General features: G+C 45.5%; 53 protein-coding genes, 1 other RNA gene, 1 pseudogene and 1 other annotated feature. Of the genes and pseudogenes, 48 read left to right on the forward strand and 7 right to left on the reverse strand.

The window, feature by feature from the left end; genetic code table 11:
- From CU633_RS22785 to yajC, 9 genes and pseudogenes are all read left to right on the forward strand, one after another.
- Positions 1-803 (forward strand): annotated as a pseudogene (locus CU633_RS22785) (SafA/ExsA family spore coat assembly protein); the annotation flags it as partial.
- A complete protein-coding gene (locus CU633_RS07070) occupies positions 787-1,764 on the forward strand; it encodes a phosphotransferase (RefSeq protein ID WP_101659024.1) in 978 nt (325 codons plus the stop codon). The pseudogene CU633_RS22785 and the gene CU633_RS07070, both read left to right, overlap by 17 nt.
- 252 nt (positions 1,765-2,016) lie before the next feature.
- Positions 2,017-2,577, forward strand: a complete 561-nt coding sequence (locus CU633_RS07075) for an intercompartmental signaling factor BofC (protein ID WP_101659025.1) — start codon at positions 2,017-2,019, stop codon at positions 2,575-2,577.
- Between the two features lie 159 nt (positions 2,578-2,736).
- A complete protein-coding gene (gene ruvA / locus CU633_RS07080) occupies positions 2,737-3,345 on the forward strand; it encodes a Holliday junction branch migration protein RuvA (RefSeq protein ID WP_101659026.1) in 609 nt (202 codons plus the stop codon).
- Between the two features lie 69 nt (positions 3,346-3,414).
- Positions 3,415-4,416 (forward strand): Holliday junction branch migration DNA helicase RuvB, encoded by a 1,002-nt coding sequence (gene ruvB, locus CU633_RS07085; RefSeq protein ID WP_101659027.1) that lies wholly within the window; start codon positions 3,415-3,417, stop codon positions 4,414-4,416.
- Positions 4,413-4,619 (forward strand): DUF2905 domain-containing protein, encoded by a 207-nt coding sequence (locus CU633_RS07090; protein ID WP_101659028.1) that lies wholly within the window; start codon positions 4,413-4,415, stop codon positions 4,617-4,619. The genes ruvB and CU633_RS07090 overlap by 4 nt, the downstream gene beginning before the upstream one ends.
- Positions 4,620-4,660: 41 nt before the next feature.
- Positions 4,661-5,689, forward strand: a complete 1,029-nt coding sequence (gene queA, locus CU633_RS07095; RefSeq protein WP_101659029.1) for a tRNA preQ1(34) S-adenosylmethionine ribosyltransferase-isomerase QueA — start codon at positions 4,661-4,663, stop codon at positions 5,687-5,689.
- Between the two features lie 28 nt (positions 5,690-5,717).
- Positions 5,718-6,857 carry a tRNA guanosine(34) transglycosylase Tgt gene (gene tgt, locus CU633_RS07100; RefSeq protein WP_101659030.1) on the forward strand — a complete coding sequence of 380 codons (1,140 nt, stop codon included), beginning with the start codon at positions 5,718-5,720 and terminating at the stop codon, positions 6,855-6,857.
- A 28-nt stretch (positions 6,858-6,885) separates the two neighbouring features.
- Positions 6,886-7,167 (forward strand): preprotein translocase subunit YajC, encoded by a 282-nt coding sequence (gene yajC / locus CU633_RS07105; RefSeq protein ID WP_101659031.1) that lies wholly within the window; start codon positions 6,886-6,888, stop codon positions 7,165-7,167.
- 100 nt (positions 7,168-7,267) lie between these two features.
- Here the strand turns inward: yajC and CU633_RS07110 are convergent, their stop codons facing one another.
- Positions 7,268-7,654, reverse strand: coding sequence for a TIGR04086 family membrane protein (locus CU633_RS07110; RefSeq protein WP_101659032.1), 387 nt, complete (start codon positions 7,652-7,654; stop codon positions 7,268-7,270).
- Between the two features lie 323 nt (positions 7,655-7,977).
- Between CU633_RS07110 and CU633_RS07115 the strand changes: the two genes are divergently transcribed.
- Entirely contained in the window at positions 7,978-8,619 is a 642-nt protein-coding gene (locus tag CU633_RS07115) for a DUF421 domain-containing protein (RefSeq protein ID WP_101659033.1), read from the forward strand.
- Between the two features lie 39 nt (positions 8,620-8,658).
- On the opposite strand, the gene spoVB is transcribed toward CU633_RS07115, so the two are convergent.
- Positions 8,659-10,221 carry a stage V sporulation protein B gene (gene spoVB / locus CU633_RS07120; RefSeq protein WP_101659034.1) on the reverse strand — a complete coding sequence of 521 codons (1,563 nt, stop codon included), beginning with the start codon at positions 10,219-10,221 and terminating at the stop codon, positions 8,659-8,661.
- Positions 10,222-10,356: 135 nt separating this feature from the next.
- Between spoVB and CU633_RS07125 the strand changes: the two genes are divergently transcribed.
- From CU633_RS07125 to dtd, 9 genes are all read left to right on the forward strand, one after another.
- Entirely contained in the window at positions 10,357-10,656 is a 300-nt protein-coding gene (locus tag CU633_RS07125; protein WP_101659035.1) for a post-transcriptional regulator, read from the forward strand.
- 132 nt (positions 10,657-10,788) lie between these two features.
- Positions 10,789-13,053, forward strand: a complete 2,265-nt coding sequence (secDF, locus tag CU633_RS07130; RefSeq protein WP_101659036.1) for a protein translocase subunit SecDF — start codon at positions 10,789-10,791, stop codon at positions 13,051-13,053.
- 100 nt (positions 13,054-13,153) lie between these two features.
- Positions 13,154-13,720 carry a tyrosine-type recombinase/integrase gene (locus CU633_RS07135; protein WP_101659037.1) on the forward strand — a complete coding sequence of 189 codons (567 nt, stop codon included), beginning with the start codon at positions 13,154-13,156 and terminating at the stop codon, positions 13,718-13,720.
- Positions 13,721-13,807: 87 nt separating this feature from the next.
- On the forward strand, positions 13,808-14,302 hold the full coding sequence (locus tag CU633_RS07140; protein WP_101659038.1) for a cation:proton antiporter regulatory subunit: 495 nt from the start codon (positions 13,808-13,810) through the stop codon (positions 14,300-14,302).
- 10 nt (positions 14,303-14,312) lie between these two features.
- Positions 14,313-15,533, forward strand: a complete 1,221-nt coding sequence (locus CU633_RS07145; protein WP_101659039.1) for a cation:proton antiporter — start codon at positions 14,313-14,315, stop codon at positions 15,531-15,533.
- Between the two features lie 152 nt (positions 15,534-15,685).
- Positions 15,686-18,052 carry a single-stranded-DNA-specific exonuclease RecJ gene (gene recJ / locus CU633_RS07150; RefSeq protein ID WP_101659040.1) on the forward strand — a complete coding sequence of 789 codons (2,367 nt, stop codon included), beginning with the start codon at positions 15,686-15,688 and terminating at the stop codon, positions 18,050-18,052.
- Complete coding sequence (locus CU633_RS07155) at positions 18,043-18,555, forward strand: adenine phosphoribosyltransferase (RefSeq protein WP_101659041.1); 513 nt, start codon at positions 18,043-18,045, stop codon at positions 18,553-18,555. The genes recJ and CU633_RS07155 overlap by 10 nt, the downstream gene beginning before the upstream one ends.
- A gap of 266 nt (positions 18,556-18,821) precedes the next feature.
- Positions 18,822-21,017: a RelA/SpoT family protein gene (locus CU633_RS07160; protein ID WP_101659042.1), complete on the forward strand. Its 2,196-nt coding sequence runs from the start codon at positions 18,822-18,824 to the stop codon at positions 21,015-21,017.
- A gap of 11 nt (positions 21,018-21,028) precedes the next feature.
- Positions 21,029-21,469: a D-aminoacyl-tRNA deacylase gene (gene dtd / locus CU633_RS07165; RefSeq protein WP_101659043.1), complete on the forward strand. Its 441-nt coding sequence runs from the start codon at positions 21,029-21,031 to the stop codon at positions 21,467-21,469.
- A gap of 87 nt (positions 21,470-21,556) precedes the next feature.
- Here the strand turns inward: dtd and CU633_RS07170 are convergent, their stop codons facing one another.
- A complete protein-coding gene (locus tag CU633_RS07170) occupies positions 21,557-23,299 on the reverse strand; it encodes an SH3 domain-containing protein (protein WP_101659044.1) in 1,743 nt (580 codons plus the stop codon).
- 226 nt (positions 23,300-23,525) lie between these two features.
- Between CU633_RS07170 and CU633_RS22790 the strand changes: the two genes are divergently transcribed.
- The 6 genes from CU633_RS22790 to CU633_RS07195 all read left to right on the forward strand — a co-directional run bounded on the left by CU633_RS22790 (position 23,526) and on the right by CU633_RS07195 (position 29,839).
- Positions 23,526-23,702: a hypothetical protein gene (locus CU633_RS22790; protein WP_180954905.1), complete on the forward strand. Its 177-nt coding sequence runs from the start codon at positions 23,526-23,528 to the stop codon at positions 23,700-23,702.
- Between the two features lie 65 nt (positions 23,703-23,767).
- Positions 23,768-24,005: a binding site (T-box leader), on the forward strand.
- A gap of 230 nt (positions 24,006-24,235) precedes the next feature.
- On the forward strand, positions 24,236-25,507 hold the full coding sequence (hisS, locus tag CU633_RS07175; RefSeq protein ID WP_101659045.1) for a histidine--tRNA ligase: 1,272 nt from the start codon (positions 24,236-24,238) through the stop codon (positions 25,505-25,507).
- Between the two features lie 12 nt (positions 25,508-25,519).
- Entirely contained in the window at positions 25,520-27,295 is a 1,776-nt protein-coding gene (gene aspS, locus CU633_RS07180) for an aspartate--tRNA ligase (protein ID WP_101659046.1), read from the forward strand.
- Between the two features lie 62 nt (positions 27,296-27,357).
- A non-coding RNA gene (gene ssrS, locus CU633_RS07185) (6S RNA) lies at positions 27,358-27,547 on the forward strand.
- Between the two features lie 159 nt (positions 27,548-27,706).
- Positions 27,707-28,471 (forward strand): tRNA threonylcarbamoyladenosine dehydratase, encoded by a 765-nt coding sequence (locus CU633_RS07190; RefSeq protein ID WP_101659047.1) that lies wholly within the window; start codon positions 27,707-27,709, stop codon positions 28,469-28,471.
- A 627-nt stretch (positions 28,472-29,098) separates the two neighbouring features.
- Positions 29,099-29,839: a hypothetical protein gene (locus CU633_RS07195; RefSeq protein ID WP_101659048.1), complete on the forward strand. Its 741-nt coding sequence runs from the start codon at positions 29,099-29,101 to the stop codon at positions 29,837-29,839.
- Between the two features lie 413 nt (positions 29,840-30,252).
- Here the strand turns inward: CU633_RS07195 and CU633_RS07200 are convergent, their stop codons facing one another.
- A complete protein-coding gene (locus CU633_RS07200; protein ID WP_101659049.1) occupies positions 30,253-31,518 on the reverse strand; it encodes a replication-associated recombination protein A in 1,266 nt (421 codons plus the stop codon).
- Positions 31,519-31,718: 200 nt separating this feature from the next.
- On the opposite strand from CU633_RS07200, the gene CU633_RS07205 reads away from it, so the two are divergent.
- From CU633_RS07205 to recD2, 6 genes are all read left to right on the forward strand, one after another.
- On the forward strand, positions 31,719-32,408 hold the full coding sequence (locus CU633_RS07205) for a YczE/YyaS/YitT family protein (RefSeq protein ID WP_101659050.1): 690 nt from the start codon (positions 31,719-31,721) through the stop codon (positions 32,406-32,408).
- Complete coding sequence (gene cymR, locus CU633_RS07210; RefSeq protein ID WP_101659051.1) at positions 32,405-32,824, forward strand: cysteine metabolism transcriptional regulator CymR; 420 nt, start codon at positions 32,405-32,407, stop codon at positions 32,822-32,824. Before CU633_RS07205 ends, cymR begins: the two co-directional genes overlap by 4 nt.
- A 71-nt stretch (positions 32,825-32,895) precedes the next feature.
- Positions 32,896-34,038 carry a cysteine desulfurase family protein gene (locus CU633_RS07215; RefSeq protein ID WP_101659052.1) on the forward strand — a complete coding sequence of 381 codons (1,143 nt, stop codon included), beginning with the start codon at positions 32,896-32,898 and terminating at the stop codon, positions 34,036-34,038.
- Between the two features lie 29 nt (positions 34,039-34,067).
- Positions 34,068-35,183 (forward strand): tRNA 2-thiouridine(34) synthase MnmA, encoded by a 1,116-nt coding sequence (mnmA, locus tag CU633_RS07220; protein ID WP_101659053.1) that lies wholly within the window; start codon positions 34,068-34,070, stop codon positions 35,181-35,183.
- Positions 35,184-35,307: 124 nt separating this feature from the next.
- The gene (locus tag CU633_RS07225) at positions 35,308-35,970 is read left to right on the forward strand and encodes a tetratricopeptide repeat protein (protein WP_101659054.1); all 663 of its coding nucleotides are present in this window, start codon (positions 35,308-35,310) and stop codon (positions 35,968-35,970) included.
- A 27-nt stretch (positions 35,971-35,997) separates the two neighbouring features.
- Complete coding sequence (gene recD2, locus CU633_RS07230; RefSeq protein ID WP_101659055.1) at positions 35,998-38,409, forward strand: SF1B family DNA helicase RecD2; 2,412 nt, start codon at positions 35,998-36,000, stop codon at positions 38,407-38,409.
- Between the two features lie 52 nt (positions 38,410-38,461).
- Here the strand turns inward: recD2 and CU633_RS07235 are convergent, their stop codons facing one another.
- Positions 38,462-38,653: a hypothetical protein gene (locus CU633_RS07235; protein WP_101659056.1), complete on the reverse strand. Its 192-nt coding sequence runs from the start codon at positions 38,651-38,653 to the stop codon at positions 38,462-38,464.
- 11 nt (positions 38,654-38,664) lie between these two features.
- Entirely contained in the window at positions 38,665-39,138 is a 474-nt protein-coding gene (locus CU633_RS07240; protein ID WP_101659057.1) for a PRC-barrel domain-containing protein, read from the reverse strand.
- A 173-nt stretch (positions 39,139-39,311) separates the two neighbouring features.
- On the opposite strand from CU633_RS07240, the gene CU633_RS07245 reads away from it, so the two are divergent.
- From CU633_RS07245 to CU633_RS07305, 13 genes are all read left to right on the forward strand, one after another.
- Positions 39,312-40,394: an AI-2E family transporter gene (locus CU633_RS07245; protein ID WP_101659058.1), complete on the forward strand. Its 1,083-nt coding sequence runs from the start codon at positions 39,312-39,314 to the stop codon at positions 40,392-40,394.
- A 357-nt stretch (positions 40,395-40,751) separates the two neighbouring features.
- Positions 40,752-43,385, forward strand: coding sequence for an alanine--tRNA ligase (alaS, locus tag CU633_RS07250; protein WP_101659059.1), 2,634 nt, complete (start codon positions 40,752-40,754; stop codon positions 43,383-43,385).
- Positions 43,386-43,460: 75 nt separating this feature from the next.
- Positions 43,461-43,727, forward strand: coding sequence for an IreB family regulatory phosphoprotein (locus tag CU633_RS07255; protein ID WP_101579205.1), 267 nt, complete (start codon positions 43,461-43,463; stop codon positions 43,725-43,727).
- Positions 43,728-43,730: 3 nt separating this feature from the next.
- Complete coding sequence (ruvX, locus tag CU633_RS07260) at positions 43,731-44,147, forward strand: Holliday junction resolvase RuvX (RefSeq protein ID WP_101659060.1); 417 nt, start codon at positions 43,731-43,733, stop codon at positions 44,145-44,147.
- A gap of 13 nt (positions 44,148-44,160) precedes the next feature.
- On the forward strand, positions 44,161-44,448 hold the full coding sequence (locus CU633_RS07265) for a DUF1292 domain-containing protein (RefSeq protein ID WP_101659061.1): 288 nt from the start codon (positions 44,161-44,163) through the stop codon (positions 44,446-44,448).
- A 276-nt stretch (positions 44,449-44,724) separates the two neighbouring features.
- A complete protein-coding gene (gene mltG / locus CU633_RS07270; RefSeq protein WP_101659062.1) occupies positions 44,725-45,858 on the forward strand; it encodes an endolytic transglycosylase MltG in 1,134 nt (377 codons plus the stop codon).
- 254 nt (positions 45,859-46,112) lie between these two features.
- Positions 46,113-46,748, forward strand: a complete 636-nt coding sequence (locus CU633_RS07275; protein WP_101659063.1) for an O-methyltransferase — start codon at positions 46,113-46,115, stop codon at positions 46,746-46,748.
- Between the two features lie 5 nt (positions 46,749-46,753).
- Positions 46,754-47,683 carry a peptidase U32 family protein gene (locus CU633_RS07280; protein ID WP_101659064.1) on the forward strand — a complete coding sequence of 310 codons (930 nt, stop codon included), beginning with the start codon at positions 46,754-46,756 and terminating at the stop codon, positions 47,681-47,683.
- 474 nt (positions 47,684-48,157) lie between these two features.
- Complete coding sequence (locus CU633_RS07285) at positions 48,158-49,426, forward strand: peptidase U32 family protein (RefSeq protein ID WP_101659065.1); 1,269 nt, start codon at positions 48,158-48,160, stop codon at positions 49,424-49,426.
- A 4-nt stretch (positions 49,427-49,430) separates the two neighbouring features.
- Positions 49,431-50,066: a uridine kinase gene (udk, locus tag CU633_RS07290; protein ID WP_101659066.1), complete on the forward strand. Its 636-nt coding sequence runs from the start codon at positions 49,431-49,433 to the stop codon at positions 50,064-50,066.
- Positions 50,067-50,222: 156 nt separating this feature from the next.
- Complete coding sequence (gene greA / locus CU633_RS07295; protein ID WP_101659067.1) at positions 50,223-50,699, forward strand: transcription elongation factor GreA; 477 nt, start codon at positions 50,223-50,225, stop codon at positions 50,697-50,699.
- 108 nt (positions 50,700-50,807) lie between these two features.
- Positions 50,808-52,565 carry a peptidoglycan D,D-transpeptidase FtsI family protein gene (locus CU633_RS07300; RefSeq protein WP_101659068.1) on the forward strand — a complete coding sequence of 586 codons (1,758 nt, stop codon included), beginning with the start codon at positions 50,808-50,810 and terminating at the stop codon, positions 52,563-52,565.
- Positions 52,566-52,701: 136 nt separating this feature from the next.
- On the forward strand, positions 52,702-53,445 hold the full coding sequence (locus CU633_RS07305; protein ID WP_257958556.1) for a YrrS family protein: 744 nt from the start codon (positions 52,702-52,704) through the stop codon (positions 53,443-53,445).
- A gap of 337 nt (positions 53,446-53,782) precedes the next feature.
- On the opposite strand, the gene CU633_RS07310 is transcribed toward CU633_RS07305, so the two are convergent.
- On the reverse strand, positions 53,783-53,989 hold the full coding sequence (locus CU633_RS07310) for a YrzA family protein (RefSeq protein ID WP_101659069.1): 207 nt from the start codon (positions 53,987-53,989) through the stop codon (positions 53,783-53,785).
- A gap of 170 nt (positions 53,990-54,159) precedes the next feature.
- Here CU633_RS07310 and CU633_RS07315 point away from each other — a divergent pair, with 170 nt between their 5' ends.
- From CU633_RS07315 to CU633_RS07330, 4 genes are read left to right on the forward strand one after another with little or no spacing between them, the layout of a single operon-like run.
- Positions 54,160-54,798 carry a class I SAM-dependent methyltransferase gene (locus CU633_RS07315; RefSeq protein ID WP_101659070.1) on the forward strand — a complete coding sequence of 213 codons (639 nt, stop codon included), beginning with the start codon at positions 54,160-54,162 and terminating at the stop codon, positions 54,796-54,798.
- A 15-nt stretch (positions 54,799-54,813) separates the two neighbouring features.
- Positions 54,814-55,518, forward strand: a complete 705-nt coding sequence (mtnN, locus tag CU633_RS07320) for a 5'-methylthioadenosine/S-adenosylhomocysteine nucleosidase (RefSeq protein WP_101659071.1) — start codon at positions 54,814-54,816, stop codon at positions 55,516-55,518.
- A 17-nt stretch (positions 55,519-55,535) separates the two neighbouring features.
- Positions 55,536-56,459, forward strand: coding sequence for a PLP-dependent cysteine synthase family protein (locus CU633_RS07325; protein WP_101659072.1), 924 nt, complete (start codon positions 55,536-55,538; stop codon positions 56,457-56,459).
- A gap of 1 nt (position 56,460) precedes the next feature.
- A complete protein-coding gene (locus CU633_RS07330; RefSeq protein WP_101659073.1) occupies positions 56,461-57,597 on the forward strand; it encodes a bifunctional cystathionine gamma-lyase/homocysteine desulfhydrase in 1,137 nt (378 codons plus the stop codon).
- Positions 57,598-57,671: the final 74 nt, after the last annotated feature.

Consider the following 57,671-nt stretch of genomic DNA (forward strand, 5'->3'; position numbering starts at 1 on the left):
TGCCGTTCCCATCGCAAGTAGCTGGAGTGATGGACCAACAGATGCCGTTCCCATCGCAAGTAGGCGGAGTGATGGACTACCAGGCCCCATTCCCGTCACAAGCAGCTGGAGCAATGGACTACCAGATGCCGTTCCCACCGCAAGTAGGTGGAGCAATGGACCAACAGATGCCGTTCCCATCGCAAGTAGCTGGAGCGATGGATTACCAGATGCCGTTCCCATCGCAAGTAGGTGGAGCAATGGACCAACAGATGCCATTCCCATCGCAAGTAGCTGGAGCGATGGATTACCAGATGCCATTCCCGTCGCAAGTAGCTGGAGCGATGGATTACCAGATGCCATTCCCGTCGCAAGTAGCTGGAGCAATGGATTACCAGGCCCCATTCCCATCGCAAGTAGCTGGAGTAATGGATGATTACCAGGCCCCATTCCCGTCGCAAGTAGCGGGAGTAAAGGATGATTATCAAATGCCATTGTCTCCGCAAGTGCAGGGCGTTAAAGAAGAATATCAACCCCCGCAGTGGATGGAGCAAATGCCGGCACAGATGCCAGTAAAAGGGGTAAAGGCCGCTGATTGCGGATGTAGAGATTCGGCACAAGCTGAGGGACAAAGTAATCCGTTTCCACCGCCTGCCGGACCGGCTCCAGGAACAGCGCCAATTTTCACTCCGCACCATGGGCATCTGAGAGGTTTTGTCCAGCCGCCATTTATGAACCCATATGGATACGGTTCCGGCCCGATGGATGGAAGCCCGTATGGCATGCCGCGCTATGTGGAAGAAAGCAATGAAAACGAAGACTAGAAACGGGGGAGACGATTTTTTTCATAATCGTCTCCTCTCTTTTTTACAAAAAGAACTGCGCCGTGAATTGATTGAATTTACACCGGTCAGAAAAAATGTCTATTTTGTTCGAACAAACGATTTTCCATTTATATTAAAAGGCTTTTCAACATTGCGCCGTTTGACGCTGCAGCAAGCATTTACCGCGTCCTTAAAAAACGAGCGGTTCCAAAATACTTACTCGTTTTATGACATGACGAACGGAAAACCGCTCGTTTTTGAAAAAAATTATTATGGATGCCTCGAATATTTGGAAAGAGGCGGCAGCCCCTTTAGCTACCGCTTAGCCTCCTGCCGTATCGCCGGTTTAAACCTTTTGGCAGAATATCACAAAATCTCAAAGAAATTAGTGAAGCGATATGAACCGCTGCTGCCAAGGTTTAAATTGCTTGAAAAATGGCAGGAAAGATTGCTGCTTTTTAAAAAAAATATCCCGGTCATCTCTTATTATGTCGATAAAAAAATAATCGACCACTTCATCGATTGCGGTGAAAACGTTTTAGCATATTTAGAGAAAAACAAGGAAGAATCTGATTCCGATTCGGAAACGATTTTGCATGGGGATGTCGCACATCATAATTTCCTTCAAACCAGCACTAAGCTTCATTTAATCGATTTCGATTTAATCAGCATTGGCCCGGAAAGCGCCGATTACCTGCAATATGCAAACCGCATCCTTCCTTTTATAAATTGGTCTGCCCGGGAATTGTTTAGCCACCCGATATTGGACATTTACAAGAACGATAAGCTTTTCCTCTATTCTTTGATGTTTCCGACAGATATTTTCCGGGAATGGAACAGGATAATCAGAGAAGAAACATATCGCGATCCAAAAAAATTGACGGTTGTTAAAAGCATCACAACCGGTCAATTTCCACTCAGGCAGAAATTTATAGCTGAGGTAAACGATATGCTGAACTGAAGCAATTTCTTGCTGGGAGGCAATCCGAATGAAAAATACAGACAAACAGGAGAAACGGCTTGCTCTATTGCTGATCGTCATTGCGGTGCTATTATTCCTGTCTTTGATAAGGCGGTTGCTGATAGCTTAAATATGTTCCGGATAGGACGGGAGACTGCCACAGAATAAATTTACCTGTTTTGGGGAGACTATGGTTGAAGTAAAAGATCAACTTGCTGAGCATATTTCCGTATTTTAGATGGGGTGAGCTGGATGAAAGCCAAATGGGCGGCTATAGTATTAAGTGTCTTGGGGTGTTTCACAGTCTGGCTTTTTGTTGAGCCATTCAAGATTGGAATGCAGCTTCAGGAAACAACGGTATCCGCTCAGGAGAAGCCTGAAAAGGCCGGGAAAATTTCCGGACCGCTCGAAATTTCCGTGATTTTTGAGAGAGTATACCTGGACGGGGAAATCAGTGAAGAAAGAATAACTGAAACGGTCTGGTCCACAGAGGATTTTTGGGCAAAGTATGCCGGCTGGCAAATCGTTGATCTGGGTGAGAACAGGGTTGTTTTTCGCCAGCATATCGACGACATATCTCCGCTCCTTAAAGCAAACGGTTACTTTGGAATCACGGATGAGGGGATATTGACAATTTATAATGGCAGACCCGGACAATCCAATGTGATTCATTCCTTTTTCCAGATTGATATCGGAAAATTGGAGAGCGTTAAACGCGAACAGCTGAAAAAAGGCATCCCCGTTATAACAAAGGATCGCTACGAAAAGGTTTTGGAAACTTTTAAAACATACTCCACGCAGAAACAACAATAATCAAAACAATGAAAATATATTGTTCGAAGCTGACAAAAAGGACCGACACACAGGTCCTTTTTGTTATATGCTTAAATAAAATCCCTGGGCGATGAAAAATATCAAAAATATAAATAGTATGTTAAAATGGTCTACAGCAAACCAGGGGAGCGAAAGAGATTGTTTGAGTTTATAAAAGGAATGGTCGACTTTGTTGGACCGGAATATATCGTTGTTGAAAATAACGGGATTGGTTTTCAGATCATCACGCCAAATCCGTTCGCCTATTCGAAGGAAGTCGGGCGCGAGATTCGCATTTATACATACCACTATGTCAGAGAAGACGCGATGGCTTTGTATGGGTTTCACTCAAGGGAAGAGAAATCGATGTTTACAAAGCTGCTCAATGTTTCAGGGATCGGCCCAAAGGGCGCATTGGCGATTCTCGCATCAGGCGAACCGGCGCAAGTCGTCCGGGCAATCGAAAATGAAGATGAGGCATTCTTAGTAAAGTTTCCCGGAGTCGGAAAAAAAACGGCGCGGCAAATGATCCTCGATTTAAAAGGGAAATTGCATCATATCGTTCCCGACTTTTTCCCCGACTTGTTTACTCCGGGCGAAAGCAGCCTGACAATGAGCGGGCCGGTTGAATTTGAAGAAGCCGTTTTAGCGTTAAAAAGCCTCGGGTACTCAGAACGGGAAATTCATAAAATTTCCCCCGAGTTGAGAAAAGAAACACTTACGACCGACCAATACATCAAAAAAGCACTGCAGAAGCTTTTGAAGTAATATAATGCTGCGGTGTTATAATCCTTCGCCCATGCCTTTCGGAACAACTTTAAAAAGGGTGATACCAAAATGGAAGACAGAATTATATCGGGAGAAGCAGACGGACAAGATACTTCGTTCGAGCTCAGCCTCCGTCCGCAAACATTGAAACAATATATCGGACAGGACAAGGTGAAAGAAAACCTGGCGATCTTTATTGCAGCGGCCAGGCTGCGCCAGGAAACGCTTGACCATGTGCTGCTTTATGGACCTCCAGGTCTTGGAAAAACAACGCTTGCTGCAATTATTGCCAATGAAATGGACGTCAATATCCGGACGACGGCGGGCCCTGCCATTGAACGGCCGGGTGATTTGGCAGCGATTTTAACCGCTCTTGAACCAGGGGATGTTCTTTTTATTGACGAAATTCACCGGCTGCCAAGGTCGATAGAAGAAGTATTGTATCCGGCCATGGAAGATTTTTGCCTTGATATCGTGATCGGAAAAGGCGCGGATGCCAGATCGGTCAGGCTTGATCTGCCGCCTTTCACACTCGTTGGCGCCACGACGAGAGCGGGTTCGTTATCGGCCCCGTTAAGAGACAGGTTTGGAGTTGTCAGCAGACTGGAATACTATAATGAGAACCAGTTAAAGTCGATCGTCACAAGAACGGCGGATTTGCTTGAAACAGAGATTGACGGTCCTGCTGCGTCAGAAATTGCAAGAAGATCGAGGGGCACTCCGAGAATTGCCAACCGTCTTTTGCGCCGGGTCAGGGATTTCGCCCAGGTGAGGGGCAACGGCAATATCGATGCGGATCTTTCCGAATATGCGTTGGAGCTGCTCCAGGTTGACCGCCTTGGTCTTGACCATATTGACCATAAGCTGTTAAAAAGCATAATCGGGAAGTTTCGCGGCGGCCCGGTCGGCCTGGAAACGATCGCTGCCACGATTGGGGAAGAAGCCCATACCATTGAGGATGTTTACGAGCCATATCTCCTGCAAATCGGCTTTCTGCAGCGGACGCCGCGCGGAAGAATCGTGACTGATTTAGCATATCGACACTTTCAAATGGAGGTGCCCGCTGAATGACGGGAATTTCGAAGCTGTTAATGACGCTGGGAGCAATCATTTTTGTGGTCGGGTTTCTCATGCAATTCATTTCGATTGGAAAATTGCCTGGTGATATTCTTATTAAAAAAGGAAATACGACCTTTTACTTTCCAATCGTCACGTCCATTCTCATCAGCATCATTTTGTCGGCAGTTTTCTATTTTATCGGGAAGTTTCGCTGACAAAGCTGGAAGAACAGTTAGCTTATAGATAGGGTGACAACATGAACGTAGAATTATTTGACTTTGATTTGCCTGACGAATTGATCGCGCAGGTTCCTTTGAAAAATCGGACTGACAGCCGCCTGATGGTGTTAAATAAAGAATCAGGTGACATCACACATGATACTTTTAAAAATATTGGCGACTATTTTAAAAAAGGAGATTGTCTGGTCCTGAACGATACCCGTGTTCTGCCGGCCAGGCTGTACGGGGCTAAACAGGACACAGGTGCGAAAATCGAGGTGTTGCTGCTCAAGCAGCAGGATGGAGACCGCTGGGAAACGCTTATAAAGCCTGCAAAACGGGTCAAGGAAGGGACAAAAATTGACTTTGGCGACGGAGTCCTTTCCGCTGTTTGTGTTGGCGAAACCGAGCATGGCGGCCGGATCCTCGACTTCCGCTATGAGGGGATTTTTTATGAAGTGCTCGAAGCACTTGGAGAAATGCCGCTTCCCCCATACATTAAAGAGCAATTGGATGACAGGGACAGATACCAGACCGTTTTTGCCAGGGAAAGAGGATCAGCCGCGGCTCCGACAGCAGGGCTGCATTTCACCGAAGAGCTCCTCGACGAACTGCGGTCGCGCGGTGTTCATATCGCCTTTATTACTTTGCATGTTGGACTTGGCACGTTTCGGCCGGTGAGCGTTGAAAATATTCATGAGCATCAAATGCATACCGAATTTTATCAGGTTTCAGAAGGGACTGCCCGGCTTCTGACTGACGTCAGGAGCAAAGGGGGAAGAATTATTACAGTTGGGACAACTTCAACCCGTACGCTCGAAACGATTGCCGCCGGGCATGATGGCGCTTTTACAGCGGAGAGCGGCTGGACGGACATCTTTATTTATCCAGGTTATCAATTTAAAGCCATTGATGGCATGATTACAAATTTCCATCTGCCGAAGTCGACACTGATCATGCTGGTCAGCGCATTGGCCGGCAGGGAAAACGTCCTGAACGCCTATCAAATTGCTGTAAAGGAAAGATACCGCTTTTTCAGCTTCGGGGATGCGATGCTGCTTTTATAGTAAAGGCTGGTGAAAGGAGAATACAGGATTGACTGCGATTCGTTATGAATTAATTAAAACGTGTAAACAAACAGGAGCAAGGCTTGGCCGGGTCCATACACCGCATGGGTCATTTGAGACGCCGGTTTTTATGCCTGTCGGGACGCTGGCAACGGTGAAAACGATGTCTCCCGAGGAACTGACGGAAATGGGTGCCGGGATCATCTTGAGCAACACATACCATCTGTGGCTTCGTCCCGGGGATGATATTATCGCGGAAGCTGGCGGACTTCATAAGTTTATGAACTGGGACAAGGCGATTTTAACCGATTCGGGCGGCTTCCAGGTATTCAGCTTGAGTGAATTCCGCAGAATCGAAGAAGAAGGCGTTCATTTCCGCAATCATTTGAATGGCGACAAGCTTTTTTTATCACCGGAAAAAGCGATGGAAATCCAGAATGCGCTTGGTTCGGATATCATGATGGCGTTTGACGAGTGTCCGCCTTATCCGGCTACTTTTGAATATATGAAGAGCTCTGTAGAAAGGACGTCCCGCTGGGCCGAGCGCTGCCTGGCTGCGCATAAGCGGCCAAATGACCAGGGGCTGTTTGGAATTGTCCAGGGCGGGGAGTACGAGGAATTACGGAAACAAAGCGCCAGAGACCTGGTTTCACTGGACTTTCCAGGCTATGCAGTCGGCGGCCTTTCTGTTGGGGAGCCAAAGGATGTCATGAACAGCGTTCTTGAGTTTACGACACCGCTGCTTCCGGCAAATAAGCCAAGATATTTAATGGGAGTCGGCTCACCGGATTCGCTGATCGACGGCGCGATTCGCGGCATCGACATGTTCGATTGCGTGCTGCCGACCAGAATTGCCCGCAACGGGACATTAATGACAAGTGAAGGCCGTCTGGTTGTTAAAAATGCGAAGTTTGCCCGCGATTTTGGCCCGCTTGATCCGGAATGCGATTGCTATACATGCCGGAATTACAGCCGTGCTTATATACGCCACCTTATTCGCTGTGAAGAAACATTCGGAATCCGGCTTACAACTTACCATAATCTCTATTTTCTGTTAAAATTAATGGAGCAAGTCAGACAAGCGATCCGTGAAGATCGTCTCGGTGACTTTAGAGAAGAGTTTTTTGAAAAATACGGATTTAATAAACCGAATGCAAAAAACTTTTAATAATTGCCCATGAAAGGAGGGGAATAATATGGACATATTCGCATCATTAGGGCCAATCCTGTTAATGTTTGTGATTTTTTACTTTTTGTTGATCCGTCCGCAGCAAAAGCGCCAGAAGGCGGTTTCGCAAATGCAAAGCGGCTTGAAAAAAGGTGATAAAGTTGTGACAATCGGCGGATTGCATGGTATTGTTGATGCATTGGATGAGGATAAAGTTGTCATCAAATGCGGAGACGGCAGCCGCCTTACATACGATCGCGCAGCCATCCGTGATGTAACGGAAGCTAGCGGCGATGTCGCTGCAAAATAATCACAAGCACAAAAGGAAGCATCCTCCAGAAGGGTGCTTCCTTTGCTGTTTAACGCGGATTTCCTGAAGTTTTATGACCGTCTGGAAGGGTTGTCCCGGGCTAAGCTGATCTTGATTTGCCCATGATGTTGACGCCGAGTATTCCACCCATCATGGCAATTAAAATATAGCATGTATGATAAATAACCTGTTCCGCTGAGAAAAGGCTGTCGTAGCCAAGATAATTAAATAAAAACACAACCAATGAATACACGAGTCCGGTCAGGCCCCCAAGCATCCAGCCCTTCTGTTTTCCTTTTCCCCCCGAGACAAAACCTCCTGTGAATAATGTAACGAAGGAAAATGCTGTGATAAGCAACTCGAGATCAGATTCCTGCACAGAAGTAAATCTCAATATGAGTGAAAGAATGAAGGTGCTGACAATTGCCAGCAGGAAAATGCCCATCAAACCATACAAAACAGCAGTTCCGTAGTTTTTAGTTTCCACATCGATACTCCTCTCCCTTTTGATTGACGTTCAGTAAACAAACTTTAGCTGCCCGGCAATCCCGATTTTTCCTTTAGTACAAGCATATTCGGTTTCGAGAAAATTAGAATAAAAAATCGCCTGATCGACTAGTTGTCTTCCATTGATTTCAGGAAGTAAAAAACAGCATGGCTTTTATTTTTTAAAAATTAAACCAGTAAATAAACGTTTAAAAGAGTCAGTGTGATCCTGGTTAAAAGAATTCTTTTTGGAAAAACCTTCATATAATGTTTCTTTCCTCACAGATAAAACTAGTAATATGTTCGTTGTGAAGGGAGGACGCAATGGAAGAATATCTTGTGATTATTTTCAGGACTTTATTTGTTTATACGACGATTCTGTGTATCTTCCGTCTGATGGGAAAGCGGGAAATCGGAGAATTGAGCATATTGGATTTGGTTGTGTTTATTATGATCGCAGAGCTCGCCGTCGTCGCAATTGAGGATCCAAAAGATCCGCTAATTGACACGATTTTGGCAATGGGAGTACTAATGGTCATCCAAATTGTCCTGGCGTTCATCTCATTGAAAAGCAAGAAGTTTCGCGACATTATTGACGGGCGGCCCAGCGTGATCATCAATAAAGGAAAGATTGACGAAAAGGCCATGAAACAGCAGCGCTACAATTTTGATGACCTGATGCTCCAGCTGAGAGAAAAGGATATCCGAAACATTGCCGACGTTGAATTTGCTATTTTAGAACCGTCGGGCAAACTTTCTGTGTTTGTAAAAAGCAAGGATGAAGGGCAAATCACAATGCCGCTCATTGTCGATGGAGTGATTCAGGAAGAGAATTTAGCCAGGATTGACAAAACAAATTTCTGGCTGCGCCAGGAGCTGCGAAAAAGAGGCTACAAGGATGTAAAAGAAATATCTTTTTGCAGCTACCAAAATGGTATGTTTTTTATAGACACCATAGATGAATAGAAAAAGGCTGGCACAAACAACGTCCAGCCTTTTTTGCGCTTAATTAAACGCCCATTTTGCCAGCGTGTTCCCAATCCAGGGGACCCTTTTTAAATCGTCGGCCTTAATCAGGCCGGTGATTAATAAAAGAACAAAGTAAATGAACGCCATTGCCCCTGCTGCGGCAATCACTTTCCAAATCAGATGGGCGGAAGCAAGTGTGTTTTCGACCAGCCAGACGCCGGCCCATCCGGTTATCCCCATCGCCAGAAACGTTTTTACATAGTCTCTTATATAAAAGGTAAAGGAAATCGTTTTTAACACCGTTGCAAAATGGAGCATGGTGACGAGCACAAAACCAACAATCATTCCAAGGGCCGCTCCTTTAATGCCGTATGTTGCCTGGCTGGCCAACAAGAAAATAACAGCGATTTTAACGATGTTTCCGATTAAACTGTTGATCATGGCTGCACGAGCCAGGTCCAGTGCCTGCAGCATTGCCTGCAAAGGTCCCTGATAATAGTAAAACAGAAAGAATGGGGCCATCAATTTTATAAATTGCGCTCCGCTTTTTGCCCCGTACATGAGCTGCATCAAATCTTCTGCCAGTACATATAAAACGACAACCGAAATTCCGCCGGTTACGAGAGCGAACCGAAGCGACTGCTGGAGGCGGTATTCAATGAGGCGCATATTGTTCTGGGAGTTCGCTTCACTGATTGCCGGAACAAGCGAGGTTGCCAATGAATACGTAATAAACGAAGGAAGCAAAAGCAGCGGCAGGGCGTATCCGGTCAGGGCTCCATATTGCTTTGTAGCTGCCGAGTCAGCTACACCGGCTAACGCCAAACTGTGGGCAACGACAATCGGTTCAAAAAACCAGGAAACAGAACCAATCAACCGGCTTCCTGTAGTCGGAAGGCCGATGGCCATCAGCTCGCGAAGCGTACTCCTTCCGGAACGGGCGAACTGGAAAAACTTCTTGCGGAACGGAAACTGTTTTTTCAACTTAAAGGTTGTCATTAAATAGAAAAGCGAGGCAAGTTCGCCAATGACAGAGGCAAACATTGCCGCTGCAGCGGCATACGCAATTCCATAAGGAAGAAAAGCTTTTGTTAATACGGCAATTAATGTAATGCGGACAACCTGCTCAAGAACTTGCGAATAGGCCGCCGGTTTCATATTCTGTTTTCCTTGAAAATAGCCGCGGATCACTGAGGAAATGGCAATAATCGGGATGATCGGTGCAATTGCCATCAATGGATAGACTGTTCGATTGTCTGTAAATAATGTTTGAGATAAAAAAGGGGCGAGCAAAATCAATGCCGGTGTGAAAACGATCGATAACGCAAGTGTTGTCGCCAGCGAAACGACAAGAACTTTTTTTACTTTGCAGTGATCACCCCGTGCTTCTGCCTCTGCGACACTTTTTGAAATAGCGACCGGCAGGCCGAGCTGTGTCAGCGTGATCACCAATATCAATGTCGGAAAAACCATCATGTATAAGCCCACGCCCTCTACTCCGATAAAACGGGCGATCACAATTCGATTTATAAAGCCGAGCACTCTCGTAACCAAGCCGGCTGCCAAAAGAATAAGGGTTCCTCTTAAAAACTTAGACATCCCGGTCCCTGCCTTCTCAAATTAGCTATTATCATATACAATTAACTATATGCACCAAAGTGGACAAAGCATGACAAGGTTTCGGACTTTTTCCATTCATCTAAAAAATTGAAACAGCGGCGAGGAGGCGGCTGAATGAGAAACATCGGCCATGAATATGATCGGTTTTACAGCCACATTAAACCTGCATTGCACAGCAAGCTTGATGAATTTAAACTGCTCGGCTACGAAACGATAACCGAACATGAACTATGGGATTACATGGTTAAAAAGAAATGGAAAAAAACGAGAGAGGATATTTTAATTCACGAAATTGTTCAGGACATTCTCTCTGTTAAGGTGAATGAGTATATGAGTTTTGCGACGGTTGAAGCATTTAAACAGGCAGATTTTCATTTCAGCAATGAAGAGGATCGAAGAGAGTTGTTAAAATAGTTAGCATCATTTTATCTTTATACACAAATTGACAGTATTTCTGTTCTGTTTCATAATGAAAAAGGCAGTTTTACCGGATGCCGGATATTCCGGGCAATCCGCTGGTTTATATTTAAGGAGGACATATACGTAATGATAAAGCGCGGCCGGATCATCGCGTTCTTCCTGCTTGTCCTTGTTCTTGGGACTTTAATGGGTGGAACGACGAATAAAATTATTGACAATATCAAGCTGGGCCTTGATCTCCAGGGCGGCTTTGAAGTTTTATATGAAGTGAAACCTGCAGAAAAAGGGCAGAAAATTGACAAGGAAATGCTTGTCAGCACGGCTGAAGCGCTTGAACGAAGGGTGAACGTCCTCGGCGTCAGCGAGCCGAATATTCAAATTGAAGGGGATGACCGAATCCGCGTCCAGCTTGCCGGTGTCGAAGACCAAAATCAGGCGCGCGAGATTTTGTCCACAGAGGCGAACCTGACTTTCCGTGATTATCAGGATAAGGAAATGATGGACGGAAGCGACCTTGCAGAAGGCGGAGCAAAGCAAACCTTCGATAAAGATGGCAGGCCAAGCGTTTCTCTTAAACTTAAAAGCGCAGACAAGTTTAGAGAGGTAACCGAACAAATCGTGGCCAATCAGCCGAATAACGTGCTTGTCATTTGGCTTGACTTTGAGGAAGGCAAGGATTCCTACCAGGAAGAAGTCGGGAAAGCGGACCCGAAATTTATCTCCAATCCAGTAGTAAATGAGGTATTTAGCCAGGATGAAGTTTCCATTGAAGGTAATTTCACGCTGGAAGAAGCAAATACATTGGCATCCTTGTTGAATGCGGGAGCGCTCCCTGTTGAATTGGATGAAATTTATTCAACATCTGTCGGTGCGAAGTTTGGCGAGAACGCGATGGATAAGACGGTGATGGCCGGTATTATCGGAGTTGCCATCGTATTTTTGTTTATGATTTTCTATTACCGTTTTCCCGGTTTTATCGCAACGATTACCTTAACGGTGTATCTGTTCCTGACAGTACTGATTTTTGATTGGATGAATGTCGTCTTAACCTTGCCGGGTGTTGCCGCCCTGATCCTCGGTGTCGGGATGGCTGTCGATGCCAATATCATCACTTACGAACGGATCAGGGAAGAAATCAGAGTTGGCAAATCAATCAAAGCGGCTTTTAAAGCAGGCAATGAAAACTCGTTTGCGGCAGTGACGGATTCCAATATCACAACGCTTTTGGCCGGCGCCGTGCTCTTCTTTTATGGGACAAGCTCTGTCAAAGGCTTTGCGACAAGCTTAATTATCGGTATTTTGGGAAGCTTTTTTACGAATGTATACTTTTCAAGGCTATTGCTCGGGCTTTGGGTGAACAGCGGCTTTTTGGATAAAAAACCAGGCTGGTTCGGCGTCAAGAAAAGCCAAATCAAAGATATCAAAGAAAATTTTGATACGCTGGACTTGCCAACAAAATTTGATCGCTTTGATTTTGTAAAGCATCGGAAAAAATTCTTTGTTCTTTCAGGGGTGTTTTTTGCAGTCGGTGTTATTATACTGCTTGTTTTCCGCTTGAATCTCGGCATCGATTTTGCGAGTGGAACAAGAGTGGAAATTCTCGCCGACAAAGCGATCACGACGGAAGAATTACGGAATGAACTTGAGGAAATAAATTTTGAAACAAACGATATCGTCATCTCCGGGGATGAAAACAATATCGGGGTTGCCCGCTTTAAAGGCGTGTTAACGAAGGGCGAAATTGCCGATATGAAGTCTCATTTTTCTGAGCTGTATGGATCTGAACCGAATATCAGCAGCGTGTCGCCGACAATCGGGATCGAATTGGCGAAGAACGCAGCGATGGCTCTTTTGATTGCCTCAATCGGCATCATTTTATACGTAACGATCCGCTTTGAAATGCCGATGGCTATTTCGGCGGTGATTGCCTTGCTTTATGCCGCGTTCTTTACGATACCGGTTTTCAGCTTATTGCGATTGGAAGTTGATCTCACTTTCATTGCGGCCTTGTTGACGATTGTCGGTTATGCCATTAACGACACGATCGTTACGTTTGACCGGATGCGGGAAAATATGCAGAAGAAGCGCCGTTTAAAAACCGTTGAAGAAATTGCCGATGTCGTGAATACGAGCACAAGGCAAACGATGGGGCGCTCGCTTAATACGGTTGGAATGGTCACGATCACGGTAGTGGCGATGTTGATTTTCGGCAGTGAATCGATTCGCAATTTCTCGCTCGCCTTGCTGGTCGGGCTGATTGCCGGAACGTATTCGTCCATCTTTATCGCCGCCCAGTTGTGGTTTGAGTGGAAAAAGCGGGAATTGAAAAAGAAAGGTGTTTTAATCACTTATAAGGAAAAAAGAAAAATGAGCGATCAACCGCAAGTGTAAACCGCAGATTTCTGCGGTTTTTTTTAATCGATTCATTAGACATGTTACATAACCATATGCAATAATAGGATTATGTAACATCAGTTTAAGGGGTTGGCATATGGAATATGTTGAGGCTATACGAGATATAAAACAAATCCAGGCGATGAAAAAAGTGCTGAAAACGCACTCGCTCCGCGATTATTTGCTGTTTGTACTCGGCATTAACACAGGTATAAAGATTACAGAAATGCTCGATATTAAAGTGAGCGATGTGGCCGAAAACAATGGAAAGGTCAAAGATTTCATGCTGCTGTTTTGTACGGATAAAAACAAACAGAAGAGAATTTACTTAAATAAAAAAGTAAAAGCGGCAATCAAAGAGTATTTAGCAGCAGTAAAATTAAATCAAGACGACTATTTATTTAAGTCTTCGAAAACAGAAAAGCCTATATCACGGCAGCAGGCATACCGGATCATTAACGATGCCGCAAAGGCGGTGGGGATAACTGCCAAAATAGGCACAAATTCCCTGCGCAAGACATTTGGGTTTCATGCCTATAAACGTGGAGTCGCCATCTCCCTTTTGCAGGAATATTTCCATCACTCGACACCTGCCGAGACCTTGAAGTATATAGGTGTTTCAAGAGCCGAAAAGATCATGACAGAGATCGATGTTAACTTGTGAGTTGCAGTACCGTTTATTTTTCGTATAACCCCAATGAGCACCCTGACATGATGTTACACCCGACAAACTATACAAGGAGGATTTTTTATGGATATCCGCGAAAGCGAGCTTCCGGGAATCGGGCAAAAGTTTGAAATCATTACGAAAAGCAAGGATAAGGTTGTCATTATTATCCACGATGACGGCCGCCGCGAAATTTATCATTTTGATGATAATGATTATGAGGAAAGCATCTCAAGTGTAACTTTTAATGATTCTGAAGCAAGGCAAGTGGCTGCGATTTTGGGCGGCATGGTTTATAAGCCGCAAGCGCTTGAAACGGTTGAGATGGCATTTGCGGGGTTGGTGATCGAGTGGTTTAAGGTTGAACCGAATGCGCCGATCGTCAATCAAACGATTGGAGGCCTTGATGTTCGAAATCAATATGGGGTCACGATCATTGCAATCATGAAAAAAAGTTTGCGCAAAGTGATCAGTCCAGGGCCCGATACGCTGATTGAAGCAGGGGATACTCTAGTTATTTCAGGAGAAAGAAGTGAGCTGAAGAGCTTGATCAAAGAAATGCTGACAAGTGAGGGGTGAGACGGTATAGATGGATCATTTAGTGTTTGAAGTTGGTACAGCATTGGTCCTTGTGGCTTTGGCAGCGATTCTCGCCGGCAAGCTAAGATTCTCTATCATCCCTTTTTTGATCGTTCTTGGAATGATCGTCGGGCCGCACGCTCCTAAAATCGGGATTATAGATTTAACATTCATAGAGAGCCGGGAAATGATCGAATTCCTCGGCCGAATCGGCGTTTTGTTTTTACTGTTTTATTTAGGCCTTGAGTTTTCAATCGGAAAATTGATTAAGTCGGGAAGATCGATTGTTACCGGCGGGACTATTTATATCCTGATCAACTTCAGTTTGGGGTTGCTATACGCCTATTTAATGGGCTTTCCGACTCTTGAAGTGTTAATTATGGCCGGTATCGTAACGATCTCTTCAAGTGCGATTGTCGCAAAAGTCCTTGTCGATCTGAGGAGAACGGGTAATTCTGAAACCGAATTGATTCTCGGAATCATCATGTTTGAGGATATTTTTCTCGCCGTTTATCTTTCCGTTGTCTCAGGGCTTGTTCTCGGCGGTTCAAGCTCTTTCGCAGATGCACTAACCTCGATTCTGATTGCCCTCGGTTACATGCTGTTATTTTTCATCGTTGCCAGAAAAGCGACACCACTTTTGAACCGGCTGCTCAATATTGCTTCAGATGAAATCTTCATCATTGTCATCTTTGCCGCGCTGTTTTTCATCGCCGGATTTTCGGAGACAATTCATGTTGCGGAAGCGATCGGAGCCCTGCTTCTTGGACTCGTTTTATCAGAAACAGAGCACAGCAAGCGGATTGAGCACTTGGTTATTCCTTTCAGAGATTTTTTCGGTGCGATCTTTTTCTTCAGCTTTGGCTTGAATATTGACCCGTTTTCCCTCGGCGGAGCTGTGTGGCTCGCGCTCGGTGCTGTTATTTTGACGATCGTCGGCAATTTTGTTGCAGGAATGATTGCGGGGCGGCGTGCCGGTTTATCCTATAAAGCATCCTCCAATATCGGGCTGACGATTGTTTCGCGCGGAGAATTTTCGATCATTGTTGCCAATATTGGGATTGCGGGCGGATTAATGCCGATTTTAAAGCCATTTTCAGCTTTGTATGTGCTAATACTGGCGATTTTAGGACCGCTCCTTACAAGAGAATCAAAAACTATCTACAGATTTTTGGATAAAATATTCAAGTGGAGCAACAGGCCAAAAAAAGTGACAGTCCCAGCTGAATAAGCAAAAAAATAACGTACCGTTAACGGTACGTTATTTTTTTGGGGAAGGGTTGCATCTGGAACTGGCTTTAATGAGCAGAAGCGCGATATTCGATCTTTGATTGAATTCACCATTCAAGCTCTAGTATAATAGTAAAGTTGAGGAGGGAACGTATGCTAAAGTCAAAAAAACGCTGGATTGTTCAACAGTCCGACCGGGAAAAATCAGAAGCAATCGCAAAAGAACTGAACATTACTCCTCTTGTAGCATCTTTGCTTATCAATCGCGGACTCGATACCATGGAAGCGGCACGGTCTTTTTTATTTGATAAAGAACAGCAATTTCATGATCCATTTTTGCTTAAAGATATGGATAAAGCAGTACGGCGAATTCAAGAGGCGATTGGCAACAAAGAGCCGATCTTGATTTTTGGTGATTATGATGCTGATGGAGTGAGCAGCACCGCGGTCATGATGAAAACACTGGTTGAGTTGGGAGCCAATGTTGAATTTTACATACCTAATCGTTTTACAGAAGGATATGGCCCGAATGAACAGGCCTTTAGAAAAGCTGCAGAAAGAGGATTTGCGCTAATCATCACGGTCGATACGGGAATTTCAGCCCTCGATGAAGCAAAAGTTGCGGCCGGGCTTGGCGTTGACCTCATTATTACAGATCACCATGAACCAGGTCCGGAATTGCCGCAAGCTCTTGCAATCATTCACCCGAAACTGGAAGACAGCCTGTATCCATTTCGGGAACTGGCGGGGGTGGGAGTTGCTTTAAAGCTTTCCCACGCTCTTTATGGGAGAGTGCCTGAGCATTTGCTTGAATTTGCCGCGATCGGCACGATTGCCGATCTTGTTTCATTACAAGGAGAAAACAGGCTGATTGCCAGGCAAGGAATTCAACGATTGAGCATCACGAAAAATAAAGGGCTGCAAGCCTTATTTAAAGTGACGGGTGCCGATCCCGCCGCCATTACCGAAGAAACCGTCGGCTTTCTGATTGCACCGCGAATCAATGCAGCCGGAAGATTAATAGACGCTGATCCTGCCGTCAAGCTGCTTTTGACCGATGACGAGCTTGAAGCAGCCGCATTGGCAGAGGAAATTGATGAACTGAATAAACAGCGGCAAGCTCTTGTTAACTCCATCGCCGAAGAAGCAATCAGGGAAGTGGAAGAACACTTTCCTGCCGATGAAAATCCAATGCTTGTCATTGGCAAGGAGGGATGGAATGCCGGCGTCATTGGCATTGTTGCCTCCCGGCTTGTTGAAAAATTTTACCGGCCGGTCATTGTGTTCAGTTTTGACAAAGAGAAAGGCGAAGCGAAGGGTTCAGCCCGGAGCATCCCTGGATTTGATCTGTATAAAAATCTCTCGCTCTGCAAGGATATTCTTCCGCATTTTGGCGGCCACCCGATGGCAGCGGGGATGACGCTGCAGCTTGAAAATGTGGACGAGCTCCGCTCCCGTCTGAATGACCTTGCCGGGAAACAGCTAAGCAAAGACGATTTTATTCCGGCCGTCCACCTCGATGCAAAAATCGAACTGAGTGAGATCCATTTGTCCTCAGTGATGGAGCTGCAAATGCTCGCTCCATATGGAACCGATAATCCAAAGCCGAAAGTGCTCGTTGAAAATGCCGCAATCAGCAGCATGCGAAAAATCGGCTCCAACCAGGACCACCTGAAAATGACTCTTGAAGACAACGGGGCTGAATTGGACGGAATCGGGTTTGGGCTGGGCCATTTATATGAACATATTTCGCCTGCAACAAAACTGTCGGTGATCGGAGAACTGTCGATTAATGAATGGAATAATATCCGCAAACCGCAAATCTTTTTACATGACTTGTCGGTCTCCGCTTGGCAGCTGTTTGATCTGCGTGGGTTAAAGCGCTATGACAAGCTCGCGGAGCTGATTCCGGCCGCAAACTTGAAAGCAATTGTTTTTCATGAAGCGAACAGAGAAAAATTTGCGGGCATCTTTAACAGGGAAATGATCTGTATTTCTTCTGAAGAGGATGCGGCCCAATTGGATATCGATGATTGCAGCGTGCTGATCGTTGATCTTCCGCCGGCAAAAGAATGGCTGGCGCGGCTCGTTGCCGGTAAGCGGCCGGCACGAATATACGTTCATTTTTATAAAGAGGGCAGCGAGTTTTTTAGTACCGTGCCAACAAGGGAGCATTTTAAGTGGTATTATGCATTCCTTGCAAAAAAGTCTCCATTCGATTTAAATCGCCTCGGTGACGCCCTTGCAAAGAACAGGGGCTGGACGAAAGAAACGATCGATTTTATGTCACAGGTGTTTTTTGAATTGGATTTTGTTACAATAAACAATGGATTTATTTCCTTGAATAAATCGATAAAAAAGCGTGATTTAACGGATTCTAAAACCTATCAAGCAAAACTGGAACAATATACTCTTGAGAATGATTTGCTTTATTCGCCGTTTCAGCACTTAAAAGGCTGGTTCGACCAATACGTTAAAGGGTCGGTTAAACATGAGGAGGCAATAAAAGAATGGATTTAAAACAATTTGTAACGATCGTTCCCGACTGGCCAAAACCGGGAATTAAATTTAAAGACATCACTACATTGATGGACAACGGCCAGGCATATAAATATGCAACAGACCAAATCGTTGCCTATGCACGGGAAAGAAAAATAGATTTAGTGGTCGGGCCAGAGGCGCGAGGCTTTATTATCGGCTGCCCGGTGGCGTATTCTCTTGGAGTAGGTTTTGCTCCTGTCAGAAAAGAAGGGAAGCTGCCGCGTGAAACGGTCAAAGTTGATTATGGCCTTGAGTATGGGAAAGATGTACTGACGATTCATAAGGATGCGATCAAGCCGGGGCAGCGGGTCTTGATTACCGATGACCTGCTCGCAACCGGGGGAACGATAGAAGCGACGATTAAATTGGTCGAGCAACTTGGCGGAATTGTCGCCGGGATCGCCTTTTTAATCGAATTAACCTATCTGGACGGCCGCAGCAAACTGGATGGCTATGATATTTTAACGTTAATGCAATTTTAAAGATGATAGGAGAGAGCACTTGTTCGAAGGTGCTCTTTTTTATTAATCGGAAGCCTTACAATTTGACCAAATTCGACATTTTTTTTGTTTTCCAGAAAAAATAAACTCCTTTCCCTTTACATCTTCTCCTTTTTTTTTAATAATAGTAACAATCATTCTAAATATTGTCTCAGGTGATTAAAGCAGGGAGATTGCAAGTCTCCTTCATATAGATAAAACAGCTTCTAAAGAGAGAAGCAATATAACGGGGAAATAAAGGTGATCCTATGGCGAATGATCAAGTGTTAACCGCCGAACAAGTCATCGACCGAACAGCACAATATTTGAATGGCGAGCACGTTAACCTGGTTCGAAAAGCATATGAATTTGCCAGGAGTGCCCATTCGGAGCAATACAGAAAATCAGGTGAGCCGTACATTATCCATCCTATCCAGGTTGCCGGGATTCTGGCTGATTTGGAGATGGATCCTGCGACAGTCGCAGCCGGTTTTCTTCATGATGTTGTCGAAGACACTGACATATCGTTTGAGGACATAAAAGAAGCTTTTAACGATGAAGTGGCAATGCTTGTTGATGGTGTAACGAAACTCGGTAAAATTAAGTATAAATCGCATGAAGAGCAGCAAGCCGAAAATCATCGGAAAATGTTTGTGGCGATGGCCCAGGATATTCGGGTCATTTTGATAAAGCTCGCAGACCGGCTCCACAACATGCGGACTTTAAAGCACCTGCCTGCTGAAAAGCAAAGGCGGATTTCGAATGAAACGCTTGAAATTTTTGCTCCGCTGGCGCACAGGCTCGGGATTTCGAAAATTAAATGGGAGCTTGAAGACACAGCCTTAAGATATTTAAATCCGCAGCAGTACTACCGCATAGTCAATCTGATGAAGAAAAAACGGGCGGAGCGGGAGCAGTATCTTGATGAAGTAATCGGCGAAGTGCGTGAGCGGATGAGCGAAGTGTCAATAAAAGCCGAAATTTCCGGCAGGCCAAAGCATATTTACAGCATTTATCGCAAAATGGCATTGCAAAATAAACAGTTTAATGAAATCTATGACTTGCTTGCCGTGCGAATTGTCGTAAACAGCATCAAGGACTGCTATGCGGTGCTTGGGATTATCCATACATGCTGGAAGCCGATGCCCGGCCGCTTTAAAGACTATATTGCGATGCCAAAGCCGAATATGTACCAGTCCCTGCATACAACCGTGATCGGTCCAAAGGGCGATCCGCTCGAGGTGCAAATCCGGACGTTTGAAATGCATCGAATTGCCGAATTCGGGGTGGCGGCCCACTGGGCATACAAAGAAGGTAAATCAGCGGGTGACAGTTCTACCTTTGAAGATAAGCTAACATGGTTCAGGGAGATACTGGAATTCCAAAATGATACAGCGAATGCCGAAGAATTCATGGAATCGCTGAAAATCGATCTGTTTTCCGATATGGTCTTTGTTTTTACGCCAAAAGGGGACGTTATTGAGCTTCCGCACGGTTCGGTGCCGATTGATTTTGCCTATCGGATCCACTCGGAGATCGGCAATAAAACGATTGGCGCAAAAATCAACGGGAAAATGGTCACGCTCGATTATAAGCTGAAGACCGGGGACATTATTGAAATCCTGACATCGAAGCACTCCTATGGTCCTAGCCAGGACTGGTTAAAGCTGGCCCAAACCTCGCAGGCAAAAAATAAAATCAGGCAATTTTTCAAAAAGCAGCGTAAAGACGAAAATTTTGAAAAAGGCAAAGAGCTTGTTGAAAAAGAAATCCGCAATATGGATTTCGATTTAAAAGAAATTTTGACGCCGGATAATGTGAAGCGGGTTGTTGAAAAATTCAACTTCACGAACGAAGAGGATATGTATGCAGCGGTTGGCTACAACGGGATTACGGCCTTGCAGGTTGCCAACCGCCTGACGGAGAAATCACGGCGCCAGCGGGATCGGGAGCAGGAAACGAATATTTCCGATGCGGTTACCGAATTAAAATCGTTTCCGTCCGTCAAGAAACGCGAGTCAGGCGTTCGTGTCTCGGGCATTGATAACCTGTTAATCCGCCTGTCCCGTTGCTGCAACCCGGTTCCCGGGGATGAAATTGTCGGCTTTATTACTAAGGGCCGCGGCGTGTCTGTCCACCGCGCCGATTGTACCAATATCAATTCAGGAGATGCCCAGGCCCGGCTGATCCCAGTGGAATGGGAAACGGGCTTAAATGACCGCAAGGAATATAATGTTGAGATTGAGATCAGCGGATATGATCGCCGGGGGCTGCTCAATGAGGTGCTCCAGGCGGTCAATGAAACGAAAACGAATATTTCAGCTGTTTCCGGAAAGTCCGACCGCAACAAAGTGGCAACGATCTTGATGTCAATTGCGATTCACAATGTCAGCCACCTGCAAAAGGTAGTCGACCGGATTAAGCAAATTCCTGACATTTATTCTGTTCGCAGGATCATGAACTAAGGAGAAAAACAATGCGTGTTGTAGTGCAAAGAAGCAGGGAAGCAAAAGTGACTGTTGCAGGAACGGTTGTCGGAAAGATACAACACGGCTTTGTCCTGCTTGTTGGCGTAACCCATGAAGACAATGCAGGCGATGCTGCCTATCTTGCCGATAAAATTGCCAATCTCCGCGTCTTTGAAGATGAAAACGGCAAAATGAATTTATCACTGCTTGATGTTGGCGGCGAGGTTTTATCTGTATCGCAGTTCACTTTATACGGCGACTGCCGCAAGGGGAGGCGCCCTAATTTCATGGACGCTGCAAAACCCGGCCAGGCCGCGGAGATTTATGGCATTTTTAATCAGCTCCTCACTGAAAAAGGGATTCACGTCGAAACAGGCCGGTTTGGCGAGATGATGAATGTTGAGCTGAATAACGATGGACCTGTAACATTGATCATCGACAGCAAATAAAAAATATATGAACCTGCAAAAAACCGGAAAGACAAAACGCCTTTCCGGTTTTTTACTGTCCAATTATCGTATTTTTAAAGGCTTGTCCTATTTTTTGAAATAGCGGGTAAGCCCGTCAAATACTCCAGAAGCAATCGATTCCTGATAGGTTCCCGAAGTAATAAGTGTTTCTTCAGACGGGTTGCTAAGATAACCGAGCTCCAGCAGAACGGCGGTCTGTTTATTTTCCCTTAATACTAAATAATCGCCGTGGCGCACGCCGCGATCCTTGATCTTTGCTTGCCCTGCGGCAGCCGCATGAATGGACTCTGCTAAAGTCTTTTGATAGTCATGATAGTAAAAGCTGGTCATTCCTCTTACACTGTTGTCTTCAATGCTGTCGTAGTGAATACTGATAAAAGCATCAGCACCGGATGAATGCGCAAGTTTAACTCTTGCCTTTAACGACTTGTATGTATCGTTGCTGCGGGTAAGAATAACATTGGCGCCTGCTGCTTTTAGCTTATCATATAAGAGCTTTGCGGTTTTCAGGGTCAATTCCTTCTCGTTCGTTCCAGCTGCCCCCGTCGCACCAAAATCCCTTCCGCCATGGCCGGGGTCAATGATAATCGTTTTCCCTTTGATGTGCTTCTCGCCGCCAGGCTTTTCTATTTTCGGGGCCGGGCCGTTCACTGAAACAAGCCAGCCCGCGACAAAGCCGGTTGAGCCGTTTGAAAGTTCGATTTCATACCAGTCATTTTTCATGCTGATGACTTGAAATGATTCTCCCTGGTTTGCCCGGCTGATAACAGAATGATCGACGCCCGGTTTATTGCGGATGTTTGTCCCATCGTGCAAAATTGCAACCGTGCTGTTTTTTACCTCTTGCTTTGCCCCGGTGCTGCTTTTGCGCGCCGATTTACTCAAATACCAGCTCGCTACCCAGCCGGACAAGCCTGGTTCATATTCGATTTTTGTCCAATTATTTTTTTCTTCAAGGACTGGATATTCCTTACCTTTTGAAACAGACCCGATAACCTCTCCCGCAAAACTTCCTTGTGCGCGGACTTGAAGATTGTCGGTGGTTACTGCAGCTGTTACGCCGTTTAAGTCAGGCGCTGCGTCTCCGGCTTTCTTTGCTTTACTCCGGGAATTTGTTGCAACATACTCGCTCTTTACCCACCCCGTCTGCCCGGAAATACTGATTTCCAACCAGCCGTCTTTTTCAGACTGGACCAAAAATGTCTCGCCTTCCCCGAGTTTTTTGATCACATTGCTTTGCAGTGATGGCTGCTCCCTGACATTTAACGAGTTTACTGTCGCCGTCCCGCTTTTTTTAGTCGATTTATTAGCCCGCTTCTTTTCTTGATCCGGGGCTGCCGCCAAATATTCCTTTGAAATCCAGCCTTCCCCGTCCGGGGCTTTGATCTTGGTCCAATTTTCGTTTGTTTCAAGAATATCCACCGTCTGGCCACTGCTTAAAACCGCAACTACTTGAAACTCGGTGCCCGGCCCTTTTCTCAGTCGCAAACCATCCGTTGTAACAGTTCCTGTGCCGCTTGTTGCAGAAACTTCTTCGGCAGAGCTTTCCTGTTCAGAAGAAACATGCCAGTTCGCGACCCAGCCTTTGCGGCCATTCGCCAGCTTTATTTGAATCCAATCTTCCTCAACTTTTTTCGAAGAATATGTTTCTCCGTTTTTAACCTCGCCGATCACCTTGAAAGAAAGTCCCGGGCCTTCCCGAACATTCAGCGAGCTTGCGGTAATCGTGACGGAACTGTCAGCAGCAGCCGACAGGCGCGGCTGACATGCGCCTGTGAGTAAAAACACGCAAGTGAGGAAAAGGATCAATTTATTCTTTTTCAGACAGATTCCCCCCTTGATGGATATATAAAATTATTTTAACGGACAACCCAAATAAATTCATTCCTTATTTGTTAATATCGTCCATTGTTCCTAAACTTTTAAAAAATCTTTTTTAGATTGAAAATTTTTCGGCTGGCGTGGGCACAATAGGCTATAGGAGAACAACAGGAACAAGCGGCTTTTCGTTTGTCACGCACAAAGGATGGTTGAGATGAGATTTAGTGAAAAGGGGTTGGCGGCCCATTCGGGTGAGAACCAGCTGTTCGGTGTCGATTTTCATGATTTTATCGAGAAGGAGCAAAATGCGAGTACTTTTGAACTCGCTTCTGAATTCGGATTAACGGTCAGAGACGTCCGCAAGCTAAAGAAGCAATTGGAAAGGTCGTAATTTGGCCCTTGACATCGGGCAGGATGCTCCGTATTATTATATAAATAAAAATGTCGCAAATTTTACTTAAACCGATGATGGAGAAGAGTAGTTAAGAACTGCATGAAAAGAGAGGATTTGTCCCAGGCTGAAAGCAGATCCGCATGATCCCTTAATGAACGAACACTCCGTAGGCTTCGCCCTGAAAAAGACTTGAGCTTTAGTAGGGGATGAACGTATGCAGGCGTTAACTGTTAAAGAGGAAGTCTGTTTAAGGCTTCAATTAGGGTGGCACCACGGGAAATCCAGACTCTCGTCCCTTGTTTAGCAATAGACAAGGGACCGGGAGTTTTTTTGTTTTGCCATACGAGTAAATTTCACAATGTAATAAGCTAGACCGAAAAACGAATGAAAATTGTCTAAATAAATAGGAGGTACCGTAAGAATCGAATAATACTTTCTTAATTTTAAATAACTGTTCGTTTTTCAATTAAAGAATTGCTTTATAAAATTCATTCCATACATAAACGTTTTTAGGAGGAGGAAAAAAGATCATGTCGATTCAAATCCCGAGAGGAACGCAGGATATCTTGCCCGGACAATCGGAAATATGGCAGCTGATTGAACAAAAGGCGCGCGACCTCTGTAAAAAATACCAATACCGCGAAATCAGGACGCCGATTTTTGAACATACTGAATTGTTCACAAGGAGTGTCGGCGATTCGACAGATATTGTCCAAAAGGAAATGTACACGTTTGAAGACAGGGGGGAACGGAGTCTGACGCTAAGGCCGGAAGGAACGGCATCGGCTGTTCGTTCTTTCGTCGAAAATAAGATGTTTGGCTATGCGAACCAGCCGGTTAAGCTTTACTATATGGGTCCAATGTTCAGGTACGAACGTCCCCAGGCAGGCAGGTACCGGCAGTTTGTCCAGTTTGGGGTGGAGGCTCTCGGCAGTGCTGATCCAGCGATTGATGCTGAAGTCATCTCCCTGGCCGTCATGCTGTATCGGGAGCTTGGCCTCAAATCTCTGAAGGTCGTCATTAACAGCCTTGGTGACAAAGACAGCCGGAAGGCGCACAGGGATGCACTTGTAAAGCACTTTGAGCCCCGGATCGGCGAGTTTTGTGCAGACTGCCAAAACCGGCTTGGCACAAATCCGTTGCGGATTCTTGATTGCAAGCAGGACCGCGGCCACGAGCTGATGAAAACAGCCCCATCGATTCTTGACTTTCTAAATGAAGATTCCAGGGAATATTTTCAAAAGGTACAAAAATACTTAACCGACCTTGGCATTTCATTTGAAGTCGATCCAAACCTCGTGCGCGGCCTTGACTATTACTGCCACACAGCTTTTGAAATTATGAGCGAGGCAGAAGGATTCGGCGCGATTACGACCCTTTGCGGAGGCGGGAGATACAACGGCCTAGTACAGGAAATCGGCGGACCGGAGACGCCTGGAATCGGTTTTGCGCTCAGCATCGAACGGTTGATTGCAGCTCTTAAGGCTGAAAATATTGAACTGCCCGTGCAGGAAGGCCTTGACTGTTACCTTGTGTCTCTCGGTGAAGAAGCAAAGGATTACACAGTTGGTTTACTCCACAGACTGAGGGCGGCCGGGTTTTCTGCAGAACGCGATTATCTTGACCGGAAAATTAAAGGACAGTTCAAGGCGGCGGATCGAAGCCATGCAAAATTTGTGGCTGTCCTCGGCGATGATGAGCTGCAGGCAAAAAAAATCAATTTGAAAAATATGGATACAGGTGAACAAACTGGGATCAGCCTTGATTCATTTATAGATAAATTGAAAGAGCTGTTGAACTAGAGGAGGATGAATATGTTTGGGAGAAGCTATTTTTGCGGTGAAGTAACAGAGAAAGCGATCGGTGAAAAAGTAACGCTAAAAGGCTGGGTTCAAAAGCGCCGCGATCTTGGCGGGCTGATCTTTGTTGACCTTCGCGACAGAACAGGCATCGTTCAGGTCGTTTTTAACCCTGATGCTTCAAAGGATGCTCTTTCGGCCGCTGAAAAAATCCGTTCTGAATATGTGCTCGATGTTGAAGGAACGGTTGTCGCCAGAGAAGCAGGAACCGTCAATGAGAATTTAAAAACTGGAAAAGTCGAAATTCATGCGGAAAAAGTGACGATTATCAATGAATCGAAAACACCTCCATTTTTGATTAGCGACAAGACAGATGTGGCAGAAGAAATCCGGTTAAAATACCGTTATTTGGATTTGCGCCGTCCTGTCATGGTTGAGACCTTTAAGATGCGCCATCAGGTGACAAAGGTCATGCGCGATTACCTTGATGGAGAAGGGTTTTTGGATATTGAAACGCCAATCTTAACGAAAAGCACACCGGAGGGAGCCCGCGATTATCTTGTTCCAAGCCGGGTTCATCCGGGGGAGTTTTATGCTTTGCCCCAGTCTCCACAGCTTTTCAAGCAGCTTCTCATGGTCGGCGGAATTGAAAGGTACTACCAGATTGCCCGCTGTTTCCGCGATGAGGACTTGCGCGCTGACCGCCAGCCCGAATTCACCCAGCTCGATATTGAAACAAGCTTCATGAGTGAGGAAGACATCATTTCTTTAATAGAAAAGATGATGGAGAAAATCATGAGCGAGGTGAAAGGAATACAGGTGCAGCTGCCGTTCCCCCGAATGACGTATGCGGAGGCGATGAGCCGCTATGGTTCAGACAAACCGGATACCCGCTTTGGGATGGAGCTGGCTGACCTTTCCGAAGTCGTTAAAAATTCCGGCTTTAAAGTGTTTGCCGGCGCTGTTTCCGGTGGAGGACAGGTTAAGGCCCTGAATGTTAAAGGAGGCGCTTCGAAATATTCAAGAAAGGATATTGATGCGCTCACCGAATTTGCTGCGCGCTACGGGGCAAAAGGTCTTGCCTGGCTCAAGGCAGAGGAGGAGGGCTTAAAAGGTCCAATCAGCAAATTTGTCCCGGATGAAGAGCAGGAACAATTTACGAGAATTTTACAAGTAGAACCGGGCGATCTCCTCCTGTTTGTTGCTGATAAGAAAAATGTCGTCGCCGATTCCCTCGGTGCGTTAAGATTGAAGCTTGGCAAAGAATTGGGACTTATTGACCAGAGCCTGTTCAACTTCCTCTGGGTCACCGACTGGCCGCTGTTGGAGTATGATGAAGAAGAAGGCCGTTATTATGCAGCACATCATCCTTTTACAATGCCGGTAAGGGAAGATATGCACCTGCTCGAATCGGATCCTGCAAGAGTCAGGGCGCAGGCCTATGACATTGTGCTTAACGGCTTTGAGCTTGGCGGAGGCTCGCTCCGTATTTTCGAACGCGATATCCAGGAGAAAATGTTCTCAGTGCTTGGCTTTACACCGGAAGAAGCGAACGAACAGTTCGGTTTCCTGCTTGAAGCCTTTGAATACGGGACACCGCCGCACGGGGGCATTGCGCTTGGGCTTGACCGGCTTGTCATGCTGCTCGCCGGCAGATCAAATCTTCGTGATACGATTGCTTTTCCGAAAACGGCGAGTGCCAGCTGTCTATTAACAGATGCTCCGGGAGAAGTCGATCCGGCCCAGCTGAAAGAATTGCATTTGTCACTGAATGTTAAGAAAGATGAGTAATTACCTATACCCAGTTTCTTGAAAGCAGCATGCGAATATGGTAAGATACAATCAATAGAAAAAGAGTCCTGATGTGTTCGTTGTAATTCCTGAAGTTTTGACCGAACATCTTTAACTTCGGGAGTCTGCGTTTCCACTCTGCGTAAATGCCTTATGGAAGGACTTACAAAAGTTTGGAACAGGACACCCACCTGCGAGAGCGGGTTCAAAACGAAGGCATCAATTAAAGGCAACGGCACGATTGGGACTCTTTCGGTACATACGCCTTTAAAACTCCATGTGGACTGCGCATGGGGTTTTCTTATGCAAAAATTACTTGAAAGACTACTTGTTTTTGCCGGTAAGTATGATATATTCATTAACGGGAAAAACATAAAGAAACTATTTAGGAGAATAACGGAGTTGAAATAGATGTTACACCAATTTTCACGCAATGAGCTCGCGATCGGCAAAGAAGGGCTTGAAAAGATGAAGAACGCAACTGTCGCCGTGCTTGGCATTGGCGGAGTCGGTTCTTTTTCGGCAGAGGCTCTGGCAAGATCAGGTGTCGGCAGGCTTGTATTAATAGATAAAGATGATGTCGATATAACGAATGTGAACCGGCAAATTATTGCCCTGCTGTCGACTGTGGGCAGGCCAAAGGTGGACATCATGAAAGAGCGGATTGAGGATATTAATCCGGACTGTGAAGTAATCGCCTTAAAGATGTTTTACACTGAAGAAACATATGAAGAGATTTTTAGCTATAATCTTGATTATGTCGTTGATGCTTCCGATACAATTTCTTATAAAATTCATTTGATGAAAGAATGCTTGAAGCGCAATATTCCGATTATATCGAGCATGGGAGCGGCGAATAAAATGGATCCGACCCGCTTCCAGATTGCCGATATTTCAAAAACACATACGGACCCGATTGCAAAGGTGATCAGGACAAAATTGCGGAAAGAGGGAATCCGCAAAGGAATCCCGGTTGTGTTTTCCGATGAAAGCCCAATTGTGATTCGCGAGGACGTCAGAAAAGAAGTCGGCAATGACAAAGCGCAAATTCGCAAAGCAAAAATGCCGCCATCATCCAATGCGTTTGTCCCATCCGTTGCCGGCCTGATCATGGCCAGCCATGTCGTGAAAGAATTGCTGCACGGAGTTAAAATCCATCGCGTCAGGAGCGAATAGCAGGCCAGGTTTACGAGTTGAATATGAAGATAACCGACAGACAAAAGCGCTAGTGTTTTGTCTGTTTTTTTTTACCCGCGGATAATTGATCTGGATTTTGTTGCTTGAATCTTTGATTTTAGTATAATTTGGACAGGATCAGAAATGCACTCTGGATGAGAACTTTTAACTACAAGGTGGAAGTCCTTTAAAATGTATTCTATGGAATTGTGGTGTGGAAAAAGAGGAGTCCAAGAACAGGTCTCCTCTTTTTCCATATCATATTTAACATACACATCTTGCGGTCACTTTTTAAAATATTTTTTGTATAAGAAAAACACTAAAACAATAGCTACGGCTATTAAGGAAGTCTTGATTGAGAAACGAACAATTCCTAATATATACTCTGATAGAGGCTGATAGGAATGAATATAAGTCTCTCCTACTTTGGTTATATTTTCTCTGGGAAAAAATAGAATTCCATAGCTCAAACCACCCATAAATCCATAAATTAAACTCTTAAGAAGCCACTTCTCTAACAGTTAAACCACTCCTTTTCACCTTTTTTAAAAAAGTTTAGAAAAAAAAGGAAAATAATTAACATTATATGTTATAATATACTTGATTATACCAAAGGAGGAGATTTTGTTGAGACTAAAAGTTGTTTCTAAGGTTGCATTTGTAATTGCATTAATCATTGCTGTAATCGGTTTTAGTACTAAAGGATTTGTCTATGCAGACAAACTATCAACTAGTCTAACACCAGCCAATGCAAAATCATGTGCTATAACTGATATACCCCAAGAAGAACTTCAAGAATCTAAGACAATCAAATCTAAAAATGGTAATAAAGTTTATGACGTCAAAAACCCAGAGAAGTATGTAAAAGCACTTGGTTTAGAAGCTCCTAGTCCAGGAGCAAAATTAGTTGGTATTTCATTCTCTTATAGTAACCCAGCCCCTAATTCTACGACAAACCCTAGCAGTGACTTTACTACACAAGCAGGTACTGGTTATTATCTTAAAAACATTCGTAGTTCAGAGGCGTGTGGAGCTCAAGTAATTAGGTCTTCTTATTATACTGGGCCATCAACACCAACAATGACTGTCACTGAAACTGTGAGTGCTTCCTTTAATGCCAATGTAGGAGTATCTGCTCAAGTCGTCTCGGCTGGAGTTGGATTTAATGTTACATCTACCTATACTGTAAGCGATTCTTATTCTGTTAAAGTTCCTGCAGGAAAGACTTATAATATAAGAGCAAACCCTATCTTCTTAATAAAAAACTATGAAGTATGGAATGATCCATGGATTGGGTTTGATAAGAAAGTTGGAAGTGGAAGTGCACAGAAGCCAATAGGTGTATGTTTCTATTATTGGGAAGTCTAGTTCTTTAAATCAATATTATTTTGTAAAAAAACATAGATTTCATATTACAAAAGCCAATCCCATATATATTAGGGAATTGGCTTTTTTTAGATTTTATTATGCTATTTGTCCCGTTTTTCATTTAGATGTGGGGTCAACTTTTTTCTATGATGAATTAAATTTTATATGTTGAAAATGCGAAACTCAACTTTGTCTTCCAATCCAAAAGTAACACCATATAAACAAGAAAAGTCAGTACTTATACAACCTAGCTTAGCGAAGCGATTCAGAGTTTTTTTCAGTTAGATACATAAAATGAGAAAAAACACAAACAATCAATGCCTATCCGGGTTAGTAAGAATAACGGTTCTCTCTCCTGTATATCTAGCGTAATGAACATAACTTAAACATACTTCTATTAGTCTTCATAATATTTATTTCCTAAGTTTCTCATAAACTGCTGCAAGCGCCTGCTCAAATTTTCCCGTCTTCTTCGGTTGGTAGTATTCTTTATGTTTGATTCGATCAGGCAAGTACTGCTGTTTCACCCATCCGTTCTCGTAATCGTGCGGATATAAATAGCCGATTCCTCTGCCAAGCTCTTTTGCACCTTTATAATGGGCATCCTTTAAATGGTCAGGGATTTCGCCGCTGTTGCCTGACCGGATATCGGCAAGCGCTGCGTCAAGGGCTGTGTAGGCGGAGTTGGATTTGGGCGACAGGCAAAGCTCGATCACGGCATTGGCAAGCGGAATCCGGGCTTCAGGAAAGCCGAGCCGTTCCGCTGTTTCCACCGCTGCCAATGTTCGTGCGCCTGCCTGGGGATTCGCCAGGCCGATATCTTCGTATGCAATCACAAGCAGCCGCCGGCTCAAGGAGACGAGATCACCGGCTTCAATCAACCGGCCTAAATAGTGGAGAGCGGCATTCACATCACTTCCCCTGATCGATTTCTGGAATGCCGAGATCACATCATAATGGCCGTCCCCGTCTTTATCATAGGTTAAACTTTTCCTCTGGATGCATTCTTCGGCGGTCTCTATTCCAATTGTAATAATACCTTCATCATTTTTTTCAGTGGAAAGGACAGCAAGCTCGAGCGCATTTAAAGCACTCCTGACATCACCATTTGAGGCGGTTGCAAGATGTATAAGGGCATCTTCGGAAATGCTTGCCTTATATCCGCCAAGGCCCCGTTCCTCATCCTCCAGTGCCCGCACCAATGCAGTTTTAATTTCATTTACCTCGAGCGGTTTTAATTCGAAAATTTGCGTGCGACTCCTGATTGCCGGATTGATTGCATGGTACGGGTTGCTTGTTGTTGCCCCGATTAAGGTGATCATGCCATTTTCGAGGTAAGGAAGAAGAAAATCCTGTTTCCCTTTATCCAAACGATGAACCTCGTCGAGTAACAGGATCACTTTTCCTGACATTTTTGCTTCAGCTGCAACGATTTCAAGATCTTTTTTGTTATTGGTCACAGCATTTAAGGTTCGAAACGCATATTTTGTACTTCCGGCAATCGCGCTTGCAATCGAGGTTTTGCCAATGCCGGGAGGGCCGTAAAGGATCATCGAAGACAATTGCTTTGCCTTGACCATTCGGGCAATAATTTTACCGGGACCAACTAAATGCTGCTGGCCGATGATTTCCTCTATTGTACGCGGCCGCATTCGAAAAGCGAGCGGTTTTTGGCTCATATCCATCTCTCCAAATCAATCGATCATTTCTAAAAGAATAGTTTTTTTAAATGTAACATACGAACTTCTGTACTGGAATGCATTTGCCTGTTTAATTGTGCTATAATATCTAATGCCTACCTGGCTACTATGAATTTAACGCAAGTTTAAAAAAGCATAAAAGATAGACAGAATATTAGGGCGGGGAGTCTTGAACAGAAATGATCAGAAAAAGAAAAGGGCAGATTGCCCCGAGGTTTTTTATTTATGTCACCGGGTTGTTAATCATGTCATTAGGGATCGTCCTGATGATTAAAGCGGATCTTGGGGCGACGCCCTGGGATGTTCTCCATGTTGGCTTGTTCTACCGCGTCGGATTGACGATCGGCAGCTGGTCGATTATTGTCGGCCTTTTCATTTTAACAGTTGCAGCGCTTATTTCAAAAGAATTCCCGCAGTTTGGGGCTTTTTTAAATATGCTGCTCGTCGGTGTTTTTATTGATTTATATATGCTGCTGCCTTTTTTGAACACTCCATCAGCCCTGATTGGAAAGGGATTTATGCTCCTTGTGGGGATTGTTTTAATGGCATATGGTATGGGCCTGTACATATCTGCGCAGTTTGGAGCTGGTCCCAGGGATAGCTTAATGATTGCGGTCACCTCAAAAACTGGCTGGAAGGTGCGCAATGTCAGGGCAGGAATGGAACTCTTGGTGTTGTTAATTGGCTGGCAGCTTGGCGGACCAATTTTCTGGGGAACAATCCTGTTCAGCCTCACAATTGGGCCGGCAGTCGGTTATGCTTTGCCGCAGACTCAGGCATTTACAGACCATTGGCTCGCACATTTAAAAAATAGACACAGTATTACGATCGATACAAGTGAAGAAACGAAGCGGAGTGTTGGAATATGAAAATTTCTACAAAAGGGCGTTACGGCTTAACGATCATGATTGAACTTGCGAAAAAGCATGGTGAAGGACCGGTATCACTTAAATCGATTGCGCAAACGAATGGTTTATCCGAGCATTATTTGGAACAGCTGATTGCGCCACTGCGAAATGCCGGCCTCGTCAAGAGCATCCGTGGTGCTTATGGGGGCTATGTTCTTGGTGATTTACCATCGAAAATCACATCGGGAGATATTATCCGCGTCCTTGAAGGGCCGATCAGCCCGGTCGAGGGAATCGAGGATGAAGAACCTGCGAAGCGCGAATTATGGATGAGAATTCGCGATGCTGTAAAGGAAGTCCTTGATAGCACGACATTGGAAGACCTATCAAATTACACGGATAATGGCGATTCAGATTCTTATATGTTTTATATATAATCAGCAACCAATGGGCAGCCTAAAGCCTGACAATAAAGCAATTGTTTTTTTAAAAAGAAGGTGAAAAAATAATGGAACGCATTTACCTGGATCATGCTGCGACAGCCCCGATGCATCCTAATGTCATTCAAAAAATGATTGAGACGATGGAATCACAGTTCGGAAATCCGTCAAGCATCCATTCGTTTGGCAGAGAAGCACGGCATCTTGTTGACGATGCCCGCGAGGTGCTGGCGAGAAGCATTGGTGCGAAGCTGAATGAAATTATTTTTACAGGCGGCGGCACCGAAGCGGATAATTTAGCGGTTATCGGCGGGGCAGAAGCCAATAAGCATAATGGAAAGCATATCATCACAACCGCCATTGAGCATCACGCCGTCCTTCATGCCTGCCGGCAATTGGAGAAGCTCGGTTTTGAAGTTACTTATTTGCCGGTCGATGAGACCGGAAGCATTTCAATTGCCGAATTTAAGCAAGCTTTAAGGGATGATACGATTGTTGTTTCGATCATGTATGGCAATAATGAGGTCGGAGTGATTGAGCCGATCAAAGAGGTTGGCGAACTGCTTAAAAACCACCAAGCTTTGTTTCATACCGATGCTGTCCAGGCGTATGGCGTGGAAAAGCTTGATGTGAACGAACTTTCAGTTGATTTGCTGTCCGTTTCAGCGCATAAAATCAACGGCCCAAAAGGGATTGGCTTTTTATACAGCCGGGAAGGAATCAAGCTGTCTCCGCGGACATTCGGAGGCGAGCAGGAAAGAAAACGGCGCGCCGGAACTGAAAATGTGGCAGCCATTGCCGGCTTTCGCGAGGCTGTGATCATTTCGCAAACGGAGCTGGAAGAAAGACGCAGCCGCTATGCTTCCTTCAAAAAGCTGTTTGTTGACCGCCTTGAAAAGGAAGGAGTAAAATTTTTCATAAACAGCTCGCTTGAAAATTCGTTGCCGCATGTTTTAAACTTAAGCTTTCCGGGGACGGATGTTGAAGCAATGCTTGTTAATCTTGACCTAGCCGGAATCGCGGCATCAAGCGGATCGGCATGCACAGCAGGCTCAATTGATCCCTCACATGTACTTGTGGCTATGTTCGGCAAAGATTCAGACCGGATCAAGAACTCGATCCGTTTCAGTTTCGGTTTAAACAATACAGCGGAACAAGTGGAAAAAGCAGCAAGTAACACAGCTAAAATTGTTAAGCGGCTAACCGCTTAAAATAGCATAAAAGAAGCGGAGTGAACACTATGACGAAACTCCCTGAAAACACGCGAGTAGTCGTTGGAATGTCAGGCGGGGTAGATTCTTCGGTCGCTGCCCTTCTGCTCAAGCAGCAAGGCTATGATGTGATCGGCATATTTATGAAAAACTGGGACGATACAGATGAGAATGGCGTTTGTACTGCGACTGAGGATTATAATGATGTCATTCGCGTCTGCAATCAAATCGGAATTCCCTACTATGCGGTGAATTTTGAAAAGCAATATTGGGAAAAAGTATTTACTTATTTCCTTGACGAATATAAGGCAGGCAGAACTCCCAATCCTGATGTGATGTGTAACAAGGAAATTAAGTTTAAAGCGTTTCTTGAGCATGCGATAAAGCTTGGAGCCGATTATTTGGCAACAGGCCATTATGCGCAGGTCGAGTTCCGTGATGGCGAGTACAAAATGCTGCGCGGCATTGATGAGAACAAAGACCAGACCTATTTCCTGAACCAGTTGACCCAGTCCCAGCTTGAAAAAGTCATGTTTCCACTTGGCGGCTTGGAAAAGCCGGAAGTCAGGGAAATTGCGCTTAAGGCCGGTCTTGCAACGGCAACGAAAAAAGACAGCACCGGCATTTGCTTTATCGGCGAAAGAAACTTTAAGGAGTTCCTCAGCAATTACCTGCCAGCCCAGCCCGGCAATATGGAAACTTTTGATGGTGAAGTTATGGGCAAGCATGACGGGTTGATGTATTATACAATCGGTCAGCGTCACGGTCTCGGGATCGGCGGTTCTGGTGATCCATGGTTTGTGGTCGGCAAGGACCTGGAGAGAAATGTGCTTTATGTCGGCCAGGGATTCGAGAATGAAAAGCTGTATTCCGACTCAATCACAGCGGTTAATGTCAGCTGGGTTTCCGGCCAGCCGAAGCCGTCCGAGTTCGAATGCACTGCGAAGTTCCGCTACCGCCAGCCTGATAATAAAGTAACGGTCCAACTGCTTGAAGATGGAAAAGCGAAAGTTGTCTTCCACGAACCGATCAGGGCGGTAACTCCAGGACAGGCTGTTGTGTTTTATCAAGACGATGAATGTCTCGGCGGCGGAACCATTGACGAGATTTATAAAGATGGAGAGCGGCTTACTTATGCAGGCTGAATGATTGAAAGTGAACCCTTGATTCTTGCCTGGCGGAATCGGGGTTTTTTTCAGCTGAAAAGGTTGGATGCAATAAACATTTCCAATTATGCTATACTTTCATTGAGAACGGAGCGTGGCGATCATGGATAAAAACCAACTGGGCATTCAATATATGAAAGAAGGTAATTGGGAGGAAGCGGCCAAAGTTTTTTCAGAAGCGATTGAGGAAAATCCTCATGATCCCGTGGCTTTTATTAATTTTGGCAATGTTCTTTCCGCGGTTGGCGAAACGGACAGGGCTCTTAAGTTTTATGAAAAGGCGATTGCTTTGGATGAAACGGCCGCTGCCGCCTATTACAGTGCCGGGAATTTATATTTTGATAATCAGCAGTTTGAAGAAGCGAAGAACATGTTTGAAACAGCGATGAAAAATGGCCTCGATTCAGCCGATAATTACTTTATGCTCGGGATGTCGTTCGTGCAGCTGGAGCAGCCTCGTTTTGCGCTTCCATACCTGCAAAGAAGTACGGAGTTAAACGAGGAGGATCCGGAGGCAAGATTTCAATACGGCTTATGCCTGGCCCGGCAGGATTTCATTGATGAAGCGATCAGACAATTTGAAAAATGTATTGAAATAGATGCTGAGCATGCGGATGCTTTTTATAACCTTGGCGTCGCGTATGGTTTTAAGGAACAGCCGGAAAAGGCGTTTTCCATGTTTGAAAAAGCGCTCGACATTCAGCCGGACCATTTGCTTGCCGGCTACGGCAAAAAGCTGCTTGAACAGGGCGGCGAAACGATTTAATTAACTTGGCGGAAGGAGGGAAACCCGGTGGATAAGCAAAATTCGCTCGATTTATTTTCCGGGCAAGGGAAGTTTGTCAAAGGAAAACATTTAGTGACCATTTTTCATAATGAACAAAATTTGTATACAGTCCTGCGCATCCGGATTGAAGAAACGAATGAAAATTACGACGATAAGGAAGCGGTTATCACCGGGTACTTCCCGAGAATTCACGAACAGGAGTCATATATTTTTTTCGGCGAGTTTAAGGATCATCCAAAATTTGGATTGCAGTACCAGGTCAGCCATTTCCGCAAAGACCTTCCGCACTCAAAACAAGGTGTCGTCAATTATTTGTCCGGGGAGCTTTTTAAAGGGATCGGGAAAAAAACAGCCGAGAAGATCGTTGAAATATTGGGAGAAAATGCGATCTCCCGTATTTTGAGCCAGCCGTCGCTTCTCGATACGATTCCCAAACTTCCGCCTGACAAAGCGAAACAGCTGTATGATACACTGATGGAGCATCAGGGCCTTGAACAAATCATGGTCGCCCTAAACGACTATGGGTTTGGTCCGCAGTTATCGATGAAAATTTATCAGGTTTACAAAGAAAATACGATTGAAATTCTTCAATCGAATCCGTATAAGCTTGTTGAAGATGTGGAGGGAATCGGTTTCGGAAGAGCTGATGAACTCGGCTACCAGCTCGGGATCAGGGGCAGCCACCCTGATCGGATCAAAGCGGCATGCCTCTATTGCCTGGAACTGGAGAGCATGCAGGCCGGCCATGTTTATGCAAATGCCGCGGATGTGCTCGAATCTGTCAAAAAACTTCTTGAAGACAATCAGGACGAGGAAATCGAGTTTCAAGACATTTCCAATGAAATGATCAAGCTGGAAGAGGAAGGAAAGCTGATCGTAGAAGAAAAGCGCCTTTACTTACCTTCTTTATTTTTCTCGGAAAAAGGAGTCGTCACCAATATTAAGCGGCTGCTGAGCCAGACGGAATATAAGGACCAGTTCCCCGAGTCGGAATTTTTGCTCGCGCTTGGGAGCCTTGAAGAGCGGCTCGGTGTCCAGTATGCGCCCTCCCAAAAAGAGGCGATTCAGAAGGCGCTTATGTCACCGATGCTTATTCTGACCGGCGGTCCCGGCACCGGCAAGACGACCGTCATCAAGGGGATTGTCGAGCTTTATGCCGAACTGCATGGCTGTTCATTGGACCCGAAAGACTACAAAAAAGAAGAGCCTTTTCCGTTTTTACTGGCTGCGCCGACAGGAAGGGCCGCGAAGCGGATGAGTGAGTCAACGCGCTTGCCTGCTTTCACGATCCACCGGCTGCTTGGCTGGAATGGTACAGAGGGTTTTGACCGCCATGAGGATAATCCGCTCGAAGGAAAAATCTTGATCGTGGACGAAACGTCAATGGTTGATATTTGGCTGGCAAACCAGCTTTTCAAAGCATTGCCCGCCAATATTCAAGTTATTCTTGTTGGTGACGAGGACCAGCTTCCGTCTGTCGGGCCCGGCCAGGTTTTAAAGGATCTGCTCCAATCCGAACGGGTTCCAACCGTGCGTCTCACCGATATTTACCGCCAGGCAGAAGGGTCGAGCATCATTGAGCTTGCCCACTCGATTAAAAATGGCCAGCTTCCGCATAAGGTTGCCGAACAGCGGCCTGACCGCTCATTCATCAAATGCTCACCAGCTCAGATTGCCGATGTCGTTGAAAAAGTCGCACTCAATGCAAAAAAGAAAGGCTATACGGCCAAAGATATTCAAGTTCTGGCACCGATGTACAGGGGCCCGGCCGGAATTGACAGATTGAATGTGATGCTTCAGGAGATTTTTAACCCGAACCCCGATGGGACGAGAAAAGAGATTTCGTTCGGCGACGTAAAATACCGGATTGGCGATAAGGTGCTCCAGCTGGTCAATCAGCCGGAAAGCCATGTGTTTAACGGGGATATCGGCGAAATCGTCTCTATTTTCTACGCGCGCGAGAACACGGAAAAGCAGGATATGGTGATCGTTTCGTTTGATGGAGTCGAAGCGACATATACAAGGCAGGATTTAAATCAAATCACCCATGCCTATTGCTGTTCAGTCCATAAATCACAGGGAAGTGAATTCCCGATTGTGGTTTTGCCTGTCGTGAAAAGCTATTACAGAATGCTGCGCCGAAACTTGATTTATACCGGGATTACAAGAAGCAAGCAATTTTTAATTTTGTGCGGGGAGCCCGAAGCTTTGCGGATCGGAGTTGAACGAGCCGACGACCAGGCGCGCAATACGACTCTGGCGGCGAAGCTCCGCGCATCCATTCCGGGAGCTTGCGGGCAGGAAACGGCTTCATCTGGTGAAAAGGAAATCTCTTATGAAGAGCAATTAATGAATGCAGACCCGATGATTGGGATGGAGAATATCACTCCGTATGATTTTCTTGAAAATCTGCAGTAAAAAAAGACCGGCAATGGATAGACCATCCTTGCCGGTCCTTTTCATATACGCATTAGCTGCTGTAACGGCGCTCATTTTCATCGAAAAGATCATCCAGAGAGCTTAATGTTCCGTCTTCTTCCACCTGATGCGTGTTGATGATTCCTTGAGACAAAGTGAGTTCAATAAAACAACTCCAACAATAATATTGGTTGATGCCAATTTTTCCGATATCTTTGCTTTGGCAATTAGGGCATTTCAGCATGGGATGACACCTCACGTTTTTACGTTAACAATGATGGCGTCATTCCCGATCGCTGGCGGTTCAGCCGTTTTAACGACCCGTCTCCCCTCCGTAATATCAGAAAAGAAACCATCTGTTAGTTCATACCCTATGATCGTTCCCACTTCTTCCATAAAATATACATCCTGAAGCAGGCCCAGCTTTTCCCCTTCTGTTGTAATCAACATTTTGCCCGAGAGATTTTGCTGGTGCTCAAACGTATAATCAGGAGGGGCTTTGACCGGCTCTAAAACATCAACGCTGTCTACCATGATCCCATCCCAGCCGAAAGAAGCAACATTTTCTACTTTGATGATGTACGATTTGTGGAACAATGCGCCTTTCCGCAACAGCAATCCGAGTACCCGCCCTTCTGCGCTAATACTCAGATCGCAAACCTCGCCAATTTTATTCCCGTTTTTCAGTTCATATACGGGCAATCCTTTTAATAATGAAAATGTCCGCAAAAGAATCTCCCCGCCTTTCCAAGTCTCTTTATTTTTTGTTGTTTTTTTTCAAAAAATAACGGCAAACTGCTTCCAGCCAAGGTGGAAATTACATTGCAATGCCGTGAACAAGGCGGACTTGATGTATATTTCCAGGTATTTCTCCAACAATAATTGCAAGGAGGCTGGCAATTTTGGAAATAAGGATGAAATGGTATTACCGGCTTGGTTTCTTGTTGTTATTATTTATCGTGCTGTTTACCTTTTTAAAGCTGCAGCAACTTTGGCTGCCTATTTTAAAAGTGATCCTGACCGTGTTGCTGCCTTTTCTGATTGCGGCTTTTATTACTTATCTTCTCCACCCGGTTGTTGAAAAATTGCATGAAGCCGGCTTGCACAGGGGCCTCGCTGTATTTATTATTTATTTTCTGTTTTTTGGCGGGCTGGGATGGGCCTTTTACAAGGGAATTCCTGCTTTTATTGTCCAGTTGAAAGATCTTTCCGAACATGCCCCGGAGTTTGCGAACCAGTACCGAAGCTGGATTGATACAATTCAAAGCAGAACATCGGCATGGCCTGACGGCGTCCAGGAGCGGATCGATCAAAATATTGCATCGGCGGAAAGAGCATTGGACCGGATGCTGGCCCGGATCATCGACGGGCTTGTTGCTGTTGTTAATTCACTGCTGATTGTCGCAATTATTCCGTTTATCGCCTTTTACTTGCTTAAGGATTATCTCTTGATCAAAAAGGCTGCTTGGTATTTAACGCCACGAACATGGCGGAAGCCTGCAGAATTGTTTCTCAGGGATGTCGATAAATCGTTGGGAGGCTATATCAGGGGCCAGTTGCTTGTTTGTTTTATTATTGCGGCGCTTTCGACATTGTCGTTTTGGATAATCGGGATGAGATATCCGCTCCTGCTCGGGTTCATCGTCGGGGTGACCAACATCATTCCTTATTTTGGCCCGTTCATTGGCGCGATTCCCGCGGCGGTTCTGGCGGCAACCATCTCGCCCAAAATGGTGGTGCTGTCGGTCATTATTGTTTTCTCACTGCAGTTTTTGGAAGGGAATATCCTCTCGCCATTAATCGTCGGCAAAAGCCTTCATATGCATCCGCTGTTTATTATGCTTGCGTTGCTGGCCGGGGGAGAGGTGGGCGGCATCATTGGTTTGATCCTTGCTGTCCCGGTTATGGCGGTCGCAAAAGTGGCGATCGTGCACGCAAAAGACCATTTCACCAGAAATAAACAGCTGGTTGATAGCGGTGATTGACCGTTTGACAAACGATTCACCTTTTTTTTATAATGCGGATATACGAATAATCGCAAACATGATGAAGGACCGAGTATGCTGAATAATCATTTAAGCGCATGGAGCGCGTAAGAGAGGAATTCCCCCGGGCTGAAAGGAATTCTAAATGAAAGCAGCAGAACGCTAATCCGGAATGCAGCTAACCACTGCCGTTAACCGCGTTATGGTGATTGAGAGGTGGATGCATTTATGCGTCCATTATCAGGGTGGTACCGCGAGTTAGCTCTCGTCCCTGTGAGGGGATGAGGGCTTTTTGTGTTTGCTTTTTCAACCTGGGCAAGCACATTTGTTAACTATTTAATAGGAGGGCATTCTAAAATGAAACACTTGACAGGATCACAAATTCGCCGGATGTTTCTTGATTTTTTTAAAGAAAAGGGGCATGCGGTTGAACCAAGCGCCCCGCTTGTTCCGCACGATGATCCTTCATTGCTGTGGATCAACAGCGGTGTGGCAACACTGAAAAAATACTTTGATGGACGGGTCGTACCTGAAAATCCGCGCATCACCAATGCGCAAAAATCGATTCGCACGAATGATATTGAGAACGTCGGAAAGACAGCAAGGCACCATACATTTTTTGAAATGCTCGGAAACTTCTCAATTGGCGACTATTTTAAAGAGGAAGCGATTGAATGGGCCTGGGAGTTTCTTACCGACGCAAAATGGATCGGATTTGAGCCTGAGCTGCTGTCTGTGACAATACATCCCGAGGATGACGAAGCTTTTGAAATCTGGAACAAGAAAATCGGCATTCCTGAGGAAAGAATTATCCGGTTGGAAGGGAATTTCTGGGATATCGGCGAAGGGCCAAGCGGTCCGAACACGGAAATTTTCTATGACCGTGGCCCGAAGTACGGGAATAATTCAGACGACCCCGAACTATATCCGGGCGGAGAAAACGACCGCTATCTCGAGGTATGGAATCTCGTATTTTCAGAATTCAACCATAACCCTGACGGTACTTATACACCGCTTCCAAAGAAAAACATTGATACCGGGATGGGACTTGAGCGGATGGCATCGGTCGTCCAGGATGTGCCGACCAACTTTGATACGGATCTTTTCGTGCCGATTATCAAAGTGACAGAGCAAATTTCCGGCGAAAAATACGGCACCGATCAAGAAAAGGATACAGCGTTCAAAGTGATTGCCGATCATATTCGGACGGTCGCCTTCGCCGTCGGGGACGGAGCGCTGCCATCCAACGAAGGCAGGGGCTATGTGCTGCGGCGCCTGCTGCGCCGGGCGGTGCGCTATGCGAAGCTCATCAATATTAACAAACCGTTTATGTTTGAGCTTGTTCCGGTTGTCGGGGAAATTATGGCCGATTATTATCCGGATGTTCAGCAAAAAACCGGGTTTATTCAAAAGGTAATTAAAAACGAGGAAGAACGGTTCCATGAAACGCTGCATGAAGGCTTGGCGATTTTGGAAAATGTCATCAAGAAGGAAACCGGGCAAGGCAGCCGGATCATTCAGGGAGCTGATGTTTTCCGCCTTTACGACACGTATGGCTTCCCGGTTGAATTAACGGAGGAATACGCGCAAGAAGCCGGGATGACAATTGATCATGAAGGCTTTGAAAAAGAAATGGCAAACCAGCGGGAACGGGCCCGGTCTGCCCGGCAGGATGTCGGATCGATGCAGGTGCAGGGCGGCATTCTCGGCGAAATTAAAGAAGAAAGCAAGTTTGTCGGCTACGATCAGCTTGAAACAAATGCGAACGTGATTGCGATTGTCAAAGATGGGGAACTTGCCGATGCAGCCAATGTTGGCGATGAAGTCCAGCTCATTCTCGATCAGACGCCGTTTTATGCGGAGAGCGGCGGGCAGATTGCTGATGTGGGCACTCTTTCTGCCATCGGGCTTTTCGTTGATGTACTTGATGTTCAAAAGGCACCGAACGGGCAAAATCTTCATCGGGCGGTGATTAAGGAAGGAACGCTCCATAAAGGACAGCAAGTAGCGGCTGCTGTTCATGAAGCGAACCGCGCAAAAGTAATTAAAAACCATACTGCGACGCATCTATTGCACCAGGCATTGAAAGATGTTTTAGGAGCCCATGTTAACCAGGCCGGCTCGCTCGTCGAACCTGACCGGCTTCGCTTTGACTTTTCCCATTTTGGTCAAGTTAGCGCTGAAGAGCTTGAAAAAATTGAAAGCATTGTGAATGACAAGATATGGCGCAGCATTCAGGTAAACATCGATTACAAGCCAATCGATGAGGCAAAGGCAATGGGGGCAATGGCCCTGTTTGGCGAAAAATACGGCAAGATTGTCAGGGTTGTCCAGGTCGGTGATTACAGCCTTGAGCTTTGCGGCGGCTGCCATGTTCCAAACACTTCCGTTATCGGCCTGTTCAAAATTATATCGGAAAGCGGCATCGGCGCGGGCACAAGAAGAATTGAAGCAGTGACCGGCGAAGCGGCTTACCAGGTATTAAACGAACAAGTTTCGATTTTAAAAGAAGCGGCAGCAAAGCTGAAAACCGGTCCTAAAGAGGTACCGGCCCGAATCGACTCAATGCTCGCGGAAATCAAACAGCTCCAGCGTGAAAACGAATCGCTTGCCGCCAAGCTTGGAAATATTGAAGCGGGCGGCCTTGTCTCCAAAGCGCGTGAAGCAAACGGGATCACCTATCTCGCTGCAAAAGTTCAGGCAGCCGATATGAACAACCTTCGCAATATGGCAGACGATTTGAAAAACAAACTTGGCTCAGCCGTCATTGTTCTCGGCAGCGTCCATGAAGATAAAGTGAATATCATTGCCGGTGTCACTAAAGACTTGATCGAAAAGGGATACCACGCCGGCAAACTCGTTAAAGAAGTGGCAACGCGCTGCGGTGGCGGTGGCGGCGGACGCCCTGATATGGCACAGGCAGGCGGTAAAGACCCGGATAAGCTGGATACAGCTCTTGAATTTGTCGAGGAATGGATAAAATCAATTTGATATCGGGACAAACTAGTGTAAAATGTAGGTAATTAATGATTTGTTAGCGTATTATCGCAAAGCGAGGTGCAAAATATGAGCTCTTTTGATAAAACGATGAGATTTAACTTTCCTGAAGAACCTTTTGAACACGATGTAAATGATGTTCTTTTTCAAGTGTATGAGGCCTTGCAGGAAAAAGGCTACAACCCGATTAATCAAATCGTTGGTTACCTGCTGTCAGGAGATCCTGCTTACATCCCGCGCCACAGAGATGCACGCAATATTATCCGCAAGCTTGAGAGGGACGAAATCATCGAAGAATTGGTGAAATCATATTTAAAACAGCAGCGAGAGGGATAGCTTATGAGGACACTGGGATTGGACGTCGGCTCGAAAACGGTCGGGGTTGCGCTCAGCGATGAACTGGGCTGGACTGCCCAGGGGCTGGAAACAATCCGGATAAATGAAGAAGAAAAAGAGTTTGGTTTCGAGCAAATTGGTAAAATAATAAAAGAGCATGAAGTTGGCAAAGTGGTCGTCGGTCTGCCCAAGAATATGAATGGGACGATCGGACCGCGCGGCGAAGCAAGCCAATTTTATGCACGTGAGCTTGAAAAAAGGTTTGGTCTCCCTGTTGTCCTCTGGGATGAACGCTTGACTACAGTTGCCGCTGAACGGATTTTGCTGGAAGCGGATGTCAGCCGGAAAAAGCGCAATAAAGTGATCGACAAAATGGCTGCCGCCATGATTCTGCAGGGATATCTGGACAGCAAAAATTAATGAGGTGAAAAAAATGGACCACGGTGAAAATCATATTACGGTAGTAGACGAAGAAGGAAACGAGCAGCTTTGCGAAGTATTGTTTACATTCGACTCTGAAGAGTTTGGCAAATCGTATGTCCTTTACTATCCAGTCGGCGCGGATGAAGACGATGAAGAAGATATTGAAATCCATGCTTCCGCATTCATGCCAAATGAAGAGAATGAGGAAGGCGAACTGATGCCGATTGAAACGGACGAAGAATGGGATATGATTGAAGAAATGCTCAACACTTTTCTCGAAAATGAAGACGAAGAATAAGCAACAACAGGCTGGTCCATATGGGCCAGCCTGCTTTTTATTTAGATCGCCCGGTTGGCTAATATTTGTCTTGAACTTGCAGAATGCTTCCCATAAAGGATTCCATGTTATCTGAGAAATTATATGATAATGCTGTCGTAAGGATGCCGGCGTGTGAAATTTTTGCAATATTTTGCGACGAAAAAAAGAAAATATAGTATAATGATTCGAGATGTACGAAAGGGTTACATACGATCATTGTGTCATTTCGGCCCTTTGCCTTGGAGGGGAATTACGATGTCAACAGATGAACAGAACAGCAAAAAAGAAATCATACGCCAAAAAAAGCTTGAACACCAGTCAGAAGCAAAAGTTGTTCGCAAAATTGTTTTTATCATTGCGATTGTGCTATTTCTGCTAATCGGCGGATTAGCGGCAGGAGGCTATTTTTATATTCAATCAGCGCTAAAGCCTGTTGACCCGGGCAATGAAACCAAAAAACCGGTTGAGATTCCGATCGGTTCGTCCGTGAGTGGCATTGCTGAAATATTGGAGTCGAGCGGTGTCATCAAAGACGCGCGCGTATTCAAATATTATGTGAAATTGAAAAATGAATCCGGATTTATGGCCGGCAATTATAATATGAACCCGTCGATGACAATTCCCGAGATTATCGAAAGTTTAAAAACAGGCCGGGTATTGCAGGATGAAGTATTCAGAATGACGATCCCGGAAGGAACTCAGCTGTCCGAAATTGCCGGGATTATTGCCGAAAAAACAAACCAGCAGCAAGCAGACGTGTTCAATCAGCTTAACGACCGGGCTTTCATTGATGGATTGAGGACCAAGTATCCGGAAGTATTGACGGAAGAAATTTTTAATGCCAATGTTAAATACCCGTTGGAAGGGTACCTGTTCCCGGCCACTTACCCTTTTTATACCGAAAAGCCTGCACTCGAAGAAATTGTATCGGTCATGCTTGATAAAACAAGCGCTGTCCTGGCTGAATACTCGGCACAGATGGAAGAGCAGGCGCTTACTCCTCATAAGCTGTTAACAATGGCTTCATTAATTGAAGAGGAAGCAACAGAGAAAGCGGACCGCGACCAAATTGCCAGTGTTTTTTACAACAGGATTCAAACAGGCATGCCTTTACAGACAGATCCTACCGTCCTGTACGCGCATGGCGAACATAAAGGCAGGGTCTTATACGAAGATCTTGAAATTGATTCTCCTTACAACACCTATAAGAATCAAGGACTTCCGCCAGGGCCAATTGCCAATGCCGGTGTGATGTCGATGGAAGCGGCATTAAACCCGGAGGAAACCGACTATCTTTATTTCCTGGCAACTTCAAAAGGGGATGTCCTGTTTTCAGAAACCCTTGATGAACATAATCAGAAAAAAGCCGAACACATAACGAATAATTAGCGAAAAAGGGGAATGCAGAAAAATTAGCATTCCCCGTTTGTTTTATGATAAAATGGATCAGGTGTTTTAACGGCCTGATAGCGTCCAAGGATACCGGCTTAGCAGCTGTGTTGATAAATGAATCGGCCAGTGCCTTCATTTATCCTGTGCACGCTATTTTTTCATGTCCAAAATGTGAAAAAAGCAAATGATGCATAGAACGGCGGAAGGTATTAGCGCCGAAACAAGATCCAGAACCTTGAGGTGAGATGGCTTTGTTGAATGAAGAGCTGCATGCATATTTAGACGAATTAATTCCAGAGCGTCCTCAGCTGATTAAGGAATTGGAAAGGTATGCCGCCCTGCATCATGTTCCGATTATGGAGAAGGGCGGCATGGAAGTGCTTCTGCAGCTGTTACGAATTCATCGGCCTGATGCGATTCTTGAAATCGGAACGGCAATTGGCTATTCCGCTTTACGAATGTCGCTGGCGCTCCCTGCTGCTAAAATCGTGACAATTGAAAGAGATGAAGCAAGAGCAGCGGTCGCCCTGGAGAACTTTAAAAAAGCGGGGAACAGCATGATTACGCTGATAAAAGGAGATGCGCTTGAAGCTGATGCCGAGGTTGCATCCCATGCGCCATTTGATCTGATTTTTATTGATGCCGCCAAAGGGCAGTACCGACGTTTTTTTGAGTTATATTCCGCCTTCCTGCAAGCCGGGGGGTTAATGATAACCGACAATGTCCTCTTTAAAGGGCTTGTAGCAGCAGAACAGATTGACCATAAGCGTACCAGGAGCTTAGTAAACAAGATAAAAGATTTTAATAGCTGGCTCGTGAACCATCCCGATTATGACACGATTATCCTGCCTGTTGGGGATGGAATTGCCGTCAGCAAAAAGAGGTGAAAGCAATGAAGAAACCAGAATTATTAGTTACACCTGCCAGTGCCTTTGATATTGTTCCCTTGTCCAATGCAGGTGCGGACGCGTTTGTGATCGGGGAACAGCGCTATGGCCTCCGCCTGGCCGGCGAATTTGACCGGAAGGCGATCGTAAAGGCGATCCAGCTTGCCCACTCGCACGGAAAAAAAGTATATATAGCGGTGAATGCGATTTTTCATAATGACAAAGTGGACGAGCTTGAAGACTATATTCATTTTCTAAAAGAGGCCAAAGCCGACGCGGTTATTTTTGGCGATCCTGCTGTGTTGATGGCGGCACGCATTGCCGCTCCAGATATGAAGCTTCATTGGAATACAGAAACAACGGCAACAAATTGGTACACTTGCAACTACTGGGGCCGAAAAGGTGCGAAGCGGGCTGTATTAGCAAGAGAAATAAACATGGACGCCATTATCGGGATGAAAGAGCATGCTGAAGTTGAACTCGAGGTTCAGGTCCATGGAATGACTGCGATGTTCCAATCAAAACGTTCGTTGCTAGGCAACTATTTTGAATATCAGGGAAAAGCGTTGGAAGTGGAAAACCGCCAGCAGGCTGGGAACATGTTCCTTCATGATAAAGAGCGGAACAATAAATATCCGATTTTTGAAGACGAAAACGGCACCCATATCATGAGCCCGAATGATATTTGCATGATCGATGAGCTTCAGGAAATGGTCGAAGCGGGAATCGATTCTTTTAAAATTGACGGGATCTTAAAATCCCCTGAATATATTCTTGAAGTCACGAAGCTTTACCGAAGAGCGATTGACTTATGTGCCGAAAATCCGGACCAGTACGATGAAGAAAAGGGCAGCCTTTTTGCACAAATAGAAGAGTTGCAGCCTGACAACCGCCCGCTTGACACAGGTTTTTTCTTTAAAGAGACGGTGTATTGACCGAAATGCGGAAGCGCCTTGGTCAGCCCTGACAGGCGTTGGCCGACTAAGAGCGCCACGTCCTGTGGCAACGTCGGCACTAGTACGTCCTGTACGTCGAAGGACCTGACACTGAAGTCGTTCTTTGACTTCATTGGCAGGACCGAAACGACCGAAGGGCTAGGCGCTGAAGCTGGACAATGAAAAGCGGAAGCGCCTTGCTCAGCCCCGACAAGCGCTGGCCGACTAAGAGCGCCACGTCCTGTGGCAACGTCGGCACTAGTACGTCCTGTACGTCGAAGGGCCTGACAGTAAAGTCGTTCTTTGACTTTATTGGCAGGACCGAAGCGACTCGAGCTGTGAACATCATCGCTTGTGCCAAGCCATGATGTTCACAAGATACTCGAGGAAGCAAAGTCAGGGATGAAAACTGGCTAGGCGCTGGAGCTGGACATAAAAAAGCTTGGCAGTAAGACATACGGAGGTGGTTCATTGATGATAACAACAGAAGACAAAATCTCACAAATCATCAACGGAAAACGAGTCATTGTAAAAAAACCTGAACTGCTCGCACCGGCCGGTAATTTGGAAAAATTAAAAATTGCTGTGCATTATGGGGCAGATGCCGTCTTCATTGGCGGACAGGAATACGGCCTGCGTTCCAACGCCGATAACTTTACTTTTGAGGAAATGAAGGAAGGCGTCGAGTTTGCCAAAAAGTATGGAGCAAAAATTTATGTAACGGCCAATATTTATGCCCATAATGAAAACATCGATGGCCTTGAGGAGTACTTGCTCGGTCTGAAAGATACGGGCATCGCGGGCGTTATCGTCGCAGATCCGCTTATTATTGAAACATGCCGCCGGGTGGCCCCGGAAATTGAAGTCCACTTAAGCACGCAGCAATCCCTTTCCAACTGGAAAGCCGTCCAATATTGGAAAGAGGAAGGGCTTGAACGCGTCGTGCTTGCCAGGGAAACAAGCGCAGAAGAAATTCGCGAAATGAAGGAAAAGGTCGATATTGAGATCGAGGCATTTATTCATGGAGCGATGTGCATCGCCTACTCGGGCCGCTGTACGTTAAGCAACCATATGACAGCCCGCGATTCAAACCGTGGCGGTTGCTGCCAATCATGCCGCTGGGATTATGATCTTTACAAACTGGAAGGCAATAATGAAGTGGCCCTTTTTAACGAAGGGGATGCCCCGTTTGCAATGAGCCCGAAGGATCTTAAGCTGATTGAATCGATTCCGAAAATGATTGAGCTCGGCATCGACAGCTTGAAGATTGAAGGAAGAATGAAATCGATTCATTATGTGGCGACGGTCGTAAGCGTCTATCGCAAAGTGATCGATGCGTACTGCGCAGACCCGGACAATTTTACAATTCGGAAAGAATGGCTCGAGGAATTGGACAAATGTGCAAACCGCGACACCGCTTCAGCTTTCTTTGAAGGTGTGCCGGGGTATAAAGAGCAAATGTTTGGAAATCATAGCAAAAAGACGAAATTTGATTTTGTCGGCCTTGTTCTTGATTATGATCCGGAAACACAAATCGTTACCCTTGAGCAGCGCAATCATTTTAAGCCGGGACAGGAGGTCGAATTTTTCGGTCCGGAAATCGAAAATTTCACACATGTCATTGATCAACTATGGGATGAAGATGGCAATGAACTTGATGCAGCGCGTCATCCCCTGCAGATTGTCAAATTCAAAGTAAACAGGCCGGTCTACCGAAACAACATGATGCGAAAGGAGCTTTAAACCGATGAAACGCAAACCTGTTGTTATTGGTGTAGCCGGCGGTTCCGGCTCGGGAAAAACAAGTGTTTCAAAAGCGATATATGATAGCTTTAAAGGCCATTCAATTTTAATGATTGAACAGGATTATTATTATAAAGATCAAAGCCATTTGCCTTTTGAGGAAAGGCTTAAAACGAATTACGACCACCCGCTTGCATTTGACAATGATTTATTGATATCCCACCTGAAAAAATTGCTTGCTTATGAGCCGATTGAAAAGCCTGTATACGATTATACGATGCACACAAGGTCCGGCGAGGTCATCGCTGTCGAACCAAAAGAAGTCATCATCCTCGAAGGCATCCTCGTTTTGGAAGATGAGCGGCTCCGCAACTTAATGGATATCAAATTATATGTCGATACAGATGCCGACCTGCGAATTATCCGCCGCCTCCGCCGCGACATCAGGGATCGCGGCCGGAAGATGGATGCGGTTATTGAACAATATGTCAATGTGGTTCGTCCGATGCACAACCAATTTATTGAGCCGACTAAAAGATACGCAGACGTGATCATCCCTGAAGGCGGTCAAAATCATGTGGCGATCGACTTAATGGTCACTAAAATTCAAACAATTCTTGAACAAAAATCATTTTTATGAAACAATAACGTATATATCATTAAAATGTCCTTGTGACCGACTTGATGCGCGCCCTTAATAAGAGGACGCGCTCCTATGTATTTGCATTAAGTGAGTACATTACATACCTTAAACACAATCTATTGGGGGTTGTGAAACTAGAAGGAGTGAAGGGTTTTGGCTGCAGAGAAAGTATTCCCGATGACACAGGCTGGAAAAGAAAAGCTTGAACAAGAATTAGAACATTTGAAAACGGTAAAACGCAAAGAAGTGGTTGAACGGATTAAAATTGCCAGAAGCTTTGGCGATTTATCCGAGAACTCTGAATATGATTCAGCGAAAGAAGAGCAGGCTTTTGTTGAAGGCCGGATCACGACTCTTGAAAATATGATTCGCAATGCAAAAATCATCGAAGAAGACGAAATGAACAGCGACTCTGTTTCGTTGGGACGCTCAGTTACATTTGTCGAGCTTCCTAACGGAGACGAAGAAACGTACACAATTGTCGGAAGTGCAGAAGCGGATCCGTTTGAAGGGAAAATTTCGAATGATTCACCGATCGCAAGAAGCCTGATGGGCAAAAAAGTCGGCGACGAAGTGTCCGTTCAAACACCTGGCGGAGAAATGAACGTCCGGATCATTTCAATCAAGTAATTTAAAGCGCCCGCTGCTTGCGGGCGTTTTTCAATCTGAATTGGCTGTTTTTACAAGATCCGTTTGAAAATGGACAACCTCGTCAACACTTTTGATGAGGTGTTTTTTATGTGGAGAAAACGGGCGCTCGTTTGGCTTTTTATATGCTTATCAGGATTGATGCTGCTTTTGGGCAGGCTCGTCCAGGTTCAATTGATTGCCGCCGAAAATTTTTCAAAACATCATATTAACTTGCTCGAAGCAAGTGTCCAGCAACGCTCCCAGGAGATGGTGATTGATAACGGCAGGGGGAATTTTCATGACCGGAATGGCCGGCCGATCACCTATGAAAAGAAATCGGTATTAATCCTCTTCCCTTTTCTTAAAAAAATGGAGTGGGATGCGGAAGCGGTAGCAAAAATCATTGGTGCCCCCAAGGCAGAGCTGATCGAAGCAGTGGCAAAAAATAAGAAGCCGTTTGCGTTTCGCTCACCCGAACCTTTGACATTAACAAATCATCAAATGGACCGCATCAATTCCTTAAAAATACCGGGTGTGTTTGCGGTAGAACAAAAATATCAGCTCGGGAAAGTTCCGGCTGGACAGTTAATCGGGATTACCGGAGAAAACACAGCGGAGCTTCAAAAAAGATATCCTGGAAAGGATCTTTCACCGCAAACATTGATTGGCGTCTCGGGTCTTCAGGAAAGCTTTGATGAGTTTTTGCTCCCGGAAGGAAAGTCGAAGCTCGTCTTTCACGTGGATGGCGATGGCGGGCCATTATTTGGAATCAACGTGAAATACGTAGACCCGGCAAATCCGTTTTATCCGGTCAATATTAAAACAACATTGGATATTGACTTGCAGAAACGGGCCGAGGAGCTGGCGGATCAGCACGGCATCAAAAAAGGCGGCCTCGTGCTGCTCGACATTGAGACAAACAGTGTGCTGGCGATGGTTTCCCGCCCCAATATCAATCTCAAGGATCCGTACAACCAAAACGGCATCACCAACATGATGCTCAAGGAGCAAATTATGGGGTCTGTCTTTAAAACCGTTATCGCCGCAGCCGCCATTGATTATGGTCTTGACAACCCGTCCCGGACGTTTGACTGCAGCAGGAAAATCAACGGGGAACCGGATACGACATATGAACATGGAAGCTTAAATTTTATTGATAGCTTTGCGAGAAGCTGCAATTATACGTTTGGACAACTGGCAAAGGAATTAAGTGATATCGACCCGAATCTGATTGAGGAATACGCGGATAAATTATCGCTGACGGGACAGGTTGGCTGGCAGGGCAATGTCTACCATTTTGACGATTTTAAACAAATGCCCGATGAAGATACCGGCCGGGTTTTCCGGAACGATCAGGAAAGAACCGACAAGAACTTTGTTGCCCTCTCAGGAATTGGGCAGCATGAAGTACGGGCAACGCCTTTAGCGGTGGCCAGCATGATGGCTGTGATTGCCAGAGGCGGGAAAAAAGAAATGGTCCGGGCGGTTTCCGAAATTGAATACAAAAATGGGACGGTGATGGCTGAGTTCCCTCAATCTCCGCTAAAAGGCGAAGGAATCGCTCCGTATACGGCGATGAAGCTTCAGCAGCTGCTTCGGGAAGTGGTGGTAAATGAAAATGGAACAGGCCGATGGTTTAGCGGCTTGCCGTACGAAGTGGCCGGGAAGTCGGGAACGGCGGAGACCGATATTTTTCATAATGAACAGCAGTTGCACAATAAATGGTTTGCCGGCTATTTTCCTTACCATGATCCTATATATGCCCTCGTTACAGTCAACCTTGACGTCCGTGAAGATGAGGGAGGAGTAAATCCTTTTTTTGCTGACATGGTGAAAGCAGTTCATGACCATCATCTCAAGCGATAAACCTTTCTTTTTTCGGCAACTGCCAAATATGAAACTGTCTTTCTGTAAAATATCCGAAACGTGAAGGATAATCGGGTTCATGTTAGAATAGATTCATGATAGAATGTTGGCAAGCTGAAAAAAGGAGGAAGGAACTTTGAACAGTGGGATGGATGGCCGTGATACGATATCCCGTTCTGGAATGCGGGCCAAGAAACGAAAAACAAATATTATTTTAAATAGCTTAATCGCAATAGTCCTGGTCTTGATTATTGTCGTAGCCACGTCTATTTTTGCGGGCGGCAATGACGAAGCGGCAAGCAACGATAAACCGATCGAAGAAAAAGCTGAAACCACGGACAAATTGAAAAACAGCAATTCCGAAAAAGAGAAATCACAGTCTGAAAAAGAAAGCAAAAATTCTGCAGAACGTGAAGAAAAAGCCGCCAGTCAATCGGAAAACAAACCATCCAGGGACAAGGCCGATGACGAAGCTTCAAACGACGAAGAAGAAGCCGACGATGAAAACGAAGAGGGCAGTGAAGATGATGAGCCAGTCGTCACAGCAGGCGGAAGCGATACAAATGTGAAAAACACGATTGTCAATCCGGGCTGGAAGCCAATCGGAACCTCGCAGACCGGAGAGCATCCTGCAGGCGTTTATGAGCAAGGTTCAACAGACTGGCAGGAAATGCTCCAGGCGGTTACGTACGCTACCGGGATTGACGAAAGCAATATGACCGTTTGGCGCCTCGAAAACAACGGAACGAACCGGTCAGTTGCGACGATTACTGCAAAGGACACGAAACAGCCATACAGGGTGTATATCGAATGGGTTGACAAGCAAGGCTGGAAACCGGTAAGAGTCGAAGAATTAATAGAAAACGATAAAGGGCAGTAAGAAAAGCGGAAGCGCCTTGGTCAGCCCCGACAAGCGCTGGCCGACTAAGAGCGCCACGTCCTGTGGCAACGTCGGCACTAGTACGTCCTGTACGTCGAAGGGCCTGACAGTGAAGTTGTTCTTTGACTTCATTGGCAGGACCGAAGCGACTCGAGCTGTGAACATCATCGCTTGTGCCAAGCCATGATGTTCACAAGATACTCGAGGAAGCAAAGTCAGGGATGAAAACTGGCTGGGCGCTGGAGCTGGACATTGAAATGCCTAACTAATTTTTCAAAATTTTTCTTTATTTAACTATAAACTAAAGCCGGCATTGAAGTGGCCGGCTTTTTCAACATTATCTTTTAGCTTTAAAATGAACAACCGCAGAGTAGAAGGTCCGCCCATTGTCATCTACGTGCATCTGGTGGGAAACAGAATGGACAGTAAGCATGATCGCTTTATTAATATCGATTTGTTCATTGATTTTCTTTTCTAAAGTTTTTAAATCTGCAGCTTCAAAAAATTCTACTTTATCTTCTAAAAAATCAAATTGAATGCTCATCGTATGCTCCTTCTGTTAAACAAGATTTCTTTTTATTCATTGTAAAGTGCCCAATCTTTTCTAGCAAGCTAATGGTTGCCATGCCGCGAAAAAGTATGGTAAATTGAGAACAAGCTTCAATTAATTCATACTATACTGATGGGAATTATCACATATGGAGAGTGACTATAATGGGGAAAGAATTTTTAGAGCTTTTTGAACAATGGGCTGGTTCTTATGATTCCAGTGTGAGCGGTCATGACATTGAATATAAAGAGGTATTTAAAAACTATCAACAAATTCTTGGCGAAGTCGCAGCACGTTCAAAAGGGCATGTTTTGGAATTTGGTGTTGGAACAGGCAACCTTACTGAAACATTACTGGCAAAAGGGCTCAAAGTAACCGGAATTGAACCTTCTCCGGCGATGAGAAAAATCGCTGAAGAAAAACTGGCAGGGCGAGTGGCTGTCCTGGACGGGGATTTCCTCAGCTTCCCTGAACTTGAACCGTTTCAAACGGTCGTCAGCACATATGCTTTTCACCATTTAACAGATAAAGAAAAAGCCGAGGCGATCGCCCGCTATGGTAATCTTCTCGCTCCCGGTGGTAAAATAGTTTTTGCGGATACAATGTACGAGTCTGCAGAGGCTTATAAAGAGGCGATTGCGGATGCCGTATCAAAAGGTTTTCACAATCTGGCAGAGGATTTGCAGCGTGAATACTACACGACAATTCCTATTTTAACGGAAATTCTTGAAGCGAACGGCTTCACAGCTAAATTTGAGAAATGCAATGATTTTGTCTGGATTATGGAAGGTGAAAAACGTTAAGAAAGAGGTATATCGATGAAAATAGCCATTATTGGAGCAATGGAAGAAGAAGTAGCGATTCTTCGCGACAACATTTCAGGCCGGCAGCAAGAAACAATCGCGGGCTGTGAATTTACAAGCGGATCGATGAACGGGGCTGACGTCATCCTGCTTCGTTCCGGGATCGGAAAAGTAAATGCGGCCATGTCGACATCGATTCTTTTAGAAAAATTCAAGCCTGATTTCGTCATCAATACAGGATCGGCAGGCGGCCTCAATCCCGGCTTGAATGTCGGCGACGTTGTGATTTCAACAGAAGTTCGCCACCATGATGTGGATGTTACGGCGTTTGGCTACGAGTATGGCCAGGTTCCCCAGCTGCCGGCTGCCTTTCAAGCTGACAGCGAATTGATCAGGCTTGCTGAGGATTGTGCAAAAGAAATCGAAGGCACCCAGGTTGTGACAGGATTAATCGCAACAGGTGATTCCTTTATGAGCGATCCGGAACGGGTCAAAGAAATCAGCCGTAAATTTACCGATTTGCAGGCGGTCGAAATGGAAGCAGCGGCGATTGCTCAGGTCGCTTATCAATTTAATAAGCCATTCGTCGTCATTCGTTCTTTATCGGACATTGCCGGCAAAGAGTCGAATGTTTCTTTTGATCAATATTTAGAAAAAGCGGCCTTGAATTCCGCCAATCTTGTCATGAAAATCGTCTCCTCATTAAAAAATCATCATTAGGACGGAGAAGAACGATAATGAAAGTTTACAAAAATGTGCACGAACTGATCGGCAACACACCAATCGTGGAATTAACCCGATTTCAGTTACCGGACGGTGTTCGTTTGTTTGCCAAGCTTGAGTTCATGAACCCGGGCGGCAGCGTCAAAGACCGCCTTGGCCAGGAGCTTTTAAAGGCTGCACTGGACAGCGGCAAGCTTGCTCCCGGAGGGACGGTTATTGAACCGACCGCTGGAAATACGGGAATCGGCCTTGCGCTTGCGGCGATTAATAAAGGGATCAAAGTGATTTTTTGTGTTCCTGAAAAATTCAGCATCGAAAAACAGGAATTGATGAAAGCGCTTGGCGCCCAAATCGTCCATACACCAACGGCAGATGGAATGAAGGGTGCGATCCAAAAAGCGCAGCAGCTGCTTCAAGAAATTCCTGGTTCATATTGTCCGCAGCAATTCAGCAATCCGGCAAACCCGGAAACGTATTACAAAACGCTTGGTCCGGAGATATTTAAGCAAATGGATGGCCATATAGATGTTTTTGTAGCCGGAGCAGGGACAGGCGGAACGTTTATGGGAACGGCCCGTTTTTTAAAGGAAAAGAAACCATCCGTGAAGACGGTAATCGTTGAACCGGAAGGATCAATTTTAAACGGCGGCGAAGCGGGCCCGCACAAAACCGAAGGCATCGGCATGGAATTTTTGCCTGATTATATGGACCCCGCCTATTTTGATGCAATCCATACGGTTTTGGATGCAGATGCGTTTTTTTTAGTAAAAGAATTAGCGGCGAAAGAAGGCCTTCTCGTTGGCAGCTCTTCCGGCGCGGCTATGCATGCAGCGCTTGAAGAAGCAAAAACGGCAAAGCCCGGCACCAATATTGTCGTGATTTTCCCGGACGGCAGCGAACGCTACTTGAGCAAAAAGATATATGAAGGAGGAATTTAAATTGAGACGGAAAACGCAATTAATCCACGGCGGAATTGCCGGAGATCCGCATACCGGCGCGGTATCTGTGCCGGTTTATCAAGTAAGCACATACAAGCAGGAAGGCGTCGGCGGCCACAAAGGGTTTGAATACTCCCGGACCGGTAACCCGACGCGGCACGCATTGGAGGAACTGATCAAGGAGCTTGAAGGCGGCCACGCAGGCTTTGCGTTCGGATCAGGGATGGCGGCCATTACAGCGGTGATGATGCTGTTTAACAGCGGCGATCATGTCATTTTGACTGATGATGTGTACGGCGGCACATACCGCGTGATGTCAAAGGTGTTAAACCGCTTTGGCATTGACAGCACTTTTGTCGATACAAGCAATTTAGACAATATTGAAAAAGAAATAAAGCCAGACACAAAGGCCATTTACCTTGAAACCCCGACAAATCCATTGCTGAAGGTTACCGACATTGAAGGTGCCGCCCAAATTGCCAAAAAACACGGGCTATTAACCATTGTCGATAATACATTCTCCACTCCATACTGGCAGAATCCACTTGAGCTCGGAAGCGATATTGTCCTCCACAGCGCCACTAAATATCTCGGCGGCCACAGCGATGTTGTTGCAGGGCTTGTTGTCGTTAACAGCGAAAAACTGGCGCAAGACCTCCATTTCGTGCAAAATTCAACCGGCGGCGTGCTCGGGCCTCAGGATTCATGGCTATTAATGAGAGGGATAAAGACATTGGGGGTACGCATGGAAGAGCATGAAGCGAGCACGGCGAAAATTGTCCAGTTTCTTCTTGACCATCCGGCAGTCTCAAAAGTGTATTATCCTGGTCTCGAAAGCCATCCAAACCATGAAATCGCCAGGAAACAAGGCAGGGGCTTTGGAGGCATGGTTTCCTTTGACGTCGGCAGTGAAGCAAACGCAGATAAATTGCTTGAAAACGTGAAATATTTTACTCTCGCCGAAAGTCTTGGCGCTGTTGAAAGCTTAATTTCGGTGCCGGCGCGGATGACGCACGCATCCATTCCAGCGGAGCGTCGTGCAGAATTAGGGATCACGGACGGACTTGTAAGGATCTCTGTAGGCCTGGAGGACGCAGAAGATTTAATAGAAGATCTGCAGCAGGCATTGGAAAAATAAATTTTTAACGTGAAAAGGCCGCACCTTTACGGGCGGCCTTCTTTAAAAGGTAAGTACAAAATACCAGAGCGGTT

This window comes from Bacillus sp. V3-13 (assembly GCF_002860165.1).
In the GTDB taxonomy this organism is placed as follows: Bacteria; Bacillota; Bacilli; order Bacillales; family Cytobacillaceae; genus Bacillus_BJ.

What these genes read in the sequence shown, in the direction of transcription:
- CU633_RS07070 (WP_101659024.1), top strand. Translation starts at nt 787, where the DNA reads ATGAAAACGAAGACTAGAAACGGGGGAGACGATTTTTTTCATAATCGT.
- CU633_RS07075 (WP_101659025.1), top strand. Translation starts at nt 2,017, where the DNA reads ATGAAAGCCAAATGGGCGGCTATAGTATTAAGTGTCTTGGGGTGTTTC.
- ruvB (WP_101659027.1), top strand. Translation starts at nt 3,415, where the DNA reads ATGGAAGACAGAATTATATCGGGAGAAGCAGACGGACAAGATACTTCG.
- CU633_RS07090 (WP_101659028.1), top strand. Translation starts at nt 4,413, where the DNA reads ATGACGGGAATTTCGAAGCTGTTAATGACGCTGGGAGCAATCATTTTT.
- queA (WP_101659029.1), top strand. Translation starts at nt 4,661, where the DNA reads ATGAACGTAGAATTATTTGACTTTGATTTGCCTGACGAATTGATCGCG.
- yajC (WP_101659031.1), top strand. Translation starts at nt 6,886, where the DNA reads ATGGACATATTCGCATCATTAGGGCCAATCCTGTTAATGTTTGTGATT.
- CU633_RS07115 (WP_101659033.1), top strand. Translation starts at nt 7,978, where the DNA reads ATGGAAGAATATCTTGTGATTATTTTCAGGACTTTATTTGTTTATACG.
- spoVB (WP_101659034.1), bottom strand. Translation starts at nt 10,221, where the DNA reads ATGTCTAAGTTTTTAAGAGGAACCCTTATTCTTTTGGCAGCCGGCTTG.
- CU633_RS07125 (WP_101659035.1), top strand. Translation starts at nt 10,357, where the DNA reads ATGAGAAACATCGGCCATGAATATGATCGGTTTTACAGCCACATTAAA.
- secDF (WP_101659036.1), top strand. Translation starts at nt 10,789, where the DNA reads ATGATAAAGCGCGGCCGGATCATCGCGTTCTTCCTGCTTGTCCTTGTT.
- CU633_RS07135 (WP_101659037.1), top strand. Translation starts at nt 13,154, where the DNA reads ATGGAATATGTTGAGGCTATACGAGATATAAAACAAATCCAGGCGATG.
- CU633_RS07140 (WP_101659038.1), top strand. Translation starts at nt 13,808, where the DNA reads ATGGATATCCGCGAAAGCGAGCTTCCGGGAATCGGGCAAAAGTTTGAA.
- CU633_RS07145 (WP_101659039.1), top strand. Translation starts at nt 14,313, where the DNA reads ATGGATCATTTAGTGTTTGAAGTTGGTACAGCATTGGTCCTTGTGGCT.
- recJ (WP_101659040.1), top strand. Translation starts at nt 15,686, where the DNA reads ATGCTAAAGTCAAAAAAACGCTGGATTGTTCAACAGTCCGACCGGGAA.
- CU633_RS07155 (WP_101659041.1), top strand. Translation starts at nt 18,043, where the DNA reads ATGGATTTAAAACAATTTGTAACGATCGTTCCCGACTGGCCAAAACCG.
- CU633_RS07160 (WP_101659042.1), top strand. Translation starts at nt 18,822, where the DNA reads ATGGCGAATGATCAAGTGTTAACCGCCGAACAAGTCATCGACCGAACA.
- dtd (WP_101659043.1), top strand. Translation starts at nt 21,029, where the DNA reads ATGCGTGTTGTAGTGCAAAGAAGCAGGGAAGCAAAAGTGACTGTTGCA.
- CU633_RS22790 (WP_180954905.1), top strand. Translation starts at nt 23,526, where the DNA reads ATGAGATTTAGTGAAAAGGGGTTGGCGGCCCATTCGGGTGAGAACCAG.
- hisS (WP_101659045.1), top strand. Translation starts at nt 24,236, where the DNA reads ATGTCGATTCAAATCCCGAGAGGAACGCAGGATATCTTGCCCGGACAA.
- aspS (WP_101659046.1), top strand. Translation starts at nt 25,520, where the DNA reads ATGTTTGGGAGAAGCTATTTTTGCGGTGAAGTAACAGAGAAAGCGATC.
- CU633_RS07190 (WP_101659047.1), top strand. Translation starts at nt 27,707, where the DNA reads ATGTTACACCAATTTTCACGCAATGAGCTCGCGATCGGCAAAGAAGGG.
- CU633_RS07200 (WP_101659049.1), bottom strand. Translation starts at nt 31,518, where the DNA reads ATGAGCCAAAAACCGCTCGCTTTTCGAATGCGGCCGCGTACAATAGAG.
- CU633_RS07205 (WP_101659050.1), top strand. Translation starts at nt 31,719, where the DNA reads ATGATCAGAAAAAGAAAAGGGCAGATTGCCCCGAGGTTTTTTATTTAT.
- cymR (WP_101659051.1), top strand. Translation starts at nt 32,405, where the DNA reads ATGAAAATTTCTACAAAAGGGCGTTACGGCTTAACGATCATGATTGAA.
- CU633_RS07215 (WP_101659052.1), top strand. Translation starts at nt 32,896, where the DNA reads ATGGAACGCATTTACCTGGATCATGCTGCGACAGCCCCGATGCATCCT.
- mnmA (WP_101659053.1), top strand. Translation starts at nt 34,068, where the DNA reads ATGACGAAACTCCCTGAAAACACGCGAGTAGTCGTTGGAATGTCAGGC.
- CU633_RS07225 (WP_101659054.1), top strand. Translation starts at nt 35,308, where the DNA reads ATGGATAAAAACCAACTGGGCATTCAATATATGAAAGAAGGTAATTGG.
- CU633_RS07235 (WP_101659056.1), bottom strand. Translation starts at nt 38,653, where the DNA reads ATGCTGAAATGCCCTAATTGCCAAAGCAAAGATATCGGAAAAATTGGC.
- alaS (WP_101659059.1), top strand. Translation starts at nt 40,752, where the DNA reads ATGAAACACTTGACAGGATCACAAATTCGCCGGATGTTTCTTGATTTT.
- CU633_RS07255 (WP_101579205.1), top strand. Translation starts at nt 43,461, where the DNA reads ATGAGCTCTTTTGATAAAACGATGAGATTTAACTTTCCTGAAGAACCT.
- ruvX (WP_101659060.1), top strand. Translation starts at nt 43,731, where the DNA reads ATGAGGACACTGGGATTGGACGTCGGCTCGAAAACGGTCGGGGTTGCG.
- CU633_RS07265 (WP_101659061.1), top strand. Translation starts at nt 44,161, where the DNA reads ATGGACCACGGTGAAAATCATATTACGGTAGTAGACGAAGAAGGAAAC.
- mltG (WP_101659062.1), top strand. Translation starts at nt 44,725, where the DNA reads ATGTCAACAGATGAACAGAACAGCAAAAAAGAAATCATACGCCAAAAA.
- CU633_RS07280 (WP_101659064.1), top strand. Translation starts at nt 46,754, where the DNA reads ATGAAGAAACCAGAATTATTAGTTACACCTGCCAGTGCCTTTGATATT.
- CU633_RS07285 (WP_101659065.1), top strand. Translation starts at nt 48,158, where the DNA reads ATGATAACAACAGAAGACAAAATCTCACAAATCATCAACGGAAAACGA.
- udk (WP_101659066.1), top strand. Translation starts at nt 49,431, where the DNA reads ATGAAACGCAAACCTGTTGTTATTGGTGTAGCCGGCGGTTCCGGCTCG.
- CU633_RS07300 (WP_101659068.1), top strand. Translation starts at nt 50,808, where the DNA reads ATGTGGAGAAAACGGGCGCTCGTTTGGCTTTTTATATGCTTATCAGGA.
- CU633_RS07310 (WP_101659069.1), bottom strand. Translation starts at nt 53,989, where the DNA reads ATGAGCATTCAATTTGATTTTTTAGAAGATAAAGTAGAATTTTTTGAA.
- CU633_RS07315 (WP_101659070.1), top strand. Translation starts at nt 54,160, where the DNA reads ATGGGGAAAGAATTTTTAGAGCTTTTTGAACAATGGGCTGGTTCTTAT.
- mtnN (WP_101659071.1), top strand. Translation starts at nt 54,814, where the DNA reads ATGAAAATAGCCATTATTGGAGCAATGGAAGAAGAAGTAGCGATTCTT.
- CU633_RS07325 (WP_101659072.1), top strand. Translation starts at nt 55,536, where the DNA reads ATGAAAGTTTACAAAAATGTGCACGAACTGATCGGCAACACACCAATC.